General features: G+C 64.5%; 54 protein-coding genes and 1 tRNA gene (2 of these 55 cut by a window edge). 25 read left to right on the top strand and 30 right to left on the bottom strand.

Annotation, left to right across the window (positions count from 1 at the left end; all coding sequences use genetic code 11):
* From lhgO to ACZ5WT_RS04705, 4 genes are all read right to left on the bottom strand, one after another.
* Window positions 1–356, bottom strand: partial view of an L-2-hydroxyglutarate oxidase gene (lhgO, locus tag ACZ5WT_RS04720; RefSeq protein ID WP_464287149.1) — the 5' portion only. 838 nt of this gene lie to the left of the window's left edge; 356 of the gene's 1,194 nt are visible here — the first part of the coding sequence; the start codon lies at window positions 354–356; the stop codon falls past the left edge of the window.
* Window positions 357–447: 91 nt separating this feature from the next.
* Complete coding sequence (locus ACZ5WT_RS04715) at window positions 448–1,341, bottom strand: sucrase ferredoxin (RefSeq protein ID WP_464286233.1); 894 nt, start codon at window positions 1,339–1,341, stop codon at window positions 448–450.
* A 14-nt stretch (window positions 1,342–1,355) separates the two neighbouring features.
* Window positions 1,356–2,282 (bottom strand): ABC transporter substrate-binding protein, encoded by a 927-nt coding sequence (locus ACZ5WT_RS04710; protein ID WP_464286232.1) that lies wholly within the window; start codon window positions 2,280–2,282, stop codon window positions 1,356–1,358.
* 41 nt (window positions 2,283–2,323) lie between these two features.
* On the bottom strand, window positions 2,324–3,244 hold the full coding sequence (locus tag ACZ5WT_RS04705) for an ABC transporter substrate-binding protein (RefSeq protein WP_464286231.1): 921 nt from the start codon (window positions 3,242–3,244) through the stop codon (window positions 2,324–2,326).
* A 129-nt stretch (window positions 3,245–3,373) separates the two neighbouring features.
* Between ACZ5WT_RS04705 and ACZ5WT_RS04700 the strand changes: the two genes are divergently transcribed.
* The 4 genes from ACZ5WT_RS04700 (at window position 3,374) to ACZ5WT_RS04685 (ending at window position 6,689) form a co-directional block, all read left to right on the top strand.
* On the top strand, window positions 3,374–4,345 hold the full coding sequence (locus ACZ5WT_RS04700) for a FecCD family ABC transporter permease (protein ID WP_464286230.1): 972 nt from the start codon (window positions 3,374–3,376) through the stop codon (window positions 4,343–4,345).
* Window positions 4,342–5,376, top strand: a complete 1,035-nt coding sequence (locus ACZ5WT_RS04695) for a FecCD family ABC transporter permease (RefSeq protein WP_464286229.1) — start codon at window positions 4,342–4,344, stop codon at window positions 5,374–5,376. Before ACZ5WT_RS04700 ends, ACZ5WT_RS04695 begins: the two co-directional genes overlap by 4 nt.
* A gap of 21 nt (window positions 5,377–5,397) precedes the next feature.
* Window positions 5,398–6,180 (top strand): ABC transporter ATP-binding protein, encoded by a 783-nt coding sequence (locus tag ACZ5WT_RS04690; protein ID WP_464286228.1) that lies wholly within the window; start codon window positions 5,398–5,400, stop codon window positions 6,178–6,180.
* Window positions 6,181–6,275: 95 nt separating this feature from the next.
* A complete protein-coding gene (locus ACZ5WT_RS04685) occupies window positions 6,276–6,689 on the top strand; it encodes an SH3 domain-containing protein (RefSeq protein ID WP_464286227.1) in 414 nt (137 codons plus the stop codon).
* A gap of 13 nt (window positions 6,690–6,702) precedes the next feature.
* Here ACZ5WT_RS04685 and ACZ5WT_RS04680 read toward each other — a convergent pair.
* Window positions 6,703–6,778: transfer RNA gene (locus ACZ5WT_RS04680), tRNA-Ala, on the bottom strand.
* Between the two features lie 75 nt (window positions 6,779–6,853).
* On the bottom strand, window positions 6,854–7,876 hold the full coding sequence (locus ACZ5WT_RS04675) for an NAD-dependent epimerase/dehydratase family protein (protein ID WP_464286226.1): 1,023 nt from the start codon (window positions 7,874–7,876) through the stop codon (window positions 6,854–6,856).
* A gap of 87 nt (window positions 7,877–7,963) precedes the next feature.
* Here ACZ5WT_RS04675 and ACZ5WT_RS04670 point away from each other — a divergent pair, with 87 nt between their 5' ends.
* Complete coding sequence (locus ACZ5WT_RS04670; protein ID WP_464286225.1) at window positions 7,964–8,509, top strand: TetR/AcrR family transcriptional regulator; 546 nt, start codon at window positions 7,964–7,966, stop codon at window positions 8,507–8,509.
* Between the two features lie 36 nt (window positions 8,510–8,545).
* On the opposite strand, the gene ACZ5WT_RS04665 is transcribed toward ACZ5WT_RS04670, so the two are convergent.
* A complete protein-coding gene (locus tag ACZ5WT_RS04665; RefSeq protein WP_464286224.1) occupies window positions 8,546–9,553 on the bottom strand; it encodes a Gfo/Idh/MocA family protein in 1,008 nt (335 codons plus the stop codon).
* A 103-nt stretch (window positions 9,554–9,656) separates the two neighbouring features.
* Between ACZ5WT_RS04665 and ACZ5WT_RS04660 the strand changes: the two genes are divergently transcribed.
* Window positions 9,657–10,625, top strand: coding sequence for a zinc-binding dehydrogenase (locus tag ACZ5WT_RS04660; protein WP_464286223.1), 969 nt, complete (start codon window positions 9,657–9,659; stop codon window positions 10,623–10,625).
* Window positions 10,626–10,632: 7 nt separating this feature from the next.
* Here ACZ5WT_RS04660 and ACZ5WT_RS04655 read toward each other — a convergent pair whose 3' ends face one another.
* Window positions 10,633–11,436 carry a siderophore-interacting protein gene (locus ACZ5WT_RS04655; RefSeq protein ID WP_464286222.1) on the bottom strand — a complete coding sequence of 268 codons (804 nt, stop codon included), beginning with the start codon at window positions 11,434–11,436 and terminating at the stop codon, window positions 10,633–10,635.
* An 82-nt stretch (window positions 11,437–11,518) separates the two neighbouring features.
* Complete coding sequence (locus ACZ5WT_RS04650) at window positions 11,519–12,838, bottom strand: NAD(P)H-dependent oxidoreductase (protein ID WP_464286221.1); 1,320 nt, start codon at window positions 12,836–12,838, stop codon at window positions 11,519–11,521.
* A gap of 220 nt (window positions 12,839–13,058) precedes the next feature.
* Here ACZ5WT_RS04650 and ACZ5WT_RS04645 point away from each other — a divergent pair, with 220 nt between their 5' ends.
* The 5 genes from ACZ5WT_RS04645 (at window position 13,059) to ACZ5WT_RS04625 (ending at window position 16,964) form a co-directional block, all read left to right on the top strand.
* Window positions 13,059–13,349, top strand: coding sequence for an STAS domain-containing protein (locus ACZ5WT_RS04645; protein WP_464286220.1), 291 nt, complete (start codon window positions 13,059–13,061; stop codon window positions 13,347–13,349).
* Window positions 13,346–13,714 (top strand): response regulator, encoded by a 369-nt coding sequence (locus ACZ5WT_RS04640; RefSeq protein ID WP_464286219.1) that lies wholly within the window; start codon window positions 13,346–13,348, stop codon window positions 13,712–13,714. The genes ACZ5WT_RS04645 and ACZ5WT_RS04640 overlap by 4 nt, the downstream gene beginning before the upstream one ends.
* 33 nt (window positions 13,715–13,747) lie before the next feature.
* Window positions 13,748–16,081 (top strand): chemotaxis protein CheA, encoded by a 2,334-nt coding sequence (locus tag ACZ5WT_RS04635; protein WP_464286218.1) that lies wholly within the window; start codon window positions 13,748–13,750, stop codon window positions 16,079–16,081.
* A 55-nt stretch (window positions 16,082–16,136) separates the two neighbouring features.
* Window positions 16,137–16,625, top strand: a complete 489-nt coding sequence (locus ACZ5WT_RS04630; RefSeq protein ID WP_464286217.1) for a chemotaxis protein CheW — start codon at window positions 16,137–16,139, stop codon at window positions 16,623–16,625.
* A 72-nt stretch (window positions 16,626–16,697) separates the two neighbouring features.
* Entirely contained in the window at window positions 16,698–16,964 is a 267-nt protein-coding gene (locus ACZ5WT_RS04625; protein ID WP_464286216.1) for a GFA family protein, read from the top strand.
* A gap of 167 nt (window positions 16,965–17,131) precedes the next feature.
* Here the strand turns inward: ACZ5WT_RS04625 and ACZ5WT_RS04620 are convergent, their stop codons facing one another.
* Window positions 17,132–17,485 (bottom strand): hypothetical protein, encoded by a 354-nt coding sequence (locus ACZ5WT_RS04620; RefSeq protein ID WP_464286215.1) that lies wholly within the window; start codon window positions 17,483–17,485, stop codon window positions 17,132–17,134.
* Window positions 17,486–17,650: 165 nt separating this feature from the next.
* Here ACZ5WT_RS04620 and ACZ5WT_RS04615 point away from each other — a divergent pair, with 165 nt between their 5' ends.
* The 6 genes from ACZ5WT_RS04615 (at window position 17,651) to ACZ5WT_RS04590 (ending at window position 25,093) form a co-directional block, all read left to right on the top strand.
* Entirely contained in the window at window positions 17,651–18,241 is a 591-nt protein-coding gene (locus tag ACZ5WT_RS04615; RefSeq protein WP_464286214.1) for a chemotaxis protein CheD, read from the top strand.
* Window positions 18,242–18,382: 141 nt separating this feature from the next.
* A complete protein-coding gene (locus ACZ5WT_RS04610; RefSeq protein ID WP_464286213.1) occupies window positions 18,383–19,903 on the top strand; it encodes a methyl-accepting chemotaxis protein in 1,521 nt (506 codons plus the stop codon).
* 38 nt (window positions 19,904–19,941) lie between these two features.
* The gene (locus tag ACZ5WT_RS04605) at window positions 19,942–20,787 is read left to right on the top strand and encodes a CheR family methyltransferase (RefSeq protein WP_464286212.1); all 846 of its coding nucleotides are present in this window, start codon (window positions 19,942–19,944) and stop codon (window positions 20,785–20,787) included.
* Window positions 20,784–21,839 carry a protein-glutamate methylesterase/protein-glutamine glutaminase gene (locus ACZ5WT_RS04600; protein ID WP_464286211.1) on the top strand — a complete coding sequence of 352 codons (1,056 nt, stop codon included), beginning with the start codon at window positions 20,784–20,786 and terminating at the stop codon, window positions 21,837–21,839. The genes ACZ5WT_RS04605 and ACZ5WT_RS04600 overlap by 4 nt, the downstream gene beginning before the upstream one ends.
* Before the next feature lie 113 nt (window positions 21,840–21,952).
* Window positions 21,953–22,342 (top strand): response regulator, encoded by a 390-nt coding sequence (locus ACZ5WT_RS04595; protein WP_464286210.1) that lies wholly within the window; start codon window positions 21,953–21,955, stop codon window positions 22,340–22,342.
* 249 nt (window positions 22,343–22,591) lie between these two features.
* The gene (locus ACZ5WT_RS04590; protein ID WP_464286209.1) at window positions 22,592–25,093 is read left to right on the top strand and encodes a methyl-accepting chemotaxis protein; all 2,502 of its coding nucleotides are present in this window, start codon (window positions 22,592–22,594) and stop codon (window positions 25,091–25,093) included.
* Here ACZ5WT_RS04590 and ACZ5WT_RS04585 read toward each other — a convergent pair.
* The gene (locus ACZ5WT_RS04585) at window positions 25,090–25,335 is read right to left on the bottom strand and encodes a hypothetical protein (RefSeq protein WP_464286208.1); all 246 of its coding nucleotides are present in this window, start codon (window positions 25,333–25,335) and stop codon (window positions 25,090–25,092) included. The two genes, ACZ5WT_RS04590 and ACZ5WT_RS04585, sit on opposite strands and share 4 nt — an antisense overlap.
* Between ACZ5WT_RS04585 and ACZ5WT_RS04580 the strand changes: the two genes are divergently transcribed.
* The 3 genes from ACZ5WT_RS04580 to ACZ5WT_RS04570 all read left to right on the top strand — a co-directional run bounded on the left by ACZ5WT_RS04580 (window position 25,322) and on the right by ACZ5WT_RS04570 (window position 31,990).
* Window positions 25,322–27,403: a methyl-accepting chemotaxis protein gene (locus ACZ5WT_RS04580; protein WP_464286207.1), complete on the top strand. Its 2,082-nt coding sequence runs from the start codon at window positions 25,322–25,324 to the stop codon at window positions 27,401–27,403. The genes ACZ5WT_RS04585 and ACZ5WT_RS04580 overlap by 14 nt on opposite strands.
* Before the next feature lie 233 nt (window positions 27,404–27,636).
* Window positions 27,637–29,691, top strand: coding sequence for a methyl-accepting chemotaxis protein (locus tag ACZ5WT_RS04575; RefSeq protein ID WP_464286206.1), 2,055 nt, complete (start codon window positions 27,637–27,639; stop codon window positions 29,689–29,691).
* A gap of 229 nt (window positions 29,692–29,920) precedes the next feature.
* Window positions 29,921–31,990 (top strand): methyl-accepting chemotaxis protein, encoded by a 2,070-nt coding sequence (locus tag ACZ5WT_RS04570; protein WP_464286205.1) that lies wholly within the window; start codon window positions 29,921–29,923, stop codon window positions 31,988–31,990.
* Between the two features lie 5 nt (window positions 31,991–31,995).
* On the opposite strand, the gene ACZ5WT_RS04565 is transcribed toward ACZ5WT_RS04570, so the two are convergent.
* On the bottom strand, window positions 31,996–33,135 hold the full coding sequence (locus ACZ5WT_RS04565) for a THUMP domain-containing class I SAM-dependent RNA methyltransferase (protein ID WP_464286204.1): 1,140 nt from the start codon (window positions 33,133–33,135) through the stop codon (window positions 31,996–31,998).
* A gap of 166 nt (window positions 33,136–33,301) precedes the next feature.
* On the opposite strand from ACZ5WT_RS04565, the gene ACZ5WT_RS04560 reads away from it, so the two are divergent.
* On the top strand, window positions 33,302–33,904 hold the full coding sequence (locus tag ACZ5WT_RS04560; protein WP_464286203.1) for a glutathione binding-like protein: 603 nt from the start codon (window positions 33,302–33,304) through the stop codon (window positions 33,902–33,904).
* Between the two features lie 180 nt (window positions 33,905–34,084).
* Window positions 34,085–34,516, top strand: coding sequence for a PACE efflux transporter (locus ACZ5WT_RS04555; RefSeq protein WP_464286202.1), 432 nt, complete (start codon window positions 34,085–34,087; stop codon window positions 34,514–34,516).
* A 148-nt stretch (window positions 34,517–34,664) separates the two neighbouring features.
* On the opposite strand, the gene ispG is transcribed toward ACZ5WT_RS04555, so the two are convergent.
* The gene (gene ispG, locus ACZ5WT_RS04550; RefSeq protein ID WP_464286201.1) at window positions 34,665–35,906 is read right to left on the bottom strand and encodes a flavodoxin-dependent (E)-4-hydroxy-3-methylbut-2-enyl-diphosphate synthase; all 1,242 of its coding nucleotides are present in this window, start codon (window positions 35,904–35,906) and stop codon (window positions 34,665–34,667) included.
* Between the two features lie 127 nt (window positions 35,907–36,033).
* On the opposite strand from ispG, the gene ACZ5WT_RS04545 reads away from it, so the two are divergent.
* Window positions 36,034–36,243, top strand: coding sequence for a DUF4287 domain-containing protein (locus tag ACZ5WT_RS04545; RefSeq protein WP_464286200.1), 210 nt, complete (start codon window positions 36,034–36,036; stop codon window positions 36,241–36,243).
* On the opposite strand, the gene ACZ5WT_RS04540 is transcribed toward ACZ5WT_RS04545, so the two are convergent.
* Window positions 36,240–36,602 carry a hypothetical protein gene (locus tag ACZ5WT_RS04540; RefSeq protein ID WP_464286199.1) on the bottom strand — a complete coding sequence of 121 codons (363 nt, stop codon included), beginning with the start codon at window positions 36,600–36,602 and terminating at the stop codon, window positions 36,240–36,242. The two genes, ACZ5WT_RS04545 and ACZ5WT_RS04540, sit on opposite strands and share 4 nt — an antisense overlap.
* Before the next feature lie 128 nt (window positions 36,603–36,730).
* On the opposite strand from ACZ5WT_RS04540, the gene ACZ5WT_RS04535 reads away from it, so the two are divergent.
* The gene (locus ACZ5WT_RS04535; protein WP_464286198.1) at window positions 36,731–37,033 is read left to right on the top strand and encodes a YkvA family protein; all 303 of its coding nucleotides are present in this window, start codon (window positions 36,731–36,733) and stop codon (window positions 37,031–37,033) included.
* Window positions 37,034–37,091: 58 nt separating this feature from the next.
* Here the strand turns inward: ACZ5WT_RS04535 and pyc are convergent, their stop codons facing one another.
* The 7 genes from pyc to ACZ5WT_RS04500 form a co-directional block, all read right to left on the bottom strand.
* Window positions 37,092–40,532, bottom strand: coding sequence for a pyruvate carboxylase (gene pyc, locus ACZ5WT_RS04530; protein ID WP_464286197.1), 3,441 nt, complete (start codon window positions 40,530–40,532; stop codon window positions 37,092–37,094).
* Window positions 40,533–40,631: 99 nt separating this feature from the next.
* Complete coding sequence (locus ACZ5WT_RS04525; RefSeq protein WP_464286196.1) at window positions 40,632–41,048, bottom strand: protein tyrosine phosphatase family protein; 417 nt, start codon at window positions 41,046–41,048, stop codon at window positions 40,632–40,634.
* 103 nt (window positions 41,049–41,151) lie between these two features.
* The gene (locus ACZ5WT_RS04520) at window positions 41,152–42,696 is read right to left on the bottom strand and encodes a putative bifunctional diguanylate cyclase/phosphodiesterase (RefSeq protein WP_464286195.1); all 1,545 of its coding nucleotides are present in this window, start codon (window positions 42,694–42,696) and stop codon (window positions 41,152–41,154) included.
* A 170-nt stretch (window positions 42,697–42,866) separates the two neighbouring features.
* Entirely contained in the window at window positions 42,867–43,913 is a 1,047-nt protein-coding gene (locus ACZ5WT_RS04515; RefSeq protein WP_464286194.1) for a quaternary amine ABC transporter ATP-binding protein, read from the bottom strand.
* Window positions 43,914–44,783 (bottom strand): ABC transporter permease, encoded by an 870-nt coding sequence (locus tag ACZ5WT_RS04510; protein ID WP_464286193.1) that lies wholly within the window; start codon window positions 44,781–44,783, stop codon window positions 43,914–43,916. It abuts the gene before it with no gap.
* A 471-nt stretch (window positions 44,784–45,254) separates the two neighbouring features.
* On the bottom strand, window positions 45,255–46,289 hold the full coding sequence (locus ACZ5WT_RS04505; RefSeq protein ID WP_464286192.1) for a glycine betaine ABC transporter substrate-binding protein: 1,035 nt from the start codon (window positions 46,287–46,289) through the stop codon (window positions 45,255–45,257).
* A 259-nt stretch (window positions 46,290–46,548) separates the two neighbouring features.
* Window positions 46,549–47,595, bottom strand: coding sequence for a glycine betaine ABC transporter substrate-binding protein (locus ACZ5WT_RS04500; protein WP_464286191.1), 1,047 nt, complete (start codon window positions 47,593–47,595; stop codon window positions 46,549–46,551).
* A gap of 229 nt (window positions 47,596–47,824) precedes the next feature.
* Between ACZ5WT_RS04500 and ACZ5WT_RS04495 the strand changes: the two genes are divergently transcribed.
* A complete protein-coding gene (locus ACZ5WT_RS04495; protein ID WP_464286190.1) occupies window positions 47,825–49,033 on the top strand; it encodes an ABC transporter substrate-binding protein in 1,209 nt (402 codons plus the stop codon).
* Between the two features lie 50 nt (window positions 49,034–49,083).
* Here ACZ5WT_RS04495 and ACZ5WT_RS04490 read toward each other — a convergent pair whose 3' ends face one another.
* From ACZ5WT_RS04490 to ACZ5WT_RS04450, 9 genes are all read right to left on the bottom strand, one after another.
* A complete protein-coding gene (locus tag ACZ5WT_RS04490; RefSeq protein ID WP_464286189.1) occupies window positions 49,084–49,743 on the bottom strand; it encodes an RES family NAD+ phosphorylase in 660 nt (219 codons plus the stop codon).
* A complete protein-coding gene (locus ACZ5WT_RS04485; protein WP_464286188.1) occupies window positions 49,740–50,264 on the bottom strand; it encodes an MbcA/ParS/Xre antitoxin family protein in 525 nt (174 codons plus the stop codon). Before ACZ5WT_RS04485 ends, ACZ5WT_RS04490 begins: the two co-directional genes overlap by 4 nt.
* 321 nt (window positions 50,265–50,585) lie before the next feature.
* Window positions 50,586–51,911 carry a branched-chain amino acid ABC transporter permease gene (locus tag ACZ5WT_RS04480; protein ID WP_464286187.1) on the bottom strand — a complete coding sequence of 442 codons (1,326 nt, stop codon included), beginning with the start codon at window positions 51,909–51,911 and terminating at the stop codon, window positions 50,586–50,588.
* Window positions 51,908–52,906, bottom strand: a complete 999-nt coding sequence (locus ACZ5WT_RS04475; RefSeq protein WP_464286186.1) for a branched-chain amino acid ABC transporter permease — start codon at window positions 52,904–52,906, stop codon at window positions 51,908–51,910. Before ACZ5WT_RS04475 ends, ACZ5WT_RS04480 begins: the two co-directional genes overlap by 4 nt.
* Before the next feature lie 3 nt (window positions 52,907–52,909).
* Window positions 52,910–53,614 carry an ABC transporter ATP-binding protein gene (locus tag ACZ5WT_RS04470; RefSeq protein WP_464286185.1) on the bottom strand — a complete coding sequence of 235 codons (705 nt, stop codon included), beginning with the start codon at window positions 53,612–53,614 and terminating at the stop codon, window positions 52,910–52,912.
* Window positions 53,614–54,396 (bottom strand): ABC transporter ATP-binding protein, encoded by a 783-nt coding sequence (locus tag ACZ5WT_RS04465; protein ID WP_464286184.1) that lies wholly within the window; start codon window positions 54,394–54,396, stop codon window positions 53,614–53,616. The genes ACZ5WT_RS04470 and ACZ5WT_RS04465 overlap by 1 nt, the downstream gene beginning before the upstream one ends.
* A gap of 104 nt (window positions 54,397–54,500) precedes the next feature.
* Window positions 54,501–54,863, bottom strand: a complete 363-nt coding sequence (locus ACZ5WT_RS04460) for a methylglyoxal synthase (protein ID WP_464286183.1) — start codon at window positions 54,861–54,863, stop codon at window positions 54,501–54,503.
* A 92-nt stretch (window positions 54,864–54,955) separates the two neighbouring features.
* Window positions 54,956–55,336: a DUF1801 domain-containing protein gene (locus ACZ5WT_RS04455; RefSeq protein WP_464286182.1), complete on the bottom strand. Its 381-nt coding sequence runs from the start codon at window positions 55,334–55,336 to the stop codon at window positions 54,956–54,958.
* Between the two features lie 101 nt (window positions 55,337–55,437).
* A protein-coding gene (locus tag ACZ5WT_RS04450) for a methyl-accepting chemotaxis protein (RefSeq protein ID WP_464286181.1) crosses the window boundary here: on the bottom strand, window positions 55,438–55,505 show its 3' end. It continues 1,690 nt past the right edge of the window; the window shows 68 of its 1,758 coding nt (coding positions 1,691–1,758); its start codon lies off the right edge, out of view; its stop codon occupies window positions 55,438–55,440.

Here is a 55,505-nt window from a genome sequence, read left to right as displayed (position 1 = left end):
AGCCTTTCGACCTGGATGCCGTTGAGCTGGGCATTGCCCAGCAGGCTCTCCATGCGTGCCAGCTCGGCCGCGTCGGTGGCGACGATCAGCTTGCCGCGCGTGTCATAGGCAATGGCATGGGTTTCGCAGAACTGCTTGGTGGCGATGGCGCCGGCCTTGCAGAGTGTCGCCTTGAGGCTGCCCGGCTTGTAATAGACCCCGGCATGGATGACGCCGCTATTGTGCCCGGTCTGGTGTTGGCCCAGGGCCGTTTCCTTTTCCAGCAGGACGATGCTGGCGCCGGGGCGCTGGATGGTCAGTTCCCGCGCCGTCGCCAGTCCCAGAATGCCACCCCCGATGATGCAGAAGTCATAGATCACGGCGGCGGTCCTGTGCTCTTGGCGAGGCTGGCCCTTTCGGGCGAGGCCCGTTCATTCAAGCACGGCGCCGCGCGGCGCAAAACTGGAATCAGGCGGTAGCGGGGGTAACGGTCTTCACAACCCAGCGCGTAACCACCTTGCCTTCGTCTTCCTCGATCGCCCGGCAGGTGCCGTGGATGAAGAACTGCTGCTGGCGCAGCGCGATATCGAGGCGCGTCTCACCAACCAGGGCGGGAACGGTGATCGCATCATGGGCGGTTGCCGCGGGCGCGATCAACCGGACATCAGCCTGGCGGAAGCCATGGGCTTCGGCCCATTGGCCGGCGGCGATCTCGACGCATTGACCGATTTCGCTGAGGTCGGCCGTGCCCTTGAAGCCGGTGAGATAGTTGCGGCCTTCGGCAAGGGTGGCGAGAAAATCGGGGATTTCGGCGGCGGTCAGGCGACCATAGCGCGCGCGGTGAGGCATCACGATCAGCGAGGGCGCAAAGTGGCAGCCGCCGAAATGGGTGGTCTGGACCACGTCAAAGCCGAAGGCGGGGGCCTGGTCGCGCAGGGCCTTGTAGATGGGAAAGCCATAGCGGGCGCAGCAGGCGTTGATCTTGGCGTCGGTGCAGCACAGGATTACCGGGCGCGGCAATGCCGGGCCGCTCAACGGCGTGCCGCCGGCCCAGGCGCGGATCAATTCGGCCGCCTCCTGCTGGCTGGACGGCTGGGCGGTGCGGCTATCGGGGAAGGAAATCAGTTCGAGATCGGGGCGCCCGTCGCTCTCGATCAGCCCGACATAGCGGTCGGGGCCATAGGATTCGTGGATGGCGCGCTGCAGCACCGGCTCGAGGCCGGCCGATTCATAGCGCGGCCGCCGCCACTTGCCCTTGGGCCAGCGCAGGAACATGTGGCGGGCAGCCATCGCCCCGGTGCCGGCAAGCGGCTCCTGCTGGGCGATGGCAAGGTCGGTACAAAAAGCGCGTTCAACGCTCATCGAGCTGCGGTCTCTCAGTTGGCCGTCGGGGCGGGCACGCCGTAGATGGCGGCGATTTCGTCGAGCAGCATGTTGGCGCAGTAGATGCCGCCGCCGGTATTCCACACCAGCTCGCTCACGCGCTGGGCCTTGCCGGCCTTGACTGCGTCGAGGGCCAGCCAGAGCGGGTCGCTGAGCCAGTCAGCAAGGTTCGCCTTGGCTTCATCGGGGTCGGCATCGGCCGAGAAGTAGAAGATGCGGTCGCCGGCCATGTCGGGAATGCGTTCCTTCTGCACTTCCTCGGCAAACTCATCCTTGTCCTGGGCAGCGGGGCGCTTGAAGCCGATCTTTTCAAGAATTCCACCAGCAAACGTGTCCTTGTAGTAGATGCGGGTGCGGCCTGGCGAGAAGCGGACCAGCGAAATCTGCTCGTCCAGTGCCGGGCCGATGGCGTCGCCGAGCGCCTTGGCGCGGGCGTCGAAGTCGGCGAGGGCCTTCTGGCCTTCTTCGGCCTTGCCCACGGTTTCGCTATAGAGCGCCAGATTGTCGGGCCAGCTGCCGCTGAGGTCTTCGGCAAAGACGGTCGGGGCGATGGCCGAAAGCTGGTCGTAGATCTTTTCCTGACGCACCTTGTTGCCGATGATCAGGTCGGGCTCGAGGCTGGCCAGCACTTCCATATTGACGGCGTTCTCGGTGCCCAGCGGCACGGTGTCCTTGAGGGCTTCAGCCAGATGGGCATACCAGGGATCGCCGTCCCAGCTCTGTACGGCACCGACCGGCACGACGCCGACGTAAAGCAGCGCCTCAGTCCCTTCATTGGTCAGCATCACGATGCGCTGTGGCGCGTCGGGGACTTCGGTCACGCCCATGGCGTGGGTGATTTCACGGGCGGTGCTGCCGCCGGCAAAGGCGACGATCATGGCCGAGCCGAGCAGGGCCGCGGTGGCAAGGGATTTGAACATCGATACTCTCTCTTCTGAAGACGGTGTCGGTGACAGGGCGATCAGCGGGTGGGGGCCAGGCCGTAAATGGTCTCGATGTCGTCGAGCATGGCATTGGCTGCGATGATGCCGCCGGCCGTGTTCCAGATGGCGTCCGACACAGCCTGGGCCTTGCCGGCCGCGACGACGGGCAGGGCGCTCCACAGCGGATCGGCCATCCATTCGGCGGCAGCGCTGTCGGCGGCGCCATCGCCGGTTTCGTAGATGAAGTAGAACAGGCGATCGCCCTCGAATTCGGGAATGCGTTCCTTGGTCACTTCATCAACGAATTCGTCGCGATCCTGATTGGCGGGGCGGGCAAAGCCGATCTGGCTGAGTACGTTTCCGGCAAAGGTATCCTTGAGGTAGATGCGGGTGCGGCCGGCCATGAAGCGGACCAGCGAGATCTTTTCGGCCTTGGCGTCGCCCAGTTCCTCGCTGATGGCGGCAATGCGCGCGTCATAGGCGGCAAAGGCGGCTTCGGCCTCCGCCGTCTTGCCGACGGCTTCGGCATAAAGGGCCATGTTGATCTTCCAGTCGCCGCGCAGGCGCTCGGAAATCACGGTGGGGGCGATGGCCGACAGCTGGCCATAGATGTTCTCGTGGCGGATCTTGGTGCCGATGATCAGGTCGGGCTGCAGGGCGGCGAGCAGCTCGAGATTGACCGCCGATTCCTCGCCCAGAACGGTGACGTCGGCCATCTGGGCGGCAATGTGGTCGTACCACGGATCACCGAGCCAGGAGCGCACGGCGCCGACGGGGGTAATGCCCACGGCGAGCAGGGCTTCGGTGCCCTCATTGGTCAGGATGACCACGCGCTGCGGCGCGTCGGGCACCTCGGTGACCCCCATGGAATGGGTGACCTGACGGGCCATGGCGGAGGGCGCGATTGCCAGCGCAAGGGCCAGGGTCGCGGCGGTCAGAACAGTCTGGAATTTGCGCATTTGCACACCTAACTTGACAACGAAGGTCATGAATGATTTGAGCAATCACCAGAGTTCAATCTGACTGTCAATATCAAGTTTATCGGGTTCATCCTGACCGCAGCTCTTTCCTCCCGGCAGCCCGTGCCGATGACCTTCATTTACGCCGGGTTGCTGGTCAGCCTGTGCGCCGTCATGCTTGTCAGCATCACCATAGGCTATCGCATCTATGGCCTCGACCAGGTCTGGAATGCCCTGTTTGCCTATGATGGTTCCGAGACCGCGGTGGTCATTGCCAACCTGCGCCTGCCGCGCGCGGTCATTGCCCCGCTGGTGGGCGCCGGGCTGGGCATGGCCGGCGTGCTGGTGCAGACCCTCTCGCGCAACCGCATCGCCTCGCCCGATACGCTGGGGCTCAATGCCGGTGCTTCGCTTGGCGTGGTGATCGCCAGCTTCGGGCTGGGTGTCGGCTCGCTGACCGGTTTGTCGCTGGCCGCTGCCCTAGGGGCGCTGGCCACCAGCCTTCTGGTCTTCGGCATCGCCGCCAGCGCCGGCGGATTGTCGCCGATCCGCATCGTGCTGATCGGCGTCACCATTGCCGGGCTGGGCCATTCGCTGGTCGAAGTGGTGCTGACCACCAATGAGGCCCAGTTGCAGCAATTGCTGTTCTGGCTGTCCGGCGCCTTTGTCGACCGGCCCCTCGCCCTGGCGCAGACTGGCGGTCCGATCATTGCGATCGGTGCGGTGATTGCCCTGTTCCTGGCGCGGCCGCTCGACGCCTTGCAGGCCGATGATTCGACGGCCACCGGCCTTGGCGTGCCGCTCTTCGTAGTGCGCGGCATGAGCTTTGTGTCGGTCTCGCTGCTGACCGGGGCCGCGGTTTCCATGGCGGGGCCGGTGGGCTTTGTCGGGCTGGTGGTGCCCCATGCCGCGCGCTGGCTGGTCGGCCTGCGCCACAGCCGGTTGATCCCGGCAGCCGCGCTGATCGGCGCCATCTATGCGACGCTGGCCGACGTGGTCGCCCGCTTTGTCGTCTACCCTACCGAAGCCCCGGTGGGCGCCATCACCGCCGTGGTGGGCGGGGTGGTTCTGCTGGTCCTGCTCAAGCGGAGGGCGGCATGAGCGACTTTCTTCCCACGGCCAGCCGCAACCGCGCTGCGCTGGCGCTGGGCGGCATTGGCCTGATCTTCGCGCTGCTCAGCCTGAGCGGCGTCGCTTTCGGCTCGACCTGGATTCCGTTCCAGCAGATCATCGCCGTCATCATGGGCGCGGGCGAAAAGACCCAGAACATCATCGTGCTGCAGCTGCGCCTGCCGCGCGTCGTCATCGCCATCCTGGCCGGTGGCGGAATGGCGGTTGCGGGCTTCCTGCTGCAAAAGGTCACCCGCAATTCGCTGGCTTCGCCCGGGGTGCTGGGCGTGATCGACGGCGCCGCGCTGGGCGTGGTGATTTTCCTCGCCGCGCTTTCCAACGAATCCAATGCGCTGGTGACTTCGATTGCCTATCAGCCGGTGGCCGCGGCTTTGGGCGCGCTTGCCGCGATCAGTCTCGTCTTCATCCTCTCGGGGCGGCAGGCCTCGTCTGCCATTCGCCTCTTGCTGTTCGGGATCGCGGTGGCGGCGGTGGCCAAGGCGCTCACGGTCATCCTGATGCTGGTCGGCCCGATCTACCGCACGACCCAGGCGGCGCGCTGGCTGGCCGGGGCGGTCAACGAGGTCAACTGGGGCGAAATCCAGATCACGGCGCTCGCCATGCTGCCGATTATGGTGCTGGTGTTGGTGGCTGCGCGCCGCCTGCCACCTGCTGATCTCGACGAGGTTTCGGCGCGCAGCGTCGGGCTCAACCTGCCGGTCTTCCGCATCCTGATTTTCGGTCTGGCCGCCGCGCTGACGGCGCTGGCCGTCTCGTTTGTCGGTGGCGTCGGTTTTATCGGGCTGATGGCGCCGCATCTGGCGCGGCTGCTGGTGGGGCGCAATGTCTATGCCGGCATCGCGGGCAGTTTCCTGCTCGGCGCCATTTTCCTCGTGGGTGCCGATTTGATCGTGCGCGTGCTGTTTTCGCCGGTGGAAGTGCCGGCGGGCACGGTCACCGCGATCATCGGCGCTCCCTATTTCCTGTTCCTGCTGATGGGCAAGCAACGCAATGACGGATAACAGCTCCAACCATCGCATCGAGTGCGCGACCTCAGCCTGAGCTATGGCAAGGTCGGCGTGCTGCAATCGCTGACGCTGCCGATCGAGCGCGGCAAGATCACCGTGCTAGCCGGGCCCAATGGCTGCGGCAAGTCCACGTTGCTGCGCGCCATCAGGCGCCTGCACAAGCCGGCCAGCGGGCACATTTTCCTCGAAGAGGTCGATATCTCGCGCCTGAACGACAAGGCGTTGGCCCGCCAGATTGGTCTGTTGGCGCAGAGCCCTTCGGCGCCCGAGGACATGACGGTCGAAGAACTCGTCCGGCTCGGCCGCTACCCGCATCAGTCCATGCTGCAGCCCTGGAGCCATGACGATGCAGAGGCGCTCGAACAGGCCATGGCTGGCACGGGCGTCACCGCGCTGCGCCATCGCCGGCTGGGATCGCTGTCGGGCGGGCAGTTGCAGCGCGTTTGGATCGCCATGGTGTTGGCGCAGCAGACTGACGTGGTTTGCCTCGATGAGCCGGTCAATCACCTCGACATGGCCCACCAGCTCGATTGCCTCGATCTGGTGCGCCAGCTCAAGAATGAGTTCGGTCGCACGGTGGTGCTGGTGCTGCACGATCTCAACCTCGCGGCGCGTTATGCCGATCAGTTGGTCTTCCTGCGCGATGGCGTTATCGCCGCTGCGGGATCCCCCGAGGCGCTGATGACCGAACAGACCATTGCCGATGTCTTTGACGTCCGCGCGCGGGTCATCACCGACCCCGTCCACAACCGCCCCCTCTGCATCCCGCTGAGTACGGTCCGCGCCAGCGCGGATTAGCTGATCGCTCTGCGCGACCCCAGGCCTGAACCCCACGCGGTGCATTCTGTTAAGGCGCTGGCGGCTAAATGGGGCGGCATGGGGACCGCGAGCGCATGGCCAAGAAGAAAAGCAATTTTGATCCCGTCGGCTGGGTTATCCTCGGAGCCTTGGCCTTCGGCATCTACCAGTTCGGCATTGCCGACCATGGCGCGACCTCGACTCGCGCCACTGCCAAGCCCCAGCCGTCGGCCTCCGCCGCCCCTTCGAAATCAGCATCGGTGCCTCTCAAGGAACCGCGTTTCGTAAACGTGGCCTCTCTCAACGTCCGCCACACGCCCGACCCGTCGGGCGCCTTGATCATGGCGCTGCCCAAGGGCACCCAATTGAAGGTGCTCGATCGCAGGAATGGCTGGCTCCTAGTGGACCTGAACCCAACCCTGGAAGGCTGGGTCATGGAACGTCTGACGACGACGCAAGCCCCAGGTCGGCGCTACACCCCGCCAGCAAGTGTGAAGGGTTCGCGATAGAGGCTGGCCGGAATGGTGGAGCTGAGCGGGATCGAACCGCTGACCTCGTCATTGCGAACGACGCGCTCTCCCAACTGAGCTACAGCCCCGTTCCGACAAGAAAAAATATCGTCAAAAAACCGGGGGAGGGCAAGGGCCATTGTGGGGCCTTGCCCTGCCCGGGATCAGACCAGTTTGTGGTTCAGCAGCGCCTCGCCGGTGGCGGTGATGGCGGCATCGGCCGAGATCAGGGGGCGGCCGAGCAGGGCGATGGCGGCGGTGGAGTCGAGGCGCTTCAGCACGCCCAGTTCACCCAGATTGGAGCGCACGTCCCGATCGAAGAGGCTGTAGAGGCGGACGGCCCAGTCGGGCATTTCAAAGCGCGGTATTTTCGCGGAGCCCTCGGGCAGGCGGGCGCGCAGGATATTGGCGGCCTCCATGAAAAACAGCGACTTTTCTCCCATCGGGAAGCGCTGACCGCCAGCATCGGGATCGGTCATGGCGGCAACATGGGCGGCGGCGACGTCGCGCACGTCGATGATCACAAGCGGGATGCGCGGCGCGGCGGGCACCGAGCCGTTGAGCAGGCGCTGCACCAGGGTCGCCGAGGTGCCCGGATCGTCGTCGAGCAGCGGGCCTAGAATGGCGCTGGGATTGATCACAGCGAGATCGTCGTGGCGGCCGGCGGCGTCCACCAGCTCCCAGGCCCGGCGTTCGGCGCGGGTCTTGGATTCGACATAGGCGTTGACGGCGCGGCTCTCGAGGTTGGTCCATTCGTCCCGCCCGAACGGGGTGACGCGGTTGCTGTCATGCCCGTAGGCGATGGCAGCCATGGATGAGGTGAGCACGATCCGGTCCACCTTGGCGCGCAGCGCGGCGCTGATGGCCCGGGTGGTGCCGTCGACGGCCGGGGCGATCAGGTCCATCTTGTCTTCGGGCATCTTGAGCACGAAGGGGGAGGCGGTGTGCTGCAGGTAGCGGCAATCAACCATTGCCGCGTCCCAGCCGGTGTCGTCCATCAGGTCGAGCTCTATAAATTCGAGGCGGGAGATGTCGGCGCCGGCCCGGCTCAGGGTGGCGCGGACCTTGTCGGCCTTCCCCAGGTTGCGCACACTGCCGCGTACGGTATAGCCGGCATTGAGCAGCTGGAGGGCGACATGGCCGCCCAGAAAGCCGGATATGCCGGTGAGCAAGACACGGTCGGACATGGTGTTTCTCCCTTCGAATTGAACGATATGTATGATATTCGTTCAATTAGTTCAAGATGGTGAGTCGGAATATTGGTTGAGGCGGGCGTGGACAAGGTGACGGAGAAGCGGCGGCGGATCCTGGATGCGGCGCGGTTTCTGGTGCTGCGGCAGGGCCTGCGCGCCACCACGATGGAGGCGATTGCCCGGGAGGCGCGTATTGCCAAGCCGACGCTCTATGCCCAGTTCGCCGACAAGGACGCGGTGTTTACCGGCATTATCGACGAAATGCTGGGCGATCTGCTGGCCGCCTATGAGGCGGGCATGGCGGGCCCAGGCGATCTGCCCGAGCGGATCGGTGCGGCCCTGGCGGGCAAATATGGGGTGATCAACGCCGTGCTGGCCGGTTCGCCCCATGCCGACGAACTCTATGACGAGCACAACCGGGCGGCGGGGCGGTTTCGCGCGCTGGACGAGCGTGTGCGGGGCGAAATTGCCGCCGAACTGAAGGGTGCAGGGGCCGCCGATGCCGATGGGCTGGCGCGGCTGGTGCTGGCGGGGGCCTATGGCATTGCCCGCAAGCTGGGCCCGGACGAGATCGGGCCGGGGATCAGGCAGCTGTGCCGCAGGCTGATCAGGCCGGCGCTGGACTAGACGCCATCCCGGCCGGGCCGGGATGGCTCAGGATCGCTAGACCTTGGCCCAGCCCCCGGTCTTTTCGCTCTCGAAAACAGCGTCGATAACCTTCATGCTGGCAATGGCGTCGTCGATGCCCCAGGGCAGCGGCCTCTCGCCGAGCACGGCCAGGGCAAAGGCCTCGGCCTGTTCGGTATACTGGTCGGCGGCGGGCAGGATTTCGCGGCGGGCCAGCGAGCCATCAAACGGCGCGCCACCGGTGTCGATGGTAATGGCGGTGCGTTCGTCGGCCGTCGGGTTGAACGGAATGATGATTTCCAGTTTGCCCTTGGAACCCAGTACCTGCACGCGCTGATGGCCGGCAATCTGTGTCGAGACCACAAAATTGAGCTGCCGCCCGGTGCCGAAATCGGCGAGGACGCTGGCCAGCCGGTCGGTCTTGAAATTGGGGTCGCGCTCGACCAGCGAGACGACGCGGCTGGGCTCGCCCTCGAACAGGAAGCGGCCCGCGGTGATCGGATAGCAGCCGATATCCATGATGCCGCCGCCGCCGATATCGGCCTGGTTGCGCACGTTGTTGGGGTCGACATTGTTGTAGCCGAAGACCGCATTAATAGCGCGCACCTCGCCCAGCTCGCCCGAGCGGATGATGTCGCGGGCGCGCAGCCATTGCGGGTGGAAGCGCACCATGAAGGCTTCGAGCACGATGGCTTCGGGCGGGCATTGGCGCAGCGCCTCGGCATCGGCGGCGCTGAGGGCAATCGGCTTTTCGCACAGCACATGCTTGCCCGCCTTGGCGGCGGCCACGGTCATGGGGACGTGCAGGTGATTGGGCAGGGGATTGTAGATGGCGTCGATATCGGGATCGGCAAACAGCTCCTCGTAGGAGCCGTAGGCCTTGGCAATGCCAAGCTTGTCGGCGGCGGCGCGGGCCCGGCCAAGATCGCGCGAGGCGATGGCCACCACTTCGGAATGGGCCGACTTCTGAATTCCAGGCGTCACCTTCTGCATGCCGATATTGGCGGTGGACAGGATGCCCCAGCGGACTTTCTTCGTCGTCATTGTCTTCTCCCTTTGTCGGGAGTGGTTTAGCGGCGGGGCGCGCGGTTGCAAAGACCGGGCGGTCGCCCCACATGGGGATCACACCAATTCGAGGCGATATCCCATGCGCAGTGTCAGCTATGCCCAGTTCGGCGAACCCGCCCAGGTCCTGCAGGTCGAGGAGCGCGACAAGCCCGAGCCAGGCAAGGGGCAGGTGCGGATCAGGCTGGTGCTGTCGCCGATCCACAATCATGACCTGATGACCATTGCCGGCCTCTATGGCATCAAGCCTCCGCTGCCATCGGTCCCGGGCACCGAAGCGCTGGGCGTGGTCGATGCGCTGGGCGAGGGCGTCGAGCATCTCAAACTGGGCCAGCGGGTGATGGGCGGGGCCAATGCCGCCTGGGCCGAGTATTTCATCGGCGAGGCAAACCGGGTCATTCCGGTGCCCGATAGCGTCGATGATGCGACGGCCTGCCAGCTGATTTCCATGCCGCTCAGCGCAAAGATGCTGCTTGCCGACCTCAATGTGCAGGCGGGCGACTGGATCATCCAGAACGCCGCCAATGGCGCGGTGGGCAAGCTGATCAACCAGTTTGCCGCGGAGGCCGGCGTACATGTGGTCAATCTGGTGCGCCGCGATGCCGGCATTGCCGAAATGGCGGCGCTGGGCATTGCCAATGTCGTCTCCACGGCCTCGGCCGGCTGGCGCGATCAGGTCCGGGCTATTACTGGCGGCGCGCCGATCATCCGCGGGCTCGATTCAGTGGGCGGAGACGGGCCTGAAATGCTGCTCAGCGTGGCGGCCGACAGGGCCGAGATCATTTCTTTCGGCAACCTGTCCGGGCAGAATGTGTCGCTCTCGTCCGAAACGGTGCTGTTCAAGCAGGCCAGCGTGCGCGGCTTCTGGGCGGCGCGGCCGCGGGCCAGCCAGCAGGCGATCATGACCATGATCGGCGAACTGGTCGGGGCCGCCGCCAGCGGCAAGCTCACGCTGCCGCTGGAAGCTGTCTATGGTCTCGATCAGGTGCGCGAGGCGGTTGCCGCCAGTGGCGAACCCGGCCGCAAGGGCAAGATCGCCATCCGGGGCTAGCCGGGGATCAGTGCGGTTCCTGCGCGTCGGCCACGCCGAGCAGCCAGTAACCGGCAGCCTTCACATATCCGGGGTTGAAGCCGCGCTCGTCGGTCAGGTGGGCGCGCACAGCCTTGCTCATAGTGCTCTCACCGGCAATGTAGGCATAGGCGTCGCCCGCCGGGAGGGTGGCGGCCTTGACGGCGTCGAGAATGAGGCTGGTGCTGCCCGCAGGCCGGCCATCGCGGTGCAGGTAGGTGATGCTTACATCGGCGGCGCTGTCGAAGCGTTGTTCCTCGGCGGCGTCGGCCACTTCGACAAAGGCGACAACCTTGGCGCCCGCCGGAAGTTCCTCGATGCGGCGGCCGAGGGCGGGCAGGGCGGTTTCGTCGCCCGCCAGCAGATACCAGTCATAGGCGGCCGGGATCACCAGCGAGCCGCGGGGGCCGCCGATCACCAGCTTGCTGCCGATGACGGATTGTGCCGCCCAGGTTGAGGCCGGGCCATCGCCATGCAGCACGAAATCGAGTTCGATCCAGCCGGCATCGACATCCCAGTAGCGGGGCGTGTAGTCGCGCATTTCGGGGCGCGCGCCGGGCCATTGCGCACCATTGGGGCCGATCGGCGCGATGAAGGGCTCGACGCCCTCGGGGAAGAAGAAGGCCTTGATGTGATCGGCATGTCCGAGCGAGGCAAACCCGGCCATGTCACCCTTGAGGCGGAACCGGCGCATCAGCGGCGTGATATCGGTGACCGCGATCACTTCGAGCAGGCGCATGCGGGTGTCGTGGCGAACGCGCTGAGGGGCGCGCGGGTCGATGGTCTCGGACATGCAGTTATTCCTGAATTGTTTTGTCAGGAATTAATCGCTTAGCGCGCGGATTGCAACCATTGCCGGCGGCAAAACCGTGTCGCTAGGCGATCAGTCCAAGCATCCGGTCCTGAGCCTGGCGCAGGGCAAACAGGCGCGTTGAGGTATCGGGCTGGCTATTGGCCGTGGTGAGCAATTCGCCCTTTTTGATCGGCGCGGTCACCTTGCCGCCTTCGAGCAGGCCCACCGGAACGGCCCCGGCCGCGCGGCTGTCGACCACGGTCATGGTGTAGGAGCGGTAGCAGGTCTCCCCGATGGCATCGAGCGGCTCGCCGGGCAGCAGGTCGCGCTTGGCAACGGCGCAGACTTCCGCCACCGGCCGGGCCAGCGGCACCATGTCGGGCTTGCCCTGCAGCATGATGCGGGCGCAGGTCAGCGGCACTTCCAGACTCGTCAGGTGGTAGGGCCGGAAAAAGCTGTAATAGGGGCCGTGGCCGATATGCAGGTCATCGAGCCGTTCGATGATGCGCGGATGCTCGGCCTTGACGATCACGAAGACGCCTGGGGCCACGCCCTTGCCGATGGTGTAGTCGACCACGCCCATCTTGTTGAGAATACCGCCATCCTCGCGGGGGATCAGCACCTTGGCCATGTCGTCGCGATCGGCCTTGGGGCCGTGCATGCCCGGCACGTCGGGCACCAGGCCCGTGGCATTGGCTATGGCGCACATTTCCACGGCTGTCTTGCTGCCGTCGACGAACTCCACCAGCATGCGCGGGTTCATGTTCCGGCGCAGCGCTTCCTCACGATACTCGTCGGGAACGGCGTCATGCTTGAGCGGATTGTTCTTGCCCTTGCCGGCGGCAACGATGGGTAGGCCGAGCGCCGAAACGAATTCGATCAGCTCCATGCAGGAGCTGGGCTCGTCGCCCGCGCCAACCGAATAGACCACACCCAGCCGGTCGGCCTGGGCCTTGAGATAGGGGCCGATGGTGACGTCGGCTTCGACATTCATCATCACCAGGTGCTTGCCGTGCTCCATGGCCGACAGGCAGTAATCGGCAGCAACGCCGGGCTTGCCGGTGGCGTCGATCACCACATCGATATTGGGGGTAGTCACCAGCGTCTCGGCCGAGGTGATGGCAATCTTGCCCGCCTCGATGGCGGCGGTGGCCTGGGCCGGGCTATCGGCTTCGCGGCCCTTGCTGTCATCGCCATAGGCGATGGTCATGGCATCGAGCGCCGTGTGGGGGCGCCGGGTGGCGATGGCCGCCATCTCGATACCCTTCATCAGGCTCATCTGGGTCACGAGGTCAGTGCCCATCTCGCCCGAACCAATGACGCCGACGCGGATCGGCCGGCCACTGTCGGCACGGGCTGCAAGGTCGCGGGCGAAGCCGGTCAGGGCGATATTGGTGGTCATGAGGTGATCCCGATCTAGACGCTAGCGTCTGCGTTACCCCTCTCGCCCTCCCTGCGGCAAGGGGGCAGGTGTCGCATAGTGATCCTATTCGCGGGCCACGCCAATATTGTGCTGTTAACCGGGTGCGTAATCGTCGGTGAGCCCGGTCTGGCTTAGCACTTCTTAAACCGTTGCCGTGGAGACTGCGCATTGGAGTAAACTCCGGGGGCTCGCATCTGCCATGGTCAAAAAGACCACTAAATCCATCGCCTTGCCGGCGATCATCGATCTCGATTCGCTGGACGGTATTCGCGACAGCCTGATCGATGCGATCGAGGACGGGGCAGTGACGCTGACGGCAGGATCTGTTGAGCGCGTGTCCACCAATGCGCTGTTCATGCTGATCAGCGCGGCGGAGACGGCCCGGAAAAACGAACATGAATTTGCGATCGAGAGCCCGAGTGCAGCCCTGACGGCGGCAATCGGGCGGCTGGGTTTGGACGCCCAGTTTTCGGGGATGATGAGAGGATGACGACTTTGCGGGTTCTGACGGTGGACGATTCGAGGACCATCCTCGCTATGCTGCACCATACCCTCAGCAATGCCGGTTTTGAGGTTCTGCAGGCCGAAGACGGCCAGCAGGGCCTGGAAGTGCTGAAGAAGGAAGCGGTCGACGTGGTGATTACCGACATCAACATGCCGGTGATGGACGGGATCGAGTTCATCAAGAATGTGCGGGCAACGGGCAACCACCAGAGCCTGCCCATCCTCATTCTCACCACCGAAACCAGCCAGGACAAGCGCGACCAGGGCAAGGCGGCTGGCGGCACCGGCTGGATCGTCAAGCCGTTCGATCCGGAAAAGCTGATCTCCGTCATCCACCGCGTTGTTCACTGAGTATAAAAACCCAGAAGGGTTGGGCGTGTTCGCATGAGCGATCTCGACGATTTCAAAGCCACCTATTTCGATGAATGCTCGGAGCTGCTGACCGAACTGGAAGAGCAGTTCGCCGCCATTGAGGCCGGCGAACGCGATGCCGACCGGCTCAATGCGGTGTTCCGTGCCATCCATTCGATCAAGGGTGGCGCTGGCGCCTTCGGCTTCTCGGCGCTGGTCGGGTTTGCCCACGCCTATGAAACACTGCTCGACTATGTCCGCGACGGCCGCATCGAGATGAGCGACGACGTGGTGACGCTGTGCATCCGCGCCAACGACATCGTCGCCGATCACGTCAAGGCCGCCCAGACCGGCGTCGCCCTGCCGGCCGACTACGGCATGGACGAGAAGGAGCGCTTCGACGCCCTGGCGCGCGGCGACGCCGCTGCTGCAGGGGATGAAGACGGCGAAGCCATCGACGAGTTTGACATCGAATTCACCCCGATCATGGTCGATATCGAGGATACGGCCACCGAGAGTTCTGCCGAGGCATCTCCGATGCAGATCGAGCCCGGCCACTGGAGCATCCGCTTCACGCCGCACCGGGCGCTCTATGCCCGCGCCAATGATCCGCTGCTGCTGTTCCGCGAACTGGCGGTGCTGGGCGAGATGAGCGTGCGCGCCATGCTGGAAGAGATTCCGGCGCTGGCCGATTTCGAGCCCTTCGCGGTCTATTGCGCCTGGGAGATCACCATTGTCTCCCCCACCCTCACCGAGACGGCGATCCGCGAGGTCTTCGAATTCGTCGATGGCGATTGCGATATCGTCATCAGCCAGCTGGGTGGCCTGCCGACCTTCGAACTGCCGCCGGCTGCCGCGCCGATGAGCCTGCTCGACATGGTCGAGCCCGAGACCAGCCTCGTGGCCTCGGACCATCCCGACCGCGCCGATCTTCTGGCGCTGGGAGAGGAGGAAGTGGCCAACCTGCTCGATTTCACCACCGAGCCCGATTTTACGCCCGAGCCAAAGCCCAAGCCGGTCACTGCGCAGGACGCGTTCGAGGAAACGCCGGCCCCCAGCTTTGCCGAGCTGGCCGCAACGATCGAGCAAAGCCCGGTGGCCAAGCCACCCGCAGCTGCGCCGGCCCGCAATGCTCCCGTGGCGCCGCCTCCGGCCGCCGAGGGGGACGAAGGCGCCGGGCGCGCCGTGGGCGTGCAGTCCATTCGCGTCGATCTCGACAAGGTGGATCGCGTCGTCAACATGGTGGGCGAGCTGGTGATCACCCAGTCCATGCTGACCCAGCAGATGGATGAGACCCTGCGCGCCCGCTATACCGAGCTGGTGCGGGGCCTTGAAGTGCTGGCCCAGACCACCCGCGGCCTGCAGGACTCGGTGATGGCGATCCGCGCCCAGCCGGTCAAATCGGTGTTCAGCCGCATGCCGCGCCTGGTGCGGGAACTGGCCAGCAAGACCGGCAAGAAGATCAAGCTCGAGACCATCGGTGAGAACACCGAAATCGACAAGACGGTCATCGAGCAGCTCAGCGATCCGCTGACCCACATGATCCGCAACTCGGCTGACCACGGCATCGAGAGCATCGAGAAGCGCCTGGCCAGCGGCAAGACCGAAACCGGTACGATCCGGCTCTCGGCCGAACAGGCGGGCGGCAATATCCTGATCATCGTCGAGGACGATGGCGCCGGCATCAACCGCGAGCGTGTGCTGCAGGTGGCGCGCGATCGTGGCGTCGTGGCGCCCGACGTCAACCCGACCGACGAGCAGATCGACCAGCTGATCTTTGCCCCCGGCTTCTCGACCGCCGAGGCGCTCAGCGACATTTCCGGCCGCGGCGTCGGCATGGACGTGGTGCTGTCCAACATCAAGAAGATTGGCGGCTCGGTGCATGTCCGCAGCTGGACCGGCAAGGGTACGCGCATGACGCTGCGCCTGCCGCTGACGCTGGCCGTGCTCGATGTGATGCTGGTCAAGGTCGGCGAGTCGCCCTATGTGGTGCCGCTCTCCTCGATCGTGGAAACCATCCAGTGCTCGCGTGCTGCGTTCGAACGCGTGCCGAGCGGCGGCCAGGTGCTGCAGGTGCGCGGCGAATATGTGCAGGTCATTGACCTAGCGCAGCGTTTCGCCATGGCCACCGATGCCGAGTCCGAAAACCGCTTTGTCGTGCTGTGCGAGGCCGATGGTTCGGCCAAGGTGGCGCTCATCGTCGACGACATCATCGGCCAGCAGCAGGTGGTGATCAAATCGCTCGAAGAGAATTTCGAGCGCGTGGAAGGCATTGCCGGCGGCACGATCCTGGGCGACGGCAATGTCGCGCTGATCGTGGACGTGCAGGGCCTCAAGACAACTATTGTTCACAAGAACGCGGCCTGAAACCGCCGCTTGGTAATTGCGTAGCCGGCCAGAAGGGCGGCAGAAAGGCTTGAGAATGGAAGCGCTTGGACTGCGTGACGACATGACCGACCGGTCAGCCATCGCCGCCCAGAATTCCCTGCAGTTGATCGCCTTCTCCATCGGCGACCAGACCTACGGTGTCGAGATCACCACGGTGCGCGAAATCCGCGCCTGGAACGGCGCGACGCCCCTTCCCAATACCCGCGAATTCGTGCGCGGCGTGATCAACCTGCGCGGCACCATCGTGCCGATCTTTGATCTGCGCGCCCGCTTTGGCGATGGCCAGACCTCGCCCACCAAGAACCACGTCGTGGTGGTGATGAGCGTTGGCGACAAGTGGGTCGGTATTCTGGTCGATGCGGTCAGCGACATCCTGACCGTCTCGCGCGATGACATCCATGTCGTGCCCGAAGGCAATTCGGTCGATACCGAACTGCTCAACGGCATTGTCACCCATGACAGCCGCATGGTCGGCCTGATCGACCTGCACGCGGTGGTCAGCGGCGCCAAGATGGACGCCTGATCCAACCGGTCCGAGCAGAAATCCCAAGGGCGCCGCTGGCGCCCTTTTTCGTCGAGACGGGAGCAGACGACGATGCACAAGGGTTCGTGTCTCTGCGGCGCGGTGACGTTTGCGGTCGCGGGAGACTTGCCCCCGGCGACGGCCTGCCATTGCACCATGTGCCGCAAGAGCACCGGCCACTACGAGGCCGGGGTGGACGTCGACAAGAGCGCGGTGACGATAACGGGCGGCGACAAGGTCCCCTGGTTCCAGTCGTCGGAAAAGGTGCGGCGTGGCTCTGCTCGATCTGCGGCTCGCCGCTGTTCTTCGATCCGCTCCACCTCGACTGGATCGGCCTGATGCTGGGCGCCTTCGACACGCCGACCCACACCAAGCTGGCGCAACACATCTACGTCGCCGACAAGGGCGACTATTACGAGATCACCGACGGCCTGCCGCAGAACCAGCAGTGAGCAGACAAACAAAAGGCGCCTCGCGGCGCCTTGATGTGCTGCTGGCTGGAGGGTTCAGAACAGTTCGGCGTCGCCGTGGCTCTGGCGGGCAGCAATGCCGCTGAGGGCGGGCACCCGCAACTCGTCCAGCGTCAGGCTCGACCAGATTTCGTCATAGACACTGTCGGGCGCGGTGGGCGGCAGCAGGGCAAACTGGCGCACGGCCAGCGCCATATTGTGGCAGCGCTGTTCGATGCGATCCTGCCCCTGCAGGGCGGTGACGATCATCTGCATGGCCTGGGCGACCGAGGGATCCTTGCTCAGGTTCTTTTCTGCGAGGATTTCAAGCGCCTCAGTGATGCCTTCTAGCATCGATGCGGTCTGGCGCGCTGTCTCATCGAGTTCTCTCGCGAGTTTCTGCAGTGACATTAAAGCTGAATCCTAGTCCTGTTCCGGCCAACCTATCGCATTATTCCTAAAGCTCTCCTTGCCGGAAGGCGAGGCTCCCCGGTGCTCGGTCGGCGTGGTTAGCAATTGAATAACGAGTTCTCCCCTACAATGGTGCGAACGGGCTGCTGGGGTTGCAAGACGACTATGGGACTGCCGAATTCTCTGCCACCCGACTTCGATCGTGGGGTGGTTACGACCGTCCACCAGGGCGACTGCCACGTTTCCGATGCCATCGATCTCACCTATTCCACTGTCCTGGGTTCCTGCATTTCCGCCTGCGTTCGAGACCGCGTCGCCAATGTCGGCGGCATGAACCACTTTCTGCTCGCCGAGCAGTCGGGCAGCGCCCGGGATCGCTACGGGGCCTCGGCCCGCTATGGCGCCTTTGCCATGGAACAGCTGATCAACCGGGTTCTGACGCGCGGCTCGCGCAACAAGGCCAATCTCGAGATCAAGCTCTTTGGCGGCGGCAAGATCAATTCCTCGCTCGACGATGTCGGCCGCAAGAATATCGAGTTCGTGCGCCAGTTCCTGCTCGATGAAGGCTATGTCGCCGCCAGCGAGGATCTGGGCGGCACCTTCGCCCGCCGCGTGCTGTTCAAGCCCTATTCGGGTCGCGCCTTCGTGCGCCGCCTCGATAGCGAGCTCGGCAATAATGTGGCGCTTGAGGAAGCCGCAATCGCGCGCCGCCGCATCATTGTCCCGGCCCAGAGCGACGACATCGAACTGTTCTAGCGGCTGCCGGTTCACTTTCTGGCAATCTGCCTTAGCGAAGTATTACGCCGCCGCATGACTTTATAGACTTGGTTAACCATTCCGCGGGTAGTGTTCGACCATGTTGGACACCCAGTCGTTGATTTGCGGAGCAGGTACGCCATGGCAAACCGGCGACTAGTGCTGGTCACGGCTGGGCCCTGGCTCGTTGCGCTGATCATCGGCGCGGCCCTGCTGCCCGTTCTGGGCAGCGGCGCCATCTGGCTGGCCAGTCTGGGCGGGCTCCTGCTGCTGGCTCTGGCCATCTCCCTCATCATTGCAATTGACCGCGATCGCCAGGACAAGGCGCTGCTGGCCTCGCTCGCGCTGGCCGCCGGACTCACCGAGAAGCCGGGCGAAGTGCTCGACATTTCCGGCATTGTCGGCCGGCTGGGCAAGAGGCTGGAGCGGGCGCACCATTTCAAGAGCGCCATCGCCGCCATGCATCAACCGGCTCTGGTGGTCGACGAGCAGGGGACCATCCTGGTGGCGAGCGCGGGAGCTTCGGCGCTGGCGCGGGGCGCCATAGCGGGGGCCAATCTCGATGCCCTGTTCGGCCCCGGCTATCTCAACGCCGGCGGCGGCGTTGCCGAAGAGGCCATGGTGATGCTGGGCAGCGCCCGCTTCACGGTCAGCCGCCGCTCCATCGCCGTCGGCCGCTACATGCTCGAACTGGTCCCGGCCGGCAGCTATATCGAGGACGACGATCTCGACGCTTTTGCCCATGCGCTGGCCAGCGGGCAGACCGGCTTCCGCTTCGAGTCCGATGTCGCCGCGATCAACCCGGCGCTGGGCGCGCTCAATATGGGCCTGATGGGCATCGATACCGGCCTGGCGCGGCTCGAAGGACTGATCACCGGCCAGGGCGAACTGCCCGATGCACTCGGCGGTCCGCTGGGCAATCTGGGCAACCTGATCAGCGACTTCATACGCGCGGTGGTCGCCCAGCTCGAAGACGAGACGCAACTGCGTACTTCGCTGGAAGAGCGCCTGGCCGCCGTTGGGCGCCTGCTCGATGGTTTCGAACGCCGTTCCGCCCAGTTCAACGCCATGACCAGCCAGAGCCAGAGCGATATCGACGTCATGCGCCAGACGCTGAGTGAGGGTGGCGGACGGCTGCGCCGCAATCGGATCATCGGGCATGAAGCCTGCGATCTGGTCGGGGAGGCCGACCTGGCCGTCCGCCGCACCCATCAGCTGGTCGGCGACATCGACCAGATGACCAGCGAGATCGACAAGATGGTGCAGGGCATCGAGGACGTGTCGTTCCGCACCAACCTTCTGGCGCTCAATGCCGCCATCGAGGCGGCGCGGGCGGGCGAGAAGGGGGCGGGTTTTGCCGTGGTGGCCGATGAAGTGCGCCAGCTGGCCCAGTTGACCAACCGTTCGGCGCGCGAAATCCGGGCCGTGGTCCAGCGCGGCCGGGCGCAGTCGGAAATCGGGGTCAGCGAAGCGCAGGCCCTGCAGGGAATGATCGTCGGCCTCGACGGGCATTTACGCAATCTAAGCAATGAGACCGATACGGTCGTTGCGACACTGGACGAGGGTGAAGAGGCGCTGAACCGCCTCGCCGGACGAATGGGGTCGTTCAGTCACGCGGAAGAACCCATGCCGGTTCCGCTTGCGCGACGGGCGCGCGCCTGACGACGCCTCTCGGCCAAGACTTTTATGGGGTAAGCCGAATGGATCAGGGGGAAATTTCCCTTAGCGATCGCGAATTTACGCGGATCAAGAACCGGGTCTATCAGGTGGCCGGGATCTCGCTGAGCGATGCCAAGCGAACGCTGGTGATCTCGCGGCTGAGCAAGATCGTGCGGGCGCTCGACCTGCCGGGCTTCGATGCCTATGTCGACTATCTCGAGCATGGCGGTAGCGCCAGTGACGGGCAGGACTTCGTCAACGCGCTGACCACCAACCTCACCCGCTTCTATCGCGAAGACCACCATTTCGAACATCTGCGGGGCCATGTCGGCAAGCTTATCGCCGACAAGCCGCGCGGCAGCCGCCTGCGCATCTGGTCAGCCGGCTGCTCGACGGGGCAGGAGCCCTATACGATCGGCCTCGACCTGCTGGTGGCTTTCCCCGAACTGCGCCGTTGGGACTTCAAGATCCTGGCGACCGATATCGACACCGCGGTGCTCGCCAAGGCCTCGCGCGGCATCTATCCGGCCAGCGAGCTGAACGGGCTCTCGCTCGAGCGTGCCCGCCATTTCGAGAAGCTGGGCGATGGCACGATCAGCCTGCCGCAGGAAGTGCGCGATCTGGTGTCGTTCAAGCCGCTCAACCTCATCGCGCCCTGGCCGATGAAGGGGCCGTTCGACGCCATCTTCTGCCGCAACGTGGCGATCTATTTCGACAAGCCGACGCAGGGCGAGGTGTTTGGCCGATTCAGCAAGATGCTGGCGCCGCAGGCCTTCCTCTATATCGGGCATTCGGAAAACCTTGGCGCCGGCGGCGGCGATTTCCGGCTGGTCGGCAAGACCGTCTATCAATCCAAGCTCAACTCCAGCAAGCGAGAAGCGGCATGAGCATCAAGGTCCTCGTCGTCGACGATTCGGCGCTGATCCGCGAAGTTCTGACGCGCATGCTGACGCGGGATGGCGACATCAATGTCGTCGCTACGGCGACCGACCCGATCGATGCGCGCGAAAAGATCAAGCAGCTCAACCCCGATGTGGTGACGCTTGATATCGAAATGCCCAACATGAACGGGCTGCAATTCCTCGACAAGCTGATGCGCCTGCGGCCGACCCCTGTGGTGATGGTCTCGACGCTGACCAAGAAGGGCGCCAGCGAAACGCTGCTGGCGCTGGAACTGGGCGCGGTGGATTTCGTCGCCAAGCCGAGCGCCGAATTCTCCGGCGGGATCGACGCGTTTGGCGCCAACTTGCGCGACAAGATCCGCGCTGCCGCCAAGTCCGACGTGCGCGGCCGCTCGGCTGGCCGGGCCGACCCGCCCAAGGTTGCGGCCAAGACGGCCAGTGCTGCGGCGCCGGCAGGGGCCATCATCGCGCTGGGTGCATCGACCGGGGGCGTTGAAGCCATCCGGACCGTGCTCAGCAACATGCCGGTCGACTGCCCGCCCATCGTCATTGCCCAGCATATGCCGGCCGGCTTCACCAGCCGCTTCGCGGCGCGGCTCGATGAAGTGTGCGAGCTGACGGTGTTCGAAGCGGAAGACCGCATGCCCCTGCTGCCCGGCCACGCCTATGTGGCGCGAGGCGACTACCATCTGCGGGTGGAGCGCTCGTCCGGCCAGCTCAAGGCGCGCCTGGCGCAGGACGAGCTGGAAAGCGGTCATCGCCCCAGCGTCGACGTGCTGTTCGAATCGGTGGCCAAGACCGTGGGGCCGATGGCGGTCGCCGCCATTCTCACCGGTATGGGCCGGGACGGGGCGCGCGGCCTCAAGCTGATGCGCGAAGCCGGTGCCTATACAGTCGGCCAGAGCCCGGGTTCGGCCCTGGTCTATGGCATGCCACGCGTCGCCTTCGAGGAGGGCGCAGTGGTCGAACAGGCTCCGGTGGAGGCCATTGCCGGCCGCCTGGCCAATGCGTTGGTCCGGCTGCGCCCTGCGGCGTAACAGCCTCCGGCGCAATGCCAACCTGCCAATTGAGACATTTGTAACGCTTGTTGCCTAGTGTTTCGCTCAATAACGGGGCCGCGGTCCCGGCGCTAAGAAGGTGAAATAAGATCATGCCCAAGGCGAGCGCTGTCAGCGTCCTTATCGTTGACGATCAGCAGTCCATGCGGGGTATCTGCAAGTACATTCTGACCCAGCTGGGGTTCAAGGACATCATCGAGGCCAAGAGCGGTCGCGATGCCCTGGGGAAGCTCGAAAAGGCCAATGTCGACCTGATCATTTCCGACTGGAACATGGAAGATATCGACGGCTTGACCCTGCTCAAGGTGATCCGCAAGCATCCGCGCACCCAGGCCATGCCCTTCATCATGGCAACCGGCCGGTCCGACAAGGAGCAGGTCAAGGAAGCCATTTCCTTTGGCGTCAACAACTACATCGTCAAGCCCTACGACGCTTCGACCATGAAGAAGCGCATCGAGGCGGTTATTGGCGCTCTGACCTGATCGGTCCCAAAACAGCTTGAAATGCCAACAAGGCCACCCGATCGGGTGGCCTTTTGCTTTGAATTATTGGCCGTGACTGCCGGCATTTTCCCGTAAGGACTGGTTAAGGGTCCATATGTATCGTTTGCATAAGTCGGAATACCGACGAATGAGGGGGAGATCGCCAATCCGCGCCAGTAAATCGGCGCGGTATTTTCATGACATCACTAGAGATGCGTGGACTGCGATCCAGAAGGGTTGGAGTATTCGATGGGTTTGCTGCCGCAGTTGAAGATCGCCCAGAAGTTGCCATTGGCGCTGGTGGGTTCGGCCCTGGTGGTGAGTGCCGGCGTGGGCATTGCCAGCTACATGATTGGCCTCAATACCGTGCAGGACCAGCGCGAGCAGTCGATGCAGGCATCGCTGCAGACCGCGGCCTCGCTGGTCAGCGACTATTACAGTGATGTCGAGGTCGACCTGCGCCTCTTCGCGCAGCGCTCCGACACAGTTACGGCGATGAAGAACCTGGCGCGTGGCGTCAGCGAGCTGCGCATGGCCATGGGCGACAAGGCGGGCGAAATCCTGCAGAAGGCCTATGTCACCGGCAATCCCAATCCCGAGCAGCGCTACCTGCTCGACAGCGCCAACGGCATGGGCGGCAGCTATGACGCGCCGCACAAGCGCTCGCATGGCGGCTTCCGAACGCTGATGCTGGAACGCGGCTATAGCGATGTGCTGCTGGTCTCTCCTGAGGGGGAAGTGGTCTATTCGGTCGGCAAGAACGCCGATTTCGGCGCAAATATCGTCAGCAATCGTGACCTCGCTCAATCGGGTCTCACCAAGGCCTTCACCACCGCGAAGGGGCTCAGCGCCGATCAGGCCAGCTTTGCCGACTATTCCCTCTATGCGCCTGTGGGCGCGCCGCTCAGCTTCATGGCCATGCCGGTCTTCGATGGCGATACCAGCATTGGCGTCATGGTGCTGGCCATTGCGCCCGATGTCATGAGCGCCAAGGTCTCGGCCTTGTCGGGGCTGGGCCAGAGCGGGGAAGTGGTCGTGGTGGGCAGCGATGGCCTGCTGCGTACCGAATCCCCGCGCACCGAGGCCAGCGACGTCCTGCAGACCAGCCTCACCTCGCCGGTCGTGGCCGAGGCCCTGGCCGGTCACACCAGCGAAGGCACCAGCACCGATTATCGCGCCGAGCCGATGGTGGTGCGCGCCCAACCGGTGAGCGTCGGCAATGTCACCTGGGCGGTGGTTGCCGCTCAGCCCGAGGCCGAGGTCTATGCGCCGGTGGTTCGAATGGGCCAGCTGATGCTGACCATTGGCGGGGCGCTGCTCGCCATCGCCGCGGTGGCCGGCTACTTCTTTGCCCGCTCGGTCAGCCGTCCGATCAGCCGCCTTACCAGCACGATGGAGGCGCTCGCCGATGGCGACCTCGATGTGGCGGTGCGCGGCGCCGATGGCACCGACGAGCTGGGCGCCATGGCGCGGGCGGTGGAAGTGTTCCGCGAGAACGGGCTCAAGGTCGCGCAGATGACCGAGGCGGAAGCCGCCCAGATCATCCGCAACCAGGCCGAACGCGCGGCCATGATGGGTGAATTGCAGCGCGCCTTCGGCGCCGTGGTTGATGCTGCCATTGCGGGCGATTTCAGCCATCGCGTCGAGACCGAATTCCCCGACGACGAACTCAATAGCCTGGCCCGCTCGGTCAACAACCTGGTGGCCACAGTGGATCGCGGTGTCAGCGAAACTGGCTCGGTGCTGGCCGCATTGGCCGATACCGACCTCACCCATCGCATGGAAGGGGACTATCAGGGGGCCTTTGCCCAGCTCAAGTCCGACACCAATGCGGTGGCTGACCGGCTGACCGAGATCGTCGGCCAGCTGCGCGATACCTCGCGGTCGCTCAAGGCGGCCACCGGGGAGATCCTTTCGGGCGCCAATGACCTCAGCGAGCGCACCACCAAGCAGGCCGCGACCATCGAGGAAACCTCGGCCACGATGGAGCAGTTGGCGGCCACCGTGCTGCAGAATGCCGAGCGCGCCCGCGAGGCCAGCGATGTGTCCTCGACCGTGACCCGCACCGCCGAAGAGGGCGGACAGGTGATGCATCGGGCCACCGAAGCCATGGAGCGCATCACCCAGTCCTCGGGCAAGATTTCCAACATTATCGGCCTGATCGACGATATCGCCTTCCAGACTAATCTTCTGGCGCTCAACGCGTCAGTGGAAGCAGCCCGCGCGGGCGACGCCGGCAAGGGTTTTGCCGTGGTCGCGGTGGAAGTGCGGCGCCTGGCGCAATCGGCGGCCAATGCCTCCAGCGAGGTCAAGGTGCTGATCGAGCAGTCGGCCGATGAGGTGAAGGGCGGCAGCCGGCTGGTGCTCGACGCGGCCTCCAAGCTCGAAGCCATGGTGACGACGGCGCGTTCAGCCGACGAGCTGATGACCGGCATCGCCCGGGACAGTCGCGAACAGGCCGGGGCGATCGAGGAGGTCAACACCGCCGTCCGCACCATGGACGAAATGACCCAGCACAATGCGGCCCTGGTGGAAGAGATCAACGCCGCCATCGAGCAGACCGAGGCACAGGCCACCGAGCTTGACCGGGTGGTCGATATCTTCGCCATCGGGGAACCGGCGGCGCCGGTCCAGGCCACCGCGGGCAAACCGGTGGGCGTACGTGGCCTGCAAGGCAAGCTCAAGTCGGCGGCCCGCTCCTATCTCAGCAACGGCAATGCCGCCATCGCCAAAGACTGGAACGAGTTCTAGCCTCCATTCCGCCAATTGAGGGCGCCGCGCAAGGTGCCCTCAATTGCGGCTCCGCCAGCATTGGGGGGGATACTGAAAGTCGAGCCGGTTTCATTGGTGAATTTTCTGCAGATTTTCAGTGCTGGAGCCAGTAAATGAAAATGAATGTCCTGTAAGTTATTATAATCTTTCATTAAATAGGCTGCCCTAGGCTCCCGCCCCATAATCATGCAGATGTTGGGGGCACGCATGTTCAAAGCCATTTCCACCTTCTTGGGTACATTGAGCCTGCGCTTTGTCATTTCGGCCGTGGTGACTTTCGCCATTGTCGCTTCGATCAGCATTGTCGCGGTCGGCATCTATCTCAACTACAGCAGCACCATGATCGCGCAGGGCCGCGACCGGCAGCAGGCCAATCTGCGCACGGCGGCGACGATCTTTGCCAGCACCACCAATTCAGCGGGCGGCACCGTGGTCAATTGGGGCGAAGACGGCACGCTGGGCAAGGTGACGCTGTGGGCGCTGCTGCCCTTCTTCGACACCGTGCTGGTCGACGGCATTTCGCGCGTCACCGGCGCCGAGACGGCGATCTACATCACCAACAAGGACACCAAGGAACTGGTGGTCAACACCACCACGCTCAAGACCGCCGCCGGCGAATCCGCCAAGGGCACTGTGCTCGATCCGGCAGGGCCGGTCATGGCGGCTTTGGTCGCGGGCAATTCGTGGTTTGGCGAAGAAACAATCGAGGGCAACGGTTACTACACCGCCTATCATCCGGTGGTGCGCGAAGATGGTGCGCTGGCCGGTGCACTGTTCGTCGGCGAACAGGTCGCTGCCATCGAAGCCTCGCTCAATGGCATGCTGGTGCTGACGCTGATCGTTGCTGCCATCACCACGGCGGTGCTGGGCGTTTTGGGCTATCTGGTTAGCCTGATGATTACCCGGCCGATCCCCCGCATTGCCGGGGCGATGCAGGCCATCGCCGATGGTCACTACCAGACCGAGGTTCCCTATACGGCGCGCGGCAATGAAGTGGGCGCCATGGCGCGCGCCGTGGAAGTGTTCCGTGACAATGGGCTGCGCGTCAGCCAGATGACCGAGGCCGAGGCGGCCCGCATCATCGCCGACCAGGCCGAGCGGCAGGCCATGATGGGCGAGTTGCAATCGGCCTTCGGCCAAGTGGTCGATGCCGCGGTCGCCGGTGACTTCACCCACCAGGTCACCGTCGAATTCCCCGATCCCGAGCTCAATGGGCTGGCCCGTTCGGTCAACAATCTCGTCAGCACGTTCAATCGCGGCGTGGCGGAGATCGGTCACGTGCTGGGGGCGCTGGCCAATACCGATCTCACCGAGCGCATGGAGGGCGAGTATGAGGGCGCCTTTGACACTCTCAAGACCGATATCAATGCGGTGGCCGACAAGCTGACCGAGGTGGTCGGGCAGCTGCGCGACACGTCCGGCTCGCTCAAGAGCGCGACCGGGGAAATCCTCTCGGGGGCCAACGACCTTTCCGAACGCACCACCAAGCAGGCCGCGACCATCGAGGAAACCTCGGCCACCATGGAGCAGCTCGCCGCCACCGTGCTGCACAATGCCGAGCGTGCGCAGGAGGCCAGCAGCGCCGCCGCTGGCGTTAGCCGCACCGCCGAAGAAGGCGGGCAGGTCATGCATCAGGCCACCGAAGCCATGGAGCGCATCACCCAGTCCTCGGGCAAGATCTCCAACATTATCGGGCTGATCGACGACATCGCCTTCCAGACCAATCTCCTGGCCCTCAACGCTTCTGTCGAAGCTGCCCGGGCCGGTGACGCCGGCAAGGGCTTTGCAGTCGTGGCCGTCGAAGTGCGACGCCTCGCGCAATCGGCCGCCAATGCCTCGAGCGAGGTCAAGGTGCTGATCGAACAGTCGGCCGGGGAAGTGAAGGGCGGCAGCCGGCTGGTGCTCGATGCGGCGGCCAAGCTGGAATCCATGGTCGCGGCCGCCCGTTCGTCCAACGAGCTGATGAGCGGCATCGCCCGGGAAAGCCGCGAACAGGCCGGGGCGATCGAGGAGGTCAACACCGCCGTCCGCACCATGGACGAGATGACCCAGCACAATGCGGCGCTGGTCGAAGAGATCAATGCCGCCATCGAGCAGACCGAAGCGCAGGCTAGTGCGCTCGACCGGATCGTCGATGTGTTTGCCGTCGGTGAAACCAGGGTCGCTCCGCAGCGGCGGGTCGAGCCCGTGGTCGCCCCGCGCAGCGCGCAGGACAGGATCAGGACGGCGTCCCGCTCCTATCTCAGCCACGGCAACGCGGCCATCGACAAGGACTGGAACGAATTCTAGGTCGCGATGACGAACCGAGATGAAAAGGGCGCCGCTGGCGCCCTTTTTAGTCTGGACCCGACTTCCGCCTGTCTGTTCCAGTATTATGGATCAGATCTTTGGGTAAAACCGGCAATGTCCGGCCATCACAACATTAGATTAACGGGTATCCCGTAGTTTTCCGGATCAATTGATTTGCCGGGTGTGTGTGACAGGTGTCGCCAGCGTCCGGATGCTCCGGGGGGAAACATCACATGCGCAAACTACTTGCCGGTCTCGGCAATGTCAGAATGACGACGACAATCGCCGTTCTGGTTCTGGTCGCCATTATCGGTTCCATTTCCGCCGTTTCGGGTGCCATCTACATGGCGCTGCACAGCCAGTCGGTCACCGACAGCGAGGCGCAGCAGGAGACCAATCTGGCGGTCGCTGCGACGATCCTTGAACGCCGCATTTCCGGCTCCGTGCTGCAATGGGGCGAGGGCGGCAAGATGGAGGCGTTCCAGAGCTGGGCGGTTCCCCCGTTCTACGACACCGAAATCATCGACTCGGTGACCCGCGTCACCAAGCAGCAAGCCTCGATCTATGTGCTGGACGGCGCGACGCAGAAGTTTGTCAGCAAGACCACCAGCCTTGAAGCGGCTGATGGCACCCGGCTGGCCGACATGGTGCTCGACGCATCGAGCCCCGCCTATGCCACGATCATGGCCAGCGAAGGCTATAACGGCAAGATGATGATCAATGGCGTTGAGTATTTTGGCGCCCTGCAGCCGATCGAGAAGATGAGCGGCGAAGTCATGGGCGCCATTTTCGTCGGCACCACCATGGCCAGCGTCGAGGCCTCGGCCAATGACGTGCTGGGCCTGATCCTGATGGTGGGCGGGCTGGTGACGGTGGGGCTGGGCCTTGTCGGCTTCGTGCTGTCCAATCTCATCACCAAGCCGATCCCGCGCCTGGCCAACTCGATGGAAGGGATTGCCGAAGGCAATTACGACACCGAGGTGCCCTATACCGAGCTCGGCAATGAAGTGGGCGGCATGGCCCGCGCGGTGGAAGTTTTCCGCCAGAACGGGCTGCGCGTCAGCCAGATGACCGAGGCCGAGGCCGCGCGCATCGTTGCCGACCAGAACAAGCGCCGCCGCATGATGAGCGAGCTGCAGACCGCCTTCGGCGCGGTGGTGGATGCCGCCGTGGCCGGCGACTTCACCCGCCAGGTGACCGTCGAGTTCCCCGATCCCGAACTCAATGGCCTGGCCTCCAGCATCAATAACCTCGTCAGCACCTTCAATCGCGGTGTCTCCGAGATCGCCCATGTGCTGGGCGCTCTGGCCGATACCGATCTCACCGAGCGCATGGAAGGGGACTATGAGGGGGCCTTTGCCACGCTCAAGAGTGACATCAACGCGGTGGCCGACAAGCTGACCGATGTGGTCGGGCAGCTGCGCCACACTTCGGGGTCGCTCAAGACCGCGACGGGAGAAATCCTCTCGGGCGCCAATGACCTCTCCGAACGCACCACCAAGCAGGCCGCGACCATCGAGGAAACCTTGGCGGCCATGGAACAGCTGGCCGGCACCGTCCTCAAGAATGCCGATCGCGCCCGCGAAGCCAGCGCCAATGCCGCGCAGGTCACCCGCACCGCCGAAGAAGGCGGGCAGGTGATGGATGCGGCCACTTCGGCCATGGAGCGCATTACCCATTCCTCGGCCAAGATCTCCAACATTATCGGCATGATCGACGACATCGCCTTCCAGACCAACCTGCTGGCGCTGAACGCCTCGGTGGAAGCCGCTCGCGCCGGGGATGCCGGCAAGGGTTTTGCCGTGGTGGCGGTCGAAGTGCGGCGCCTCGCCCAGTCGGCGGCGCAGGCCTCCAGCGAGGTCAAAGTGCTGATCGAGCAGTCGGCTGGCGAAGTCAGCACCGGCTCCAAGCTGGTCGGCGATGCCGCCGGCAAGCTCAAGGTCATGCTCGAAGCGGCCCGTGGTAATAACGGCCTGCTCGAATCCATCGCCAATGACAGCCGCGAACAGGCGTCGGCGATCGAGGAGGTCACCACCGCCGTCCGCACCATGGACGAGATGACCCAGCACAACGCGGCGCTGGTGGAACAAACCAATGCGGCGATCGAACAGACCGAAGCCCAGGCGGGCGAACTCGACCGCATCGTCGATGTGTTCCGGCTCGATGCCGAAGACCTGCCGCAGCGCGGCGTGATGGCCGGCCGCCATGCCGGCGTGCCGCAGCGCCCGGCGCGTCGCCACTCCAGCCATGGCAATGCCGCCATCGCCGAAGAGTGGAACGAATTCTAGCATCGTCATTAATGAATGCATCTTGCACCCCGTCACGCCCTTGCGTGGCGGGGGTTTTTGTCTGCGGGGGCAGGGATCTGCGATGCATCTATCTGAAATCGAAAGGGAAAATGCCGCCCTCGGTTTTGCGCGTTAAACATTCGCTTAAGCCCCGCTGGTAACTTCGCGGTGAAATAGACGCGGGCCGGCGCAAGCCGGACCTGTGGGGGAGCCTTTGGGGGGAAGACGGATGCTGAAGCGCGCGACGCGGATCATCGGAAATATCAAGCTGACGACGATGATCTCGATGCTGGTCATGTCGGCAATCATTGTGTCGATCATCGCGGTTACGGCGGCGACTTACGTCAACCTCAACGCCACGACGCGCGACAATGCCATGGCACAACTGGAGCGCGACCTGCGCACCGCCGCGACCATCGTGGGTGGCGACATGCCGGGCGCGCAGGTGACCTGGGCCGAGAGCGGTGAGATCGACGCCATCAAGACCTGGGCGATGCCGCGCCTCTTCGTCAATCACGACCTCATCGATTCCGTGGTCCGCCTGACCGGGGAAACCGCAGCGCTGTTCGGTGCCGAGAAGCCCGGCGAGCCCATGCTGTCGCTGACCAGCACGCTGCTCAATGCCGAAGGCGGCCGCAGCATCGGTGTGCCATTCCCGTCCAGCGATCCGGCCTATGCCGTCGTCATGGCGGGCCAGCCCCATATCGGGGAAACCACCGTCGACGGCGTCGACTACTATTCGGCCTATCAGCCGATCGTCGACCAGGAGGGCGGCGTCGTGGGCGTGCTCTATATCGGCACCGACAAGGCCACGCTCGAGGCCGGGATCCTGCAGACTCTGTCGATCCTGGCCGTGGTGGGCGCGGTAAGCGTCGCCATCCTTGGCGTGGTCGGCTACTTTCTGTCGCGCCTGATGATGGGTGCCGTGCCGCGCCTCGCCCAGACCATGAAGGTCGTGGCCGATGGCGACTATGATGCCAGCGTGGCCTATCTCGATCGCGGCAACGAATTGGGCGACATGGCGCGGGCCGTCGAAGTGTTCCGCCAGAACGGTCTCAAGATGAGCCAGATGACCGAGGAAGAGCGTGCCGCGTCCCAGCGCCGCCGCATCGAGCGCACCGACATGATGGTGGCGCTGCAGGCGGCATTTGGCGAAGTGGTGGATGCGGCGATTGCCGGCGACTTCACCAAGCGCGTCCATGCCCAGTTCCCCGATGCGGAGCTCAATTCGCTCGCCGGCAGCGTCAACAACCTGGTCGAGACCGTCGATCGCGGCGTCTCCGAAACCGGCACCGTCCTGGCGGCTTTGGCCGATACCAACCTCACCAGCCGCATGACGGGCGATTATCAGGGCTCGTTTGCCAAGCTCAAGGCCGACACCAATGCGGTGGCCGACAAGCTGACCGAGGTGGTGACCCAGCTGCGGTCCACCTCGCGCGCCCTCAAGACGGCGACGGGCGAACTGCTGTCGGGCGCCAACGACCTCTCCGAACGCACTACCAAGCAGGCCGCGACCATCGAGGAAACCTCGGCGGCCATGGAACAGCTGGCCCAGACCGTGGCCGACAATGCCCGCATGGCAGCCGACGCCGACGGCAAGGCCCAGACTGTGTCCAGGAGCGCCGCTCAGAGCGGGGTCACCATGGGCGAGGCCAATGCGGCCATGGAGCGGATCACCGCCAGCTCCGCCAAGATCTCCAACATCATCGGCATGATTGACGACATCGCCTTCCAGACCAACCTGCTGGCGCTGAACGCGTCGGTGGAAGCGGCGCGGGCAGGGGATGCCGGCAAGGGCTTTGCGGTGGTGGCCGTCGAAGTGCGCCGTCTCGCCCAGTCGGCGGCCAGTGCCTCGGCCGACGTCAAGGTGCTGGTCGAGCAGAGCGCCACCGAGGTCAAGGGCGGCTCGCGCCTGGTGTCGAACGCGGTCGATCAGCTGGCGGCGATGCAGGGCGCGGTGGAAGAGAATGCCAGCCTGATGCAGTCCATCGCCCAGGCCAGTCGCGAACAGGCATCTGCCATCGATGAAGTGTCGGTTGCCGTTCGCACCATGGACGAGATGACCCAGCACAATGCGGCGCTGGTCGAAGAGACCAATGCGGCCATCGAGCAGACCGAGGCGCAGGCCAGCGAGCTCGACCGTGTGGTCGACATCTTCACCATCGACGCCCGCGAAGATACCCATGCGCCTCGCGTTGCCGCGTCAGCCCGCGCCGCGGTCGGCCGGGTCCGTACCGCTGCGCGCTCCTACCTGTCGCAGGGCAATGCCGCGGTCGACAAGGATTGGGCCGAGTTCTAGCGCCTTCAGCGGGCGCGCCGGTTCGGTAGCGCCCGCGTCTGATACAGCGTCACCCGCAATCCGCCATGCAGCACCGGCGCGCCGGGCTTGTCGAAAGGAAGTCCGGTGGCCTTGGCCAGCTGCGGGTCGGTGGTGATGATGCCCACGCGCCAGCCGACAAACCGCTCCTTGAGCACCGCGCCAAGCGCCCGATAAAGCGTCATCAGCGGCGCCTTGTTGCCGATGCGTGCGCCATAGGGCGGGTTGATGATGACGAGCCCTGCCGGTCCCTCGGGCGGGGTCAGGTTTTCCACCAGCTGTTCGCTGAACTCGGTAAGCGCGGCAACGCCCGCCCGTTCGGCGTTTTCACGGCTCATGCGGATCGCGCCAGGATCGCGGTCGCTGCCATGGAACGTGATGTCGACGGTCCGCGCCTCGGTCTCCGCTGTCTCCGTGCGCATCATTGCCCAGCGCTTGGGCATGAAGCCCACCAGCTGCTCAAAGGCGAAGCTGCGTTCGCGGCCGGGCTTCAGCCCCAGCGCGATTTCTGCCGCCTCGATCGGAAACGTGCCCGAGCCGCACATCGGGTCGAGCACCGGCTCGCTGCCATCAAAGCCGCATTGGCGCAGAAACATTGCCGCCATGGTCTCGCGCATCGGCGCGCGGTTGACCGCTTCCTTGAAGCCGCGCTTGTGCAGGGATTCCCCGGTCGTATCCACGCTGACCGTTACCAGGTCGTCCTCGATCCGCACCATGATGCGGACCGTGGCGTCCTCGGCGACCGGCGCGCCCAGTTCCTCGGCAATCGCCGTCGCCACACGCTGTGCCGCCGCTCCGGCATGATAGATGCGGCTGCGCTTGCACGCCGCCTCGACTTTGACCGGCACGTCGCTGCGCAGCACCGAAGCCCAATCGAGCTTGCGGGCGCGCTTGTCGAGCTGGGCCAGATGCAGCGCCCGGAATTCCCCGATCCGCGCCAGCACGCGCGTGGCGCCGCGCAGTTCGAGGTTCGCCCGCCACACATCGTCCCACTGGCCCATGAAGGCCACACCGCCGGCAACCACCTTGGCCTCGGCAAAGCCGACTTCCAGCGCCTCGGCTAGCAGCGGCGCCTCCAGTCCGGGCGTGGCGACAAGAAAAATTTCAAAGGGCTCGGAGGAGATCATGGCGCGCCGGTTTGTGGGTGTGGCCCCCGCGTTACCACGCGACGTCCCCCACGGCTATGCCGGGCGGGACAAAATGCCGCCATCCCCAATGTCGTGCTGGCGTAGTTCCCTTCGGTAACTTACTTACTGGCGCAGCGATAAAGCTACTGTCCAAGTTAGGTTTACTATGAAGCTCTTTTACGCCCCGGGCGCCTGCTCGCTTGCCTCCCACATCGTGCTCGCCGAAATCGGCAAGCCCTACGAAATCGAGGCCGTCGACCTGCGCGCCAAGAAGACTGCATCGGGCGCAGACTATTTCGCGATCAATCCGCGCGGTGCCGTTCCGGCCCTGCAGATTTCCGAAGGCAACGTGCTGACCCAGGGGCCGGCCATCCTGCAGTATATCGGCGACCATTCCGCCAATGACGCGTTCAAGCCGGCCGCAGGCACCATTGAGCGCGCACGCTTGCAGGAAGCCCTGGGCTTTGTCGGCGACCTGCACAAGGCCTCCGGCGCGCTGTTCAACCCGGCCCTCGATGAAGCCGGCCGCACCGCTGCCGTGGCCGAAATCACCCGCCGCCTGACCCAGCTGGAAGCCATGATCCCGGCCGAGGGCAAGTTCATCCTGGGCGACGACTACACCCAGGCCGACGCCTATGCCTTCACCGTCATCAACTGGAGCCGCCAGACGATCGACCTCACCCAGTTCCCGCGCATCAGCGCGCTGATGGCTGCCGTCGGCGCCCGCCCGGCAACCCTGGTTGCGCTCAAGGCCGAAGGCCTGATGTAAGCCAAAGCGAAAGGGGCGCCCGGCGCCCCTTTTTTCTGCCCTGCACCGGGCAAATATCGGACATGCCCCCGCTCGCCTTGCCCGGGAAACCGGCCGGACCTATATCCCGGCGCAAGCGAGGACGACCTCCCCCTCCGGGGTTGATCTTTCGGGACGACCCGAAGACCAAAGGGGAACACCATGCGGACCACCGCTGACCGTATTCGCCATGCCATCAGTTTTGAAGTGATCGGTGTCGCGCTCGCCGCGCCGCTGGCCGCTTTTGCCTTCCACCTGCCGGGCGAGGATTCGCTCGTGCTGGTCGTGGCGGGCGCCACGATCGCCATGCTGTGGAACTATGTCTACAATCTCGGCTTCGACCACCTGATGGTGCGCCGCAATGCCGGGACGCAGAAGACGCTGGCCGTCCGTGTCATCCACGCGTTGATGTTTGAGCTGGGCCTCTTGCTGCTCATGCTGCCGGCCGTCGCCTGGTATCTGCAGATTTCGCTGTTGCAGGCGCTGGTCATGGATATGGCGCTGGCCGCCTTCTACATGGCCTATGCCTTCGTCTTCAACTGGGCCTATGACCGTGTCTTCCCTCTGCCAGAGTGGCAGGAAGCCAAGGCCTGACCGGGCAACAAAAGGGGCGCGATGCGCCCCTTTTTCTATTCCAGATAGCCCATCGATTTGAGCGTCAGCAGCACCACGACGAGCGCGCCGATATAGGCCCAGCGCCGCCAACTGCCCCATAGCACCTGCAGGAGACTGCGCGGCTCGTTCATTCCGCCGCCGACTTCTGGCCGGTGCCGAACTTGCGCTCGATATAGTCGGCGACCATCACCTTGAACTGGTCGGCCACGTCGGCCCCGCGCAGGGTCGCCACTTTCTGCCCATCGACAAAAACCGGGGCAGCCGGCGTTTCACCCGTGCCCGGCAGCGAAATGCCGATATTGGCATGCTTGCTTTCGCCGGGGCCGTTGACGATGCAGCCCATCACGGCCACCGACAGCGTCTCGACGCCCGGATAGCGCTCGCGCCATTCCGGCATCGAGATGTTGAGGTGGTCCTGGATATCCTTGGCCAGGTGCTGGAACGTGTCGGACGTGGTGCGACCACAGCCGGGGCAGGCCGCCACCACCGGCAGGAACTGGCGGAAGCCCATGGTCTGCAGCAATTCCTGCGCCACCTTGACCTCGGTGGTGCGATCGCCGCCCGGCTCGGGGGTAAGGGAAATGCGGATCGTGTCGCCAATGCCCTGCTGCATCAGAATGCCCAGGGCGGCCGACGAGGCGACGACGCCCTTGGTGCCCATGCCCGCCTCGGTCAGGCCCAGATGCAGCGCATAATCGCAGCGCGCCGCCAGGTCCTGATAGACAGCGATCAGGTGCTGCACATCGGACACCTTGGTCGAGAGGATGATGCGGTCGCGCCCCATGCCCAGCTCCTCGGCGCGGGCGGCGCTCAGCAGCGCCGACTGGATGATCGCCTCGCGCTGCACCGCCGCCGCCGAAATCGGGGTGGGGGAGGCGGCATTCTCGTCCATCAGCCGGGTGAGCAGTTCCTCGTCGAGCGAACCCCAGTTCACCCCGATGCGCACCGGCTTGTTGTGACGGTTGGCAATGTCGATCAGCGTCGAAAACTGCGTGTCGCGCTTGGCCTTGAAGCCCACATTGCCCGGATTGATGCGATATTTCGCCAGCGCCTCGGCACAGGCCGGGTGGTCGGTCAGCAGCTTGTGGCCGATATAGTGGAAGTCGCCGACCAGCGGCACGTCATAGCCCAAAACCGCCAGGCGATCGCGGATGATCGGCACGGCGGCGGCGCTCTCGTCGCGATCCACCGTGATGCGCACGATTTCCGAGCCGGCCCGGGCCAGTTGCATCACCTGGCGCACCGTGGCGTCGATATCAGCGGTATCGGTATTGGTCATCGACTGGACGACGACGGGCGCGCCGCCCCCGACCATCACGCCCCCGACATTGACACCCACCGATTGCCTGCGCGCGAGCGGCCCAGCCATGAAACACCTCGAATTATCTTGCCGCAGAGATAAGCTTCTCCCGCTAACGAAGCAATGTTTCACTCCGATGTCGAACGCACACAATCGCGTTCGTCGTGGCAGAGAAACCCCAGCGGAGCGCCCAAAGATGTCTTTCCAGGCCTATCTCGACAATATTGAGACCAATACGGGCGTCAGCCCTGACGAATTCATCCGCCTCGCCACCGAAAAGGGATTTACCAGGCCCGGCACCAAGGCCACCCCGATCACCGATTGGCTGAAGGCCGATTATGGCCTGGGCCACGGCCACGCCATGGCCATCGTCAAACTGCTGCGCGAGCGCGGCGGGCTGAGTTAAACGGCCAAACCCAGGAAGATCGCGCCGACCACCAGCAGGCAGGCACCAAACACGGCGAGCCAGAAGACCATGATCCCGGCGATGGCCGCCGCCTTGCGGCGCATCGACTGCTGGCTGAAGCACAGTTCGACCCAGCTATAGAAGGGCTTGTGCGCGGCGAAGAGCAGTCCGAACGTCAGCCAGGTCAGGAATACCGCAAACGAGCCGAGCGCGGCGACCTTGAGCCAGTAGGGCACGAAGTCCGGCACAAAGCCCCACCCGGCCGACAGCAGGGCCCACAGGCCCATGAGCACCACGAGATTGCGGCCCAGTTCGATGTGAGACTTCAGCGGCTCTGCGAACATTGGTTCGGACGTCATGCGCGAATCCTTTCTTCTGGTTGCACAAGATCGTCGTCTGGATTTGAGCAAGAACGAAGACGTATTTTCGAGGCGGCAAGCGTGCCCCAACCTCTTGAACCCGCCCCCAATCGCCCTACGTAAGAGCCATGTTCAAGATGCTCCTCCCTCGCCTCGTCCTCTTCCGCAAAGAAGTCGTCCAGCTCTGGAAGGCCTTCTTCGCGCCCGAGACCCCGTTCTTTCTCAAGGCGGCAACGCTGTTCACGGCCTTCTACCTGGTCAATCCGTTCGACATCATTCCCGATGTCCTGCCGGTGATCGGCTGGGTCGATGACCTGATCCTGATCCCCCTGATGGTCAGCTGGATCGTCAGCCGGCTGCCGGTTCCGGTGCGCGCCGACATGCGCGAGCGCAACGACCGCACCATCGACGGCCGCGCCCGCCGGATGTAATTGCCCGCCGCCAGGCGCCCAAAACAAAAAGGCCCGGATCGCTCCGGGCCTTTGTTGTTTACTCGAACCGCACCAGCAGGTCCTTGGCGTCGATCTGGTCGCCCGGCTTGATCAGCAGCTCGGCGATCACCCCGTCTACTTCGGCATGGATGGCGGTTTCCATCTTCATCGCTTCAATCGAGCACAGCACGTCGCCGGCGGTCACCGACTGGCCCTGCTTGACGGCCAGCGTCGAGATCACGCCCGGCATCGGGGCGCCGACCTGCTTGGCATCGCCCGGCACGGCCTTGGCGCGCACCTTGACCTCACCGGCCTTCAACCGATCAGGGACCACGATGGTACGCGGCTGACCATTGAGGTCGAAGAACACGCGCACTTCGCCCTTTTCGTTGGTCGGGGCGCGGCCGAGATAGGTCAGCACCAGCGTTTTGCCCTTTTCGATGTCGACGAACAGCTCGTCGCCCTCTTCCAGGCCATAGAAATAGACCGGGGTCGGCAGCACGGCCGTCGGGCCATAACGATCCTGGGTCTTTTCGAAATCGGCGAAGACCTTGGGATACATCAGATACGAGGCGAGGCGGAAATCGTCGATTTCATGGCCCACTTCGCCCGCGATCTTCGTGCGCTCGGCTTCGAGATCGACATCTTTCAGATACGAACCCGGACGCTCGGTCAGCGGGGCCTTGCCCTTGAGCACCTTCTTCTGCAGCGCTTCGGGGAAGCCACCCGGCGGCTGGCCGAGATCACCGGCAAAGAAGCCGACGACGGAATCGGGGAAGGCGATGTCGCGCTTGGGGTCTTCCACATCGGCGCGCGTCAGCCCGGCCGAGACCATGGCCAAAGCCATGTCGCCGACCACCTTGGAGCTGGGCGTGACCTTAACGATATCGCCGAACATCTGGTTGACGTCGGCATAGGTCTGGGCGACCTCGTGCCAGCGGGTTTCCAGACCCAGCGAGCGGGCCTGTTCCTTGAGATTGGTGAACTGGCCGCCCGGCATTTCGTGCAGATAGACTTCTGAAGCGCCGCCCTTGAGATCGCTCTCAAAGGCCCGGTACTGCGTGCGCACGGCTTCCCAGTAGAACGAGATCTGGCGGATCGCCTTGGCGTCGAGCTTGGGGTCGCGCTCGCCGCCGGCCAATGCCGCGACAATGGAACCCAGCGTGGGCTGGCTGGTCGTACCGCTGAGGGCGTCCATGGCTGCATCCACCGCATCGACACCGGCTTCCACGGCGGCCAGCACCGTGGCTGAAGCCGCGCCCGACGTGTCGTGGGTATGCAGGTGAATGGGCAGGCCCACTTCCTGCTTGAGCGTGGTGATCAGCTTCTTGGCGGCGGCGGGCTTGAGCAGCCCGGCCATGTCCTTGAGGCCCAGCACGTGGGCGCCGGCGGCTTCGAGTTCCTTGGCCAGCGACACATAGTATTTCAGGTCATACTTGGCGCGCTCGGGATCGAAGAGATCGCCGGTATAGCAGATGACGCCTTCGGCAACCTTGCCCTCTTCGATCACCGCGTCGAGGCTGACGCGCATGTTCTCGACCCAGTTGAGGCAATCGAAGACGCGGAAGATGTCGACGCCGCCCTTGGCCGCCTGGCGGACGAAGAACTTGACCACATTGTCCGCGTAATTGGTGTAGCCGACGCCGTTGGAGCCGCGCAGCAGCATCTGGGTCAGGATATTGGGCGCGCCCTCGCGCACCTGGGCCAGGCGCTCCCACGGGTCCTCGTTGAGGAAGCGCATGGAGACGTCAAAGGTCGCGCCGCCCCAGCATTCAAGGCTGAAGAGGTTCGGCAGGCCGCGCGAATAGGCTTCGGCAATGCGGGTAATGTCGAAGCTGCGCATGCGGGTGGCCAGCAGCGACTGGTGCGCGTCGCGCATCGTCGTGTCGGTAAACAGCACGCGGGTCTGGTTCTTCATCCATTCGGCCAGCGCCTTGGGGCCCTGCTGGTCGAGGATCTGCCGGCTGCCTTCCACCGCATAGAGCTGGGGGAATTCCGGTACGACCGGCGCCGCGGCTTCGGCGGGCGGGCGCGGGCGGTCGCGCACTTCGGGATGCCCGTTGACCGTCACGTCGGCAATGTAGCTCAACAGCTTGGTCGCGCGGTCCTTGCGCGGCTTGAAGTTGAACAGCTCAGGCGTCGTGTCGATGAAGCGCGTCGTGTAGCGGTTCTCGATGAAATCGGGGTGGGTGATGATGTTCTCAAGGAACGCCAGGTTGGTAGCGACGCCGCGGATACGGAATTCGCGCAGCGCGCGGTCCATGCGGGCAATGGCTTCCTCGGCCGTCGGCGCCCAGCAGGTCACCTTTTCCAGCAGCGGATCGTAGAACCTTGTGATCACCGCGCCCGAATAGGCGGTGCCGCCGTCGAGGCGCACGCCGAAGCCGGTCGCACCGCGATATGCGGTGATGCGGCCATAGTCGGGAATGAAATTGTGCTCAGGATCCTCGGTGGTCACGCGGCACTGGATGGCATTGCCGTTGAGGCGGATGTTTTCCTGGGTCGGCACGCCCGATTCTGGCGTCCCGATCACCGCGCCATCGAGCAGATGGATCTGCGCCTTGACGATGTCGATCCCGGTCACTTCTTCGGTGACGGTGTGCTCCACCTGGATGCGCGGGTTTACTTCGATGAAGTAGAACTTGTCGGTGTCGGCATCCATCAGGAACTCGACCGTGCCGGCGCCACGATAGTTGGCGGCCTTGCCCAACCGCACGGCGGCGTCGGTTAGTTCCCCACGCACCTTGTCGTCGAGATAGGGGGCGGGAGCACGCTCCACCACCTTCTGGTTGCGCCGCTGCACCGAGCAGTCGCGCTCATAAAGATGGACGAGGTTGCCGTGATCGTCGCCGATCAGCTGCACCTCGACGTGGCGGGCGCGTTCGACCAGCTTTTCGAGATACATCTCGTCCTTGCCGAAGGCGGCCTTGGCTTCGCGCTTGCCTTCGCTGACTTCCGAGAGCAGCGACTTTTCGTCCATGATGCGGCGCATGCCGCGCCCGCCGCCGCCCCAGCTGGCCTTGAGCATCAGCGGGTAGCCGATCTCGGCGGCCAGGCGCTTGATCTCATTGGGGTCTTCGGGCAGCGCGTCGGTAGCGGGAACCACCGGCACGTTGGAGGCGATCGCCATGTTGCGTGCGGCAACCTTGTTGCCGAGATCGCGCATGGTCTGGGCGCGTGGCCCGATGAAGATCAGTCCCGCCGCTTCGCAGGCATCGACGAATTCCGGGCTTTCCGACAGCAGGCCATAGCCGGGATGGATCGCGTCGGCGCCGGAGAGGCGCGCAATGCGGATATATTCGTCGATCTGCAGATAGGCTTCGACCGGGCCCTTGCCCTTGCCGATCAGATAGGCTTCGTCGGCCTTGAAGCGGTGCAGCGCCAGTTTGTCTTCTTCGGCGAAGGCGGCGACCGTTTTGATCCCCAGTTCGTTGGCGGCGCGGAACACGCGGATGGCGATTTCGCTACGGTTGGCGACGAGGATTTTCTTGATTGGCATCGATTGCATATCCGAGCAGGAGGGATTGGGGCGCTTCGGCCCGGCTCAGGTCAGTCAAAACGAATGGGACGGTTGCCCGCCCAACCGTCAGAACTTCAATTAGGTACGGCTCAGGTGGCCGGCGAGGTGGCTCATGTCGTAGCCGGCATCAGCCGCCTGCGCGATGATTTCGCTCGCGTCGACCTCTCCCGCCTGGCTCAGCGCCCACAAAGTGGTCGAGCGCGTTCCCGAACGGCAGAAACAGAAGACCGGGCCGGCGCTCCCCTCGAGCACTGATCTGGTCTGTTCGACCATGTCGGGGGAAACCCCTTCGCGGCCGAGCGGAATGAAGTGATAGGCCAGCCCGGCAGCTTCGGCAGCCGCGGCGATATCGGCATTGGCCGGCTGGTCGGGCGATTCCCCATCCGGCCGGTTATTGATGATGGCGACGAAACCTGCGGCTTTGAGCGCTGTAACATCCTCTGGCCAGATCTGCCCGGAGACGCTGACGTGATCGTTGATCCGCTTCAAATCCAAGTGTCTACTCCCGCTGCCAGGTGGCAATTGCGGGCCCCTTATATCCACCGCTCCCCGCATGACGCAACTGCGACGGAAGGATAGCTGTCATGAAGCTGTCGCCTCAGGCAGCGCTGGCCTCGGTCCGGCCCTGTGCAGCCTGCAGCACATGCAGCGGCTGCGGGCGTCCCAGGAGGAACCCCTGCAGGCCCGTGCAGCCCGCCGCCTGCAGGATGGCCATCTGCTCCAGGGTCTCCACGCCTTCGGCAATCACGTCGACCGGCATGGCGCGGGCGATATCGCAGGTGGCCTGCACGATCATCGCGTCGATGCGGTTGTCGACGATACCAGCGACATAGCTGCGGTCGATCTTGATCACGTCAAAGGCAAAGCGGCGCAGATAGTGCAGGCTGGCATGTCCGGCGCCGAAATCGTCGATCGCCACGCGCAGGCCCATGTCGCGCAGCATGCCCAGATTGTCCTGCTCGAAGCCGCCATCGAGCAGGGGCGCGGTCTCGGTGATCTCCACCACCAGCCGCGTCGGGTCGGCCCCGCATTCGGCCAGGATATCGGCGAAGCGCAGGGCAAAATCCTGTCGCCGCAACTGCACCGGCGAGATGTTGATGGTGACGGACCTTGCTCCCAGCGCCAGCAGGGCCGGAAGGTCGGCGGAGCAGCGGCGCAGCACCCATTCGCCGAGCTTTTCGATCAGGTCGCTCATTTCGGCGACCGGCACGAATTCGCCCGGCGCGATCATGCCGCGCACCTTGTGCCGCCAGCGCACCAGCGACTCGAACGAGCGCACGCTGGCCCCATCCGCCGAGTAGATCGGCTGATAATAGAGCTCGAGCTCGTTCATCAGGATGGCGGCGCGCAATTCGCGCTCGACAAAGCGCCGGTGCCGCTCGTCGCCCAGCATGTCCTCGTCAAAGGCGATGGTGGCGCCGCGCCCGGCGCGCTTGCCGCTATAGAGGGCGAGGTCCGCTTTGGAGATCAGGTCATCGACGTCCCCGGCATCATGCGGGGCCGTGGCCACTCCGATCGTGGCCGAAAGGCGCAGCGTGCGCCCGGCAATCTGCACCGGCCGCCCCAGCCGCTCGCGCAATTCGTCGCCCAGCCGCCCCAGCGCGCGCTTGTTGTCGAGCCCGGGAATGGCGATGCCGAACTCATCCCCGCCCAGCCGGCCGATAATGGCGTCGGGCAGCAGGCCCCGCATGGTGCGGGCCAGATGCACCAGCGCCTGGTCTCCCGCGCCATGCCCGTTGCCGTCGTTGAGCACCTTGAGATTGTCCATGTCGATCTGCATGTAGCCCAGCGTCTTGCGCGAGCCGTGATAGAGATCCCGGCGGATGGCATCGAGGAAATAGGAGCGGGTGAAAACCCCGGTCAGGGCATCCCGATGCGCCGAGGCGAGGCTCGCCCCGACTGCGGCGCCGGCCTCGGCAACCTGCGAACGTACCATGCGGTGGGCGACCAAAATCGCCACCGGCGCGACCAGCGCCAGCCCGCCCATCACCCAGAGCAGGGCTCCCAGCGCGGGATTGGCGTCGCCGTTGAGCCGCACGGCCAGCCCGCACAGGCCCAAAAGCGCCAGGCCCAGCCCGCCCAGCACCAGGCGCAGCATCAGGTAGCTCTCGTCGATCTTGTAGAAAGTTGGATGGAGAGACATGCGCGCCCGCCGCTAACAACCACGCCGCCCCGGCGCCCTGCCGCCACCATCATGATCACCTATGAACAAATTGCTGATTTGTTCGAATTTAGTCGTTGTTTTTCAATCTGTTAGCGTCACAAAACTGTCATGTTGGCCGGCCGCGGTAGTGGGCCGCGGCCGGCCTGGTATCAGTTGACGCCCGGCGTATAGCGCGCCAGCGCCTTGATCACCTGCTTGGCGGTCACCCGGCCGATCTGGGTGCCGCTGTCGTCGAGCACGCCGACCCACTGGTTTTCGGCAAACAGCGGCAGCACATCCTCGCAGCGGGCATCCTTGGACACGGCCTGTGCGCAGGGCTCATGCTCGCCGCGCTCCATGATCGAGCGCACATGGATGGCGCGCGCCTTGTTCACCTCGCGCACGAAGTCCTCGATATGCTCGTTGGCCGGGCGCAGCACGATATCTTCGGGCTTGCCGACCTGCTGCACCGCGCCATCGCGCAGCACGGCGATGCGGTCGCCGATCTTGAGCGCTTCGTCGAAATCGTGGGTGATGAACAGGATGGTCTTGCCCAGCGACTTCTGCAGCTCGATCAGCTGATCCTGCATGCCCGAGCGGATCAGCGGGTCGAGCGCGGAAAAGGCCTCGTCCATCAGGATGATGTCGGTATCGAGCGCCAGCGCCCGCGCCAGGCCCACCCGCTGCTGCTGGCCGCCCGACAGCTGGCGCGGCTGGCTCTGCTCATAGCCCGAGAGCCCGACGATCTCGATCCACTTGGCGGCTTCCCGGAGGCGTTCCGCCTTGGCGACGCCGCGCACTTCGAGCCCATAGGCGACATTCTCGATCACCGAGCGATGCGGCAGCAGCCCGAATTTCTGGAACACCATGGCCACCTGCGTGCGCCGGAAGGCGCGCAGCTCGGCAAGGCTCATCTTGAGCACGTCATTGCCATTGACCACGATTTCGCCTGCGGTCGGCTCGATCAGCCGGTTGACGTGGCGGATCAGGGTCGATTTGCCCGAGCCCGACAGGCCCATCACCACGAAAATCTGCCCCTTGGCGATGTCGAGCGAGACATTGTCCAGTCCCACGACGTGATTGGTCTGGGCCTGCACATCGGATTTGCAGGTGCCGGCGCGGAGCATATCGAGCGCCGCCTGCGGCTGGCTGCCGAAGATCCTGGTCACCCCCCGCATGGCGATGGCGAGGTCATTGGTGGTATCGATCGCGTTCATTTAGCGCGCCTCCGCGAGGCCAATACGCCCCTGCAACTGTTTGCCGAAAGACTGGGTGATGCGGTCAAAGATGATGGCCAGCACCACGATGCCGAGACCGGCGAACAGCCCGCGGCTGACCTCCAGCCGCCCGATGCCCTGCAGCACCTGATAGCCCAGTCCGCCCGCCCCGATCATCGAGGCGATCACCACCATGGCCAGGGCCATCATCGTGGTCTGGTTGACCCCGGCCAGGATGGTCGGCAAAGCCAGCGGGATCTGCACGCCGAACAGGCGCTGGCGCGGATTGGTGCCAAAGCTGCGGCTGGCTTCCATCACCGCGGGATCGACTGAGCGCAGGCCCAGGTCGGTCAGCCGCACCAGCGGCGGAGCCGCATAGACGATCGTGGCGATCAGTGCCGGGATCTTGCCCGGCCCGAAGATCATCACCGTGGGGATGAGATAGACGAAGCTGGGCAGCGTCTGCATCAGGTCGAGCACTGGCGTCAGGACACTGCGCGTCCGCAGCGACCGGCTCATCCACACCCCGACGGGGATGGACACCACAATGGCGGTCAGCGTCGCTGCGATCATCAGCGCCATGGTGGTCATGGCATCCTTCCACAGCGACATCACGCCGATGAAGAGCAGCGAGACCAGCACCAGCAGTGGCAGTTTCCAGCTGCGGGTGGCCAGCCAGGCAATGCCGACCAGCACGGCGATGATCAGCCACCAGGGCGTGGCCACCAGCAGGTCCTCGATGGCCTTGAGCAGCATCAGCAGCGGCGAGGCCGCCGCTTCGAATTCGTCGCCCCAGTGGCGCACCACCCAGTTGAGGCCATCATCAATCGCCCGCCGCAGCGGGCGCGTATCAATCAGTTCGGGAAACACGTTTTCTGGTCACTTTCAGGAAAGGGACGCGCGATGCCGAAGGGCGTTGCAGGCGCGCTCGGGCATTGTGCGTGCGTAAATCGAGGCGAGGAGCGAAGGCGGTCGGTTGAGCCCTCACTACCCCCACCCACCGGGCTTCCCGCGGACTTGATCCGCGGGCCTGCCGTCGCTTGCGCCGCATTAAGCGTGGCCCACGGATCAAGTCCGTGGGCAGCGCTGGTGCGCGTGAGCAGTCTTGAGCGCGATCGGAGCCATCGGGTCCTGCGCCTCCCTCCCCCTTGTGGGGAGGGAACGAGGGTGGGGGTTCTGCGCTAGCCACACATGCGACTTGATGGGCGGAACCCTCACCCTACCACCCACCGAGCTGCCCGCGGACTTGATCCGCGGGCCCTTCATCGCTTGCGCCGCGTTGAGAGCGGCCCACGGAACAGGTCCGTGGGCAGCGATTGCGGTTGGGAGGGATCGGAGCCCCTACAGCCCCGCCACGACCTTCTCGGCCACGGCGGCGGGAACCCACTGGGTCCACAGGTCCTGCTTGGTGCGCAGGAAGTTCTCGGCCGTTGCGGCGGCGTCAGCCTGGTTTTCGTCGCCATAGACCAGCAATTCGCTGATCTCGGCATTGGTCAGCCCGACCTTGCCGAAATAGGCGGCCAGTTCAGGGGCTTCCTCGATCAGCCAGGACGCTGCGCCGACAATGGCGGGAGAGGAGGGATAGGCGGTTATCCCGGCCGGTTCGGTGCAGCTGGGATCGGTGTTGCAGGCATAGACCTCGGGCTTGCTTTCGCCCATGTCGAGCGCCACCGCATCGAACTTGCCCAGGATGGCCGTCGGGCCCCAGTAGTAGAACAGGATCGGCTCTTCGCGGGTAAAGGCCCGCGCGATCGAGGCATCGAGCGCGCCGCCGGAGCCCGGCGAGAACAGGTTCCACGCGCCGCTCATGTCATAGGCGTCAAACAGCGCCGTGGTGGCCAGCTCGCATCCCCAGCCCGGCGGGCACGAATAGAGCCGGCCCTTGCTGGATTCCTCGGGGTCGGGGAAGACCTGCGGATTGGCGATCGCCGTCTCGGCGCTGACAATCTCGGGGTGGGCTTCCTGCGTATAGCGGGGGATGAACCAGCCTTCGATCGTGCCATCGGTGATGGCTTCGCCGAGCTTGACCACCGAGCCTTCGGCGAGCGCAGTGTCCCACTGCTCCTGCACGGTGCTGGTCCACAGCTCGGGCGCGATCGCGGGCGAGCCGCGCGTCACCATCGAGCTGGTGGTGGGAACCGTGTCGCCGGTGACGATGGCGACATCGCAGCCGAAGCCGGTTTCCAGAATTGTTGCGTGGATATGGGCGAGGGCGGCCGCGGACGGCCAGGTCATCTCGGCAATATCAATGGTGCGGTCCGTGCCGCAGACGGCGGCGTCGGCCGGCTGGCTCTCCTGCGCCAGGGCGGGCACGGTGCTTGCGGACAATAGGGCAAGCGTCATCGCGGCGGCAATGCCACCGGATTTCAATATCATCAGGTCGTCTCCTGGATTTTTGCGATGAGCAAACCATAGAGACTAATACATCGATGTCAAATCGGCGGATACTTGCAGACAAACTGTCGTTACGCTCAGTTAGACATGAGCAACACAAGTAAAGAGAACTGTACCAAATCTTAAGCGGCGTCAAAACTTGCTGACCAAACAGGCGAAGTTCCGAAAACAAATTGGCGGCCAAGTGAAAAAATAATTGCCGCTATTGCCATGCCGCAAAATCGCCCGGTTTCAGGCGGTTTCAGGGCGCGCCTGCACCGACCCAAGGGCGCCAGATATCGGCCCGTTCGGCCACAAAGCGCGCTGCGACGCCTTCCACCGTTGCGCCCGGTTCGTTCAACTGCGCCAGCAAAATGTTCATTTCAGCCAGTGGCATGCTGGTGCGCTGAAAGTAGCCGGCAATGGAAGGCACGTCGGTGAACACCCATTCGGCCAGGGCCGCCACCACCTGCTCGTCGGGGAAGGCGCTGGGCTGCGGATTGGGGCAGGCGAGGCGGGCCAGGCACTTGGCCGCCTCTTCCTCATAGGCTCCCATGTCGAGCGCCACGAAATTGAGCTGGGCCAGCACGGCATTGGGTTGCCAGTAATAGAAGATCACCGGCTCCTTGCGGCTCACCGCCTCGCCCATCAGCGTATCCATTTCGAAGCGGTTGGCGGGTTCGACCAGTTCCACCATGCTGCCAATGCCAAGCGCGGTGACCAGGTTGCGGTTGATCAGCGAACAGGCCCAGTCGCTGGGGCACGAGATCAGCCGCACCTTGGCGCCGCCATTGAGCGCGGGCAGGGCCGCCGCCAGTCCGGCGCTGCTGCTGAGGCCGGGAAAGCTCGCCGCGACATAATCGGGAATAAACCAGCCTTCGAACTGGTTCTGGCTATAGGTGGGGGCGGCGGGGCGCAGCTTCTGCGCGTCGAGCCCGGCATTCCACACGTCGGCGACGCGGGTCACCCACATTTCGGGCGCCACGGCAGGCTGGCCGGTCGAGCCCATCGAGGAGGCGGTTGCCGCCAGGTCGCCGGGCGTCACCCGCGTCTGGCAGCCAAATTCGCTGCTGAGGATGCGTGCATGGATTTCGGCCAGCAGTTCGGCCGAGGGCCAGCTCATGCGGGCGATGCTGATCGGCTGGGTGCCACAGGGCGGCGGCGGCGCGGCGGGGGCCGCTGCAGCCTCTGGCGCGGCCACGCTGTCCTGCGCCTGGTCGAGCACGGTGATCTGGGCCAAGGCCGGGCCTGCGGCCCCGAGAGTCGCGAGGGCGGTGGCCAGCACTGCTGCCTGCAATAGCTTTGCCATCATCCGATCATCTCCGCCAAACCACGACTCTCTATTGCAAAAACAAGCTCCGTTAAGCAACACCAGCTGTCCGCGCGGAGCCTAATCAATACCCGGTGACTCCGAGTATTCAAATGTGCCACAGTCCCCATCAGCGGGGCGCGAGTTGCGCCCCCTTATCGTGTCGTTCCGCCCACAAGACTGGTCCAAACAAGGCCGCCGGGCAGATCGACCAAGCAGAGGGACACAAATGCTCAATTTCAAGAAGACCCTGACTCTGGCCGTTGCCGCCGCGACGCTGTCCGTCGCCGCTCCGGCTCTCGCAGATGACGTCAAGCTTGGCTTTCTCGGTGACGTCACCGGCCCGATCGCTGGCTTTGCCGGCGGCATGGTTTCGGCCGGTAACCTGGTTGTCGATCAGGTGAATGCCCAGGGCGGCATTCTGGGCGGCAACAAGCTCGTGTCGATCCTGGCTGACGGCGCCTGCTCGGCCGATACCGCCGGTCCCGCTGCCGACCGTCTGGTCAACAGCGACCATGTCACCGCAATCTTCGGCGCCTACTGCACCGGCGCGACCCTGGCCGCCTTCAACACCGCTGCCCTGCCGGGCAATGTGGTGATGATCTCGCCATCGGCTTCCGCACCGACCGTCACCACCGTGGCCGATAACGACCTGCTCTACCGCACCGTGGTGTCCGACGCCTTCCAGGGCGCCAAGGGCGCTGACCTGCTGCTCTCCATGGGCATCAAGGAAGTCGGCGTGACCTATGTCAACGGCGACTACGGCAAGGGCCTGGCTGACCAGTTCGCCTCGACCTTCACCGCCGGTGGCGGCAAGGTGCTGGCCAACGTGGCGCACGAAGACGGCAAGGCTGACTACCGTCCGGAAATCGGCCAGATCGAATCGACCGGCGCCACCACGCTGGTGATCTACGGCTACGAAAATGCCGGCGGCGGCGCGATCCTCAACCAGGCGATCGAAAGCGGCAGCTTCACCCAGTTCCTCGGCGGTGACGGCATGGCCGGCGACGCGCTGCTCGCTTCGCGCGACGCTTCGACCCTCGAGGGCCTGATCCTGACCCAGGCAGCCGCCGCTTCGGGCGAGGCCTATGACATCTATGCCAAGCTGGCGACCGATGCAGGCCTCGTTGCCGACACCACCTATGGCCCGCAGTCCTATGACGCGGTCTTCGCGCTGGCCCTGGCCATCGAGAAGAACGGCACGGCTGACCGTGCCGGCGTTTCGGCTGCCCTGCGCGATGTCACCTCCGCTCCCGGCGAAGTCATCCTGCCCGGCGAATGGACCAAGGCTGTCGAGCTGATCAAGGCCGGCACCGACATCAACTATGAAGGCGCTTCGTCCAACCTCGACTTCGACGCAGCAGGCGATATCGCCGGCGGCATCGACTATTTCGTCATCGAGGGCGGCACCATCGTCAACAAGGGCCTGATCCAGTAATCAGCCCCCTTGGAAATGCGAAAGGCCCGGGAGCGATCCCGGGCCTTTTTTCATGCCTCCAGCCGCCGCACCGCGATGCGCGGACTGTCCGCCAGTACGCTGATTTCCAGATGCTCGCCCTGGGTCACCTCGAGAATCTTGGAGGGGCGGAAGGCCACGACATTGCTGCCTCCGGCATGGCGGACGCTGGCATAGACCAGCCCGTCGCCGCCACCGGCCCGCTCGGCTTCGCCATAGGCCTGCCCCGCCGCATAATCGGCGCTGGCATAGATGGGGTCGCCTTGGCGTCCGCGCAGATCCTCGTAGCGCCCCTCGATCCGGCAGGAATAGCTCCGATAGGTCCGGCTCATGCCCGGCAGGCGCCGCGCCACCACTTCGCGGCGCAGGTGATGGGCCACTTCGGCCACGGCCGTATTGATTGCCGCTGCCGCATACCAGGCGCCGAGGTCCGGCCCCGAAAACCGCGCGCCCTGCACCGGCGCATGCAGGAACGCCGCCATAACGATGCTCGAATTGGCGCGCCCGAACACCCATTCGCTCTGCGGCAGCCGGGCCAGCCGTTCCAGCACCAGCCGGTCATTGCTCCAGCCAGCCAGTTCCATCACCGCCTCGAGGTCGGCCGGCGAGGTGACGGTATCGAACAGGCCCACCGGCGGAAAGCGCGAGGGGATCAGCCGGAAGGCCGGTTGCGGCGCCGCGATCCGGCTCATTGCCAGTCGATCAGGCTGTCATCGATCGGGGCCGCGTCGCGATCGATCGCGTTGGGCGCCATATAGAGCCCGCCCCGCGCCGCATCGAGAAACCGCCGCACCTGCAGCAGGCTGTCCTGCGTGCCGCTGGTCACCAGCGCCAGCGGCTGCTGGCCACCAAACAGCGGCGCGTCATGCGGCTGGGTCAGCCAGTCCAGCATGGCGCGTTGGGTTTCAAACAGCACGCCCAGCGCCTGGTGAATGCCCAGCACCGCCGAAATGCGCGTCAGCACGTCGCCATCCAGCGTCAGCGCCTCCTGCCGGCGCGCCTGCCGCGTCCAGTGGTGATAGGTCGAGCGCGCGGGATAGCCCAGGATCAGCCGGCGCTGGTCCTCGTTGAGCTCCCACAGGTCCGCAATGGCGAGGAAGCTGCGCAAGCCCGGCCCGCTCAACCGCCGCCGGTTATCGGCCGCAAACCGGCTGGCATCGAGCACCAGCGGCCCCGGCTGAATGGCATCGGCAACATGGTGCACCTGCGGCATGGCAATTCTCCTTGCATCCACAAATAGTCCAATATTGGACAAAATGCAAGATTGAGCGTCTTCGCCGTAACCGCCCTCCCGCTTACCCCACCCACCGGCCCCCTCCCTCCCCCTTGTGGGGAGGGAAGCGAGATAGGGCTTGGCGCAGCCAAGTGCGTGATCGAGCAGGGTGGGGGAACGAGAGCCCCGATATCGTGGCCCCCACCCCCACCCTTGACCCCTCCCCACAAGGGGGAGGGAGACGACTGCGAGCCCCCCAAACAAAAATGCCCACGGACCGAAATCCGTGGGCACGATTGCGCTCGGGCAAAAACCCCGCCGCTACTCCGTCTTCCGCACCACTTCGGGCAGCAGGCCCTTGGGCGCATAGCGCAGGGCAATGGTGATGATGACGCCCAGCACGAAGACGCGCATCTGCAGGGCCCGCGAGTCGATTTCCGGAATCGCGCCCCAGCCGATCGACTGGCTCCAGGCCGACAGGTTCTGGAAGATCGCCTGCGCCATCGGGTCGGAGATCGCCCAGGCGATATAGATCAGGAAGGCCCCGAGCAGGGCGCCCCAGTTGTTGCCGGCCCCGCCCACGATCACCATCACCCACACCATGAAGGTGTGGTTGATCGGCTGGTAGCTGGAGGGGTCGAAGATCTGGTTGAACGAGGCGAGCATCGCCCCGCCAACGCCCATTAGCACCGAGCCGAGCACGAAGAGCTGCAGCTGGCGGCCCTTGATGTCCTTGCCCATCGAGCCGGCGGCAACATAGTTGTCGCGGATGGCGCGCATCATGCGGCCCCAGGGACCGGCATAGGCGCGCTGCACCAGGAAGAAGATCACCGCCACGATGGCCACCAGCAGCACCAGGAAGCCCAGGCGCGCCGCGACGAAGGATTCGGTGATGGCCATGCCCTCGGCCTGGTAGTGCTGCGGCAGCGGCACCGGCCAGGGCATGGGCGAGACGGTCTGGGTGCCGCGGGTCAGCCAGTCCATGTTCTTGACCAGCGCGCGCAGGATTTCGGAAATCCCGATGGTGGCAATGGCCAGATAGTCGCTGCGCAGCCCGAGGCTGATCTTGCCGACGATGAAGGCGATGATGGCCGCCACCAGCCCGCCCACGGCCCAGCCCAGGATCGGGTTGAGCCCCAGCCCGCCAACAAAGCCGGCATTGGCTTCGATATAGGCGGCAGCCGGGTCGATCTGGCTGCGATAGAAGATATAGGCGGCAAACCATGCCACCACGATCAGCGCCGTCCGCCAGCCGCCGCGAATGCCGATGCGGTCGGAGCTGCGCGCGGCCATGACCAGCACCAGCCCGACGAGGAAGGCGCCCAGCGCCTTGGCCAGCAGGATCGGGCCCTCGCCATCCCAGAACACCTGGTTGACCGGGGCAGAAATGGTCACCACGGCCGCGCCGCCCACCATCATCAGGCCCATCACGGCGAAGTTGAACAGCCCGCCATAGCCCCACTGGATATTGAGCCCGAGCGCGATCAGCGCATAGGCGGTGGCCTGGGTCAGCAGCAGGGAAGTGTTGGCCGCGCCCTGCACCAGGCCGACCACCACGATCAGCCCGAACATGACGGCAAACAGCGTAATGGCGCGGGTCGTCGGATTGTTCATGTCAAACCGGCGCTCGCTTGCGGGTGTGCTCATGATGAGATTCCCTTGAAGATACCGGTGGGACGCGCCAGCAGCGTAATGACCAGGATCACGAAGGCCACGGTCAGCTTGTATTCGGTGGGCACCAGCGCCAGGTTGGCCGGCAGTTCGACTCCGATGGTCTCACCAAGCGGCCGCAGCACCGAGGTCCAGTTGAACACCGACAGCGTTTCGGCAAAGGCGATCAGGAAGCCGCCGACAATGGCGCCATAGACATGGCCGAGCCCGCCCACGATCGCCGCCGCGAAGATGGGCAGCACGATGTTGAAGGCCAGGTCAGGCATCAGCGCCACGTCGAGCGCCAGCATGGTGCCGGCGACGCAGGCCAGCGCACCGGCGATCAGCCAGGTCACCCGCACCACGAGAGCAGTATTGATGCCCGAAACCTGCGCCAGCGCCGCATTGTCTGACATGGCGCGCATCGCCTTGCCCAGCCGCGAGCGGGTCAGGAAATAGTGCAGGCCCAGCATCAGCACCACCGTCACCACGATCATCAGAACCTGCGGTTCGGTGATGGTGATGGGGCGGCTGCCGCCGAAGGCCGTCATGTCGATGCGGAAGATTTCCTTTTGCTCATTGGCAAAGAACGACTTGGTGCCCGAGCCGAAGATCAGGCGCACTAGGCCCTGGATCATCAGCGTCACGCCGATCGAGGCGATCATCAGGGTCACAGAAGGCACGCCGCGCCGGCGTAGCGGGGCATAAAAGCCCTTGTCGAGGCCCAGCGCGATCACGGCGGTGATGGCCATGGCGAAGGGCAGCACGACAAAGCCCATCGGGATGGGCGCGGTAATGCCCATTGCGGTGAAAATGCCGACCAGCACGAAGCCGATAAAGGCCCCCATGGTCATCATGTCGCCATGGGCAAAGTGGGCGAAGCGCAGGATGCCGAAGATCAGCGTGATGCCGATGGCGCCCAGCGCATAGATCGAGCCCAGCACGGTGCCCGAAATCAGCACACGGTTGATGAAAAAGATAAGCTCGTCCATGGCCTAGCCCCCCAGGAAACTTTTGGCCACTTCCGGGTCGGCGATCAGCTCGGGCCCGGTGCCTGTGAAGCGGTTCTGCCCTTGCGCGAGCACGAATCCCTTGGACGCGAAGGCCAAAGCCTGCCGCGCATTCTGCTCGACCATCAGGATGCCGACGCCTTCCTTGTTGACCCGCACGATGGTCTCAAAGATCTCGATCACATAGCGCGGCGACAGGCCCGCCGAGGGTTCGTCCAACATCAACAGGCGCGGCTTGCTCATCAGGGCGCGGCCCATGGCCACCATCTGGCGCTGCCCGCCCGACAATTCTCCCGCGGGCTGGCGGCGCTTTTCGGCCAGCACCGGGAACATTTCATAGACCCAGGCCATGGTGCCGGAGAAATCATCCCTGCGGATGAAGGCGCCCATTTCCAGGTTCTCTTCCACGCTCATCGAGGTGAAGACGTTCTTTTCCTGCGGCACGAAGCTCAGCCCCTTGGGCACCAGCTTGTCGGGCAGGGAATTGGCGATGTCCTCGCCGTCAAATTCGATGGCGCCGCCGGTCACCTTCAGCAGGCCGAAGATCGCCTTCAGCGTGGTCGACTTGCCAGCCCCGTTGGGCCCCACGATGACGCCGATATCGGACTGCTCGATGGCCATGTTGACGCCATTGAGGATCGGCGCGCCGCCGTAACCGCCGACGACGTGTTTCAGTTCTATCAGGGCCATTACGCCACCTCTGCCGGAGAGCCGAAATAGGCTTCCACAATTGCCGGATTGGCGCGGATTTCAGCCATCGGCCCCTCGGCGATCTTCTCGCCCTGGGCCATCACGATCACCGGGTCGCACAGCCGCGCGATCAGGTCCATGTCGTGTTCGATGACGAAGAATGTGTAGCCGAGCTCGCGGTTCATCCGCTCGATATTGCTGGCCAGGTCGTTGAGCAGGCTCTTGTTGACGCCGGCCGCCACTTCGTCGAGCAGCACCACCTTGGCGTCCACCATCATGGTGCGGCCCAGCTCGAGCAGTTTTTTCTGCCCGCCGCTGAGATTGCCGGCCAGCTCGTTGCGCACATGGCCGAGCTTGAGGAAGTCGATGACGTCGAGTGCCTTCTTGCGCACTTCACGCTCGCGCGAGCGCACCAGGCCCGGCCGGAACCAGGCATTGCCCAGGGACTCGCCGGGCTGGTCGCCGGGCACCATCATCAGGTTTTCCAGCGCCGTCATGTTGGAGAATTCATGCGCGATCTGGAAGGTGCGCAGCATGCCGGTGCGGAACAGCTGGTGGGGCTTGAGGCCCGTCACATCAGCGCCGTCAAAGATCACCGCGCCCTCATCGGGAACGATATTGCCGGCCACGATATTGAACAGCGTGGATTTGCCTGCCCCGTTCGGTCCGATCAGTCCTGTGACTGAGCCCCTCCGTACCGATAGCGAGCAGTTGTTGACGGCGGTCAGGCCGCCAAAACGTTTGCTGACGTTGCGAACGTCAATAACTAAGTCCGAAGACACCCGAAAGCCCGCTCCCTGAAGCCATATTTTTGCCCGGTTCAATCCAGGCTATTTTCAGGCATCTGTTCATAAGGCGCGCGGGCGGTCAACCGGAACCGCGCGCGCTAGAGATAGGCGAGCACCGCGTCAGCCGTGGACTTGTTGTTGGCGCAGGGGACGTCATAGAGCGTCGCCAGCCGGGTCAGCGCCTTGATATCCACGTCATGGGGCTGGGCCGAAAGCGGGTCGATGAAAAAGATCAGCATGTCGAGCCGCCCCTCGGCGATCATCGCCCCCAGCTGCTGGTCGCCGCCGAGGGGACCACTCTTGAGCAGCGTCACAGGCAGTCCCGTCGCCGCCATCACGCGGCCACCCGTGGTCCCGGTTCCGAACAGATCGTGCTGGCTCAGCTTGTCGCGATGCAGGCTCGCCCAGACGCACATCTCGTCCTTCTTGTCGTCATGCGCCACAAGTCCGATCCGCGCCATCACCACACTCCAACTGCCAGCAAGCCACAAGAAAATCGCAAGAAATCTGCCAGCATGCTGCAAGCAGACCGGCGGATTTCTTCAAGCATGCTTCAGGCAAAAAGGGCAATGGCTTCGCTGAGCAGGATGCCGATCAGGTCGACGGGAATGTCGTCGCCGGGCCGCAGGCGCAGGTAGCGGCCCTTCTTGAGGCCGTCGCCCTCGAGCAGACCCACGCCATTGCTGAGCATGCGCCCATTCTCGAAATAGAGCGAAACCCCATCCGCATTGGGAAAGACCGAGCAGACATGCCCGGCGTCGGGGTGGCGGAAATTGACGGCTTTCCAACCACTTACCACCTTGCCCGAGAGGCCGGGATAGGCCGCCACCAGTGCAATCAGCCGGCGCGTCAGCTCGCCCACGCTGCCCGGCAGCGGCGCGATCAGCTCGATCAAGGCAGGCGATTGTACGGGATCGACGGCAGAATTGAGCATTGGCGGCTCCGGGAGGAGTGGAGCCGCCAATGTGGGCGTCAGGTGCTGACAGCCCGTGTCAGCAGTCCCGCCGAACGACCCAAAGCGGGGTCGATTTCCGGCTAGAACTCATTCCAATCCTGCGCGATCGCCGCGCTGGTCATGGCGCGCAGGGCGGGTTTTGGCCGGG

Source organism: Devosia sp. T2-14 (assembly GCF_055397495.1).
Note: the sequence above shows the minus strand (reverse complement) of the source record. Positions and strands in the feature narration are given on the sequence as shown.

Bases quoted from the DNA above. Each gene is read 5' to 3' on its own strand.
- ACZ5WT_RS04600 (WP_464286211.1), top strand. From the start codon at position 20,784: ATGAGCATCAAGGTCCTCGTCGTCGACGATTCGGCGCTGATCCGCGAA.
- ACZ5WT_RS04640 (WP_464286219.1), top strand. From the start codon at position 13,346: ATGACGACTTTGCGGGTTCTGACGGTGGACGATTCGAGGACCATCCTC.
- ACZ5WT_RS04675 (WP_464286226.1), bottom strand. From the start codon at position 7,876: ATGTCCGACCGTGTCTTGCTCACCGGCATATCCGGCTTTCTGGGCGGC.
- ACZ5WT_RS04580 (WP_464286207.1), top strand. From the start codon at position 25,322: ATGTTCAAAGCCATTTCCACCTTCTTGGGTACATTGAGCCTGCGCTTT.
- ACZ5WT_RS04700 (WP_464286230.1), top strand. From the start codon at position 3,374: ATGACCTTCATTTACGCCGGGTTGCTGGTCAGCCTGTGCGCCGTCATG.
- ACZ5WT_RS04475 (WP_464286186.1), bottom strand. From the start codon at position 52,906: ATGGACGAGCTTATCTTTTTCATCAACCGTGTGCTGATTTCGGGCACC.
- ACZ5WT_RS04545 (WP_464286200.1), top strand. From the start codon at position 36,034: ATGTCTTTCCAGGCCTATCTCGACAATATTGAGACCAATACGGGCGTC.
- ACZ5WT_RS04540 (WP_464286199.1), bottom strand. From the start codon at position 36,602: ATGACGTCCGAACCAATGTTCGCAGAGCCGCTGAAGTCTCACATCGAA.
- ACZ5WT_RS04595 (WP_464286210.1), top strand. From the start codon at position 21,953: ATGCCCAAGGCGAGCGCTGTCAGCGTCCTTATCGTTGACGATCAGCAG.
- ACZ5WT_RS04705 (WP_464286231.1), bottom strand. From the start codon at position 3,244: ATGCGCAAATTCCAGACTGTTCTGACCGCCGCGACCCTGGCCCTTGCG.
- ACZ5WT_RS04650 (WP_464286221.1), bottom strand. From the start codon at position 12,838: ATGACCACCAATATCGCCCTGACCGGCTTCGCCCGCGACCTTGCAGCC.
- ACZ5WT_RS04560 (WP_464286203.1), top strand. From the start codon at position 33,302: ATGAAGCTCTTTTACGCCCCGGGCGCCTGCTCGCTTGCCTCCCACATC.
- ACZ5WT_RS04505 (WP_464286192.1), bottom strand. From the start codon at position 46,289: ATGATATTGAAATCCGGTGGCATTGCCGCCGCGATGACGCTTGCCCTA.
- ACZ5WT_RS04515 (WP_464286194.1), bottom strand. From the start codon at position 43,913: ATGAACGCGATCGATACCACCAATGACCTCGCCATCGCCATGCGGGGG.
- ACZ5WT_RS04710 (WP_464286232.1), bottom strand. From the start codon at position 2,282: ATGTTCAAATCCCTTGCCACCGCGGCCCTGCTCGGCTCGGCCATGATC.
- ACZ5WT_RS04685 (WP_464286227.1), top strand. From the start codon at position 6,276: ATGGCCAAGAAGAAAAGCAATTTTGATCCCGTCGGCTGGGTTATCCTC.
- ACZ5WT_RS04695 (WP_464286229.1), top strand. From the start codon at position 4,342: ATGAGCGACTTTCTTCCCACGGCCAGCCGCAACCGCGCTGCGCTGGCG.
- ACZ5WT_RS04565 (WP_464286204.1), bottom strand. From the start codon at position 33,135: ATGATCTCCTCCGAGCCCTTTGAAATTTTTCTTGTCGCCACGCCCGGA.
- ispG (WP_464286201.1), bottom strand. From the start codon at position 35,906: ATGGCTGGGCCGCTCGCGCGCAGGCAATCGGTGGGTGTCAATGTCGGG.
- ACZ5WT_RS04575 (WP_464286206.1), top strand. From the start codon at position 27,637: ATGCGCAAACTACTTGCCGGTCTCGGCAATGTCAGAATGACGACGACA.
- ACZ5WT_RS04615 (WP_464286214.1), top strand. From the start codon at position 17,651: ATGGGACTGCCGAATTCTCTGCCACCCGACTTCGATCGTGGGGTGGTT.
- ACZ5WT_RS04520 (WP_464286195.1), bottom strand. From the start codon at position 42,696: ATGTCTCTCCATCCAACTTTCTACAAGATCGACGAGAGCTACCTGATG.
- ACZ5WT_RS04570 (WP_464286205.1), top strand. From the start codon at position 29,921: ATGCTGAAGCGCGCGACGCGGATCATCGGAAATATCAAGCTGACGACG.
- ACZ5WT_RS04630 (WP_464286217.1), top strand. From the start codon at position 16,137: ATGGAAGCGCTTGGACTGCGTGACGACATGACCGACCGGTCAGCCATC.
- ACZ5WT_RS04610 (WP_464286213.1), top strand. From the start codon at position 18,383: ATGGCAAACCGGCGACTAGTGCTGGTCACGGCTGGGCCCTGGCTCGTT.
- ACZ5WT_RS04590 (WP_464286209.1), top strand. From the start codon at position 22,592: ATGGGTTTGCTGCCGCAGTTGAAGATCGCCCAGAAGTTGCCATTGGCG.
- ACZ5WT_RS04715 (WP_464286233.1), bottom strand. From the start codon at position 1,341: ATGAGCGTTGAACGCGCTTTTTGTACCGACCTTGCCATCGCCCAGCAG.
- ACZ5WT_RS04485 (WP_464286188.1), bottom strand. From the start codon at position 50,264: ATGCCGCAGGTGCACCATGTTGCCGATGCCATTCAGCCGGGGCCGCTG.
- ACZ5WT_RS04490 (WP_464286189.1), bottom strand. From the start codon at position 49,743: ATGAGCCGGATCGCGGCGCCGCAACCGGCCTTCCGGCTGATCCCCTCG.
- ACZ5WT_RS04480 (WP_464286187.1), bottom strand. From the start codon at position 51,911: ATGAGCACACCCGCAAGCGAGCGCCGGTTTGACATGAACAATCCGACG.
- ACZ5WT_RS04455 (WP_464286182.1), bottom strand. From the start codon at position 55,336: ATGCTCAATTCTGCCGTCGATCCCGTACAATCGCCTGCCTTGATCGAG.
- ACZ5WT_RS04460 (WP_464286183.1), bottom strand. From the start codon at position 54,863: ATGGCGCGGATCGGACTTGTGGCGCATGACGACAAGAAGGACGAGATG.
- ACZ5WT_RS04660 (WP_464286223.1), top strand. From the start codon at position 9,657: ATGCGCAGTGTCAGCTATGCCCAGTTCGGCGAACCCGCCCAGGTCCTG.
- pyc (WP_464286197.1), bottom strand. From the start codon at position 40,532: ATGCCAATCAAGAAAATCCTCGTCGCCAACCGTAGCGAAATCGCCATC.
- ACZ5WT_RS04625 (WP_464286216.1), top strand. From the start codon at position 16,698: ATGCACAAGGGTTCGTGTCTCTGCGGCGCGGTGACGTTTGCGGTCGCG.
- ACZ5WT_RS04470 (WP_464286185.1), bottom strand. From the start codon at position 53,614: ATGGCCCTGATAGAACTGAAACACGTCGTCGGCGGTTACGGCGGCGCG.
- ACZ5WT_RS04620 (WP_464286215.1), bottom strand. From the start codon at position 17,485: ATGTCACTGCAGAAACTCGCGAGAGAACTCGATGAGACAGCGCGCCAG.
- ACZ5WT_RS04635 (WP_464286218.1), top strand. From the start codon at position 13,748: ATGAGCGATCTCGACGATTTCAAAGCCACCTATTTCGATGAATGCTCG.
- ACZ5WT_RS04495 (WP_464286190.1), top strand. From the start codon at position 47,825: ATGCTCAATTTCAAGAAGACCCTGACTCTGGCCGTTGCCGCCGCGACG.
- ACZ5WT_RS04605 (WP_464286212.1), top strand. From the start codon at position 19,942: ATGGATCAGGGGGAAATTTCCCTTAGCGATCGCGAATTTACGCGGATC.
- ACZ5WT_RS04555 (WP_464286202.1), top strand. From the start codon at position 34,085: ATGCGGACCACCGCTGACCGTATTCGCCATGCCATCAGTTTTGAAGTG.
- ACZ5WT_RS04645 (WP_464286220.1), top strand. From the start codon at position 13,059: ATGGTCAAAAAGACCACTAAATCCATCGCCTTGCCGGCGATCATCGAT.
- ACZ5WT_RS04535 (WP_464286198.1), top strand. From the start codon at position 36,731: ATGTTCAAGATGCTCCTCCCTCGCCTCGTCCTCTTCCGCAAAGAAGTC.
- ACZ5WT_RS04585 (WP_464286208.1), bottom strand. From the start codon at position 25,335: ATGGCTTTGAACATGCGTGCCCCCAACATCTGCATGATTATGGGGCGG.
- ACZ5WT_RS04665 (WP_464286224.1), bottom strand. From the start codon at position 9,553: ATGACGACGAAGAAAGTCCGCTGGGGCATCCTGTCCACCGCCAATATC.
- ACZ5WT_RS04500 (WP_464286191.1), bottom strand. From the start codon at position 47,595: ATGGCAAAGCTATTGCAGGCAGCAGTGCTGGCCACCGCCCTCGCGACT.
- ACZ5WT_RS04655 (WP_464286222.1), bottom strand. From the start codon at position 11,436: ATGTCCGAGACCATCGACCCGCGCGCCCCTCAGCGCGTTCGCCACGAC.